Origin of the sequence: Enterobacter sp. R-1.6.2 (assembly GCF_035064085.1) — a bacterium.
Lineage (GTDB): Bacteria > Pseudomonadota > Gammaproteobacteria > Enterobacterales > Enterobacteriaceae > Enterobacter > Enterobacter asburiae_B.
This window is the reverse complement of record NZ_JASEYI010000020.1, coordinates 1-57,305: the sequence shown is the minus strand read 5'-3', so window position 1 is coordinate 57,305 and position 57,305 is coordinate 1. Positions and strand designations below refer to the sequence as shown.

The following is a 57,305-nucleotide window of genomic DNA, read 5'->3' as shown; positions in this document are numbered from 1 at the left end:
GCGTCCAGCAGACCGTCGATCCACGGCAGCAGTTTCTTCGCGCAGTGGTCAGTGTGCAGGATAACTGGAACACCGTAGTGCTCAGCCATCTGGTGTACGTGGTGCGCACCAGAGATAGCGCCCAGAATTGCAGCACCCTGAGGAATGTCAGTTTTCACGCCTTTACCTGCGATGAACGCAGCGCCGCCGTTAGAGAACTGAACGATAACTGGCGCTTTAACTTTAGCGGCAGTTTCCAGTACGGCGTTGATGGAGTCGGTACCCACGCAGTTAACTGCTGGCAGAGCGAAGTTGTTTTCTTTAGCTACCTGGAACACTTTCTGTACGTCATCACCAGTGATAACGCCAGGTTTTACGAAATCAAAAATTTTAGACATGTTGCTTAGTCCTGTATCTTCGGCCGTTAGAAAAGGTGCGAGCTCTTAAAAGCGCGCTGAAAATTGGGCAGGTTTCCCTGCCCTTGAATGGCTTACTTCTTAGCGCGCTCTTCGAGCATTGCTACTGCTGGCAGTACTTTGCCTTCCACGAATTCGAGGAATGCGCCGCCACCAGTGGAGATGTAGGAGATCTTGTCAGCGATACCGAACAGGTCGATTGCTGCCAGGGTGTCACCACCGCCTGCGATAGAAAACGCTTCGCTGTCTGCGATAGCGTTAGCAACGATTTCAGTACCTTTGCGGAAGTTCGGGAATTCGAACACGCCAACAGGACCGTTCCACAGGATAGTTTTTGCGTTTTTGAGGATTTCAGCCAGTTTCTGTGCAGAAACGTCGCCCAGGTCCAGAATCTGCTCTTCATCTTTGATGTCGTTAACAGATTTCAGGGTCGCGGTTGCGGTTTCGGAGAACTCGGTCGCTACGCGAACGTCAGTTGGAACCGGGATATCGCAGGTGCTCAGCAGGCGTTTGGCTTCGTCAACCAGGTCTGCTTCGTACAGGGATTTGCCCACGTTGTGGCCCTGAGCAGCAACGAAGGTGTTCGCGATACCACCGCCAACGATCAGCTGGTCAGCGATTTTAGACAGGGAATCCAGAACGGTCAGTTTGGTAGAAACTTTAGAACCACCAACGATAGCCACCATTGGACGAGCAGGTTCTTTCAGTGCTTTACCCAGCGCTTCCAGTTCGTCAGCCAGCAGAGGACCGGCGCACGCTACGTCTGCAAATTTACCGATACCGTGGGTTGACGCCTGAGCACGGTGAGCCGTACCGAATGCATCCATCACGAACACGTCGCACAGTGCAGCGTATTTTTTGGACAGAGTTTCGTCGTCTTTCTTTTCGCCTTTGTTAAAGCGAACGTTTTCCAGAACAACCAGTTCACCGGCTGCAACTTCAACGCCGTCCAGGTAATCTTTCACCAGGCGAACCGGGTTGGACAGTTTGTCTTTCAGGTAATTAACCACTGGCAGCAGAGAGAACTCTTCGTTGTACTCGCCTTCAGTTGGACGACCCAGGTGGGAGGTGACCATCACTTTCGCGCCCTGCTTCAGAGCCAGTTCGATGGTTGGCAGAGATGCACGGATACGCGCGTCGCTGGTCACTTTGCCATCTTTAACCGGTACGTTCAGATCGGCACGGATGAAAACGCGTTTACCAGCCAGATCCAGATCGGTCATCTTAATTACAGACATGGTGAATCCTCTCGTTGATTCTTAAAGTTTTGCAGACGCACAATGCGTCTTACCTGAAACCTTGAGCGGCCATTGCTAACGTGGTGTCGAGCATTCGGTTAGCAAAGCCCCATTCGTTATCACACCAGACCAGCGTCTTGATAAGGTGTGCGCCACTGACTCTCGTTTGCGTGCCATCGACGATGGCGCTGTGCGGGTCGTGGTTAAAATCTACTGAGACCAACGGTAATTCCGTATAGTCAACTATACCATGAAATGCCCCCTGTGCCGCTTTTTGCAGCAACAGGTTGACTTCACAGGCTTTTACCGGTTTTTTCACCGTCACGCTAAGATCGATTGCGGTGACGTTAATCGTCGGGACACGCACGGCAATCGCTTCAAATCGGTCATTAAACTGCGGAAAAATTCGGGTGATCCCTGCCGCCAGTTTCGTGTCCACCGGAATGATTGACTGGCTCGCTGCGCGAGTGCGTCGTAAGTCCGGATGGTAGGCGTCGATAACCTGCTGATCGTGCATGGCGGAGTGAATCGTGGTCACGGTGCCGGATTCAATGCCATACGCATCGTCTAACAGTTTGATGACCGGAATAATGCAGTTAGTGGTACAGGAGGCGTTGGAAACAATGCGGTGTTCGGCCTGCAGCTCATGCTGATTGACGCCAAACACGACGGTCGCGTCGAGGTCGTTACTGCCGGGATGAGAAAACAGGACTTTTTTCGCGCCTGCAGCAAGATGCGCTTCGCCATGTTCGCGGTTGCCGTACACGCCGGTACAGTCAAGCACCACATCTACACCCAGTTCACGCCAGGGTAGCCCGGAGATGCTGTTCTCATGCAGCACGCGAATAGCGTCGTCACCAACAAAAAGTCGATCTCTTTCCTGGCGTACGTCCCAGGCAAAGCGTCCGTGGCTGGTGTCATATTTCAACAAATGCGCCATGCCCGTAGCATCCGCCAGTTCATTGATTGCCACCACGGTTATTTCCGCCCGACGTCCGGATTCATATAAAGCACGAACCACGTTACGTCCGATGCGACCGAAGCCATTAATCGCTACGCGTACGGTCATAGATCTCCTGCAAAGCAATCCCTGAGTTTGAGGTGGCTGAAAGAGTAATCCAGCTACGCCCGAAGGGGAATCCTTGCTGTCACAAACTGCGATTGATTGGTCAATTGTCGAACATTTAATCGACTGAAACGCTTCAGCAAGAATAAGCGAATCGGGGAATAAAAGGAATGTCTGTCCAGATGAATAAGCGCGCTATATGACTTGCGTCACATTTTAGGTGGAATAATGGCGGCAAGGTAAAAGCAAAACGGTAACCGAGAGGTTACCGTTTTTTAGTGTATGCACCCTCTCCCCGTGGGAGAGGGTTGGGGTGAGGGCATCAGCCCGCACCGTACAAACGATTACAGCAGTTCTTTCGCTTTCGCGACAACGTTCTCAACGGTGAAGCCGAACTCTTCGAACAGCAGCTCTGCCGGAGCAGATTCACCGAAGGTGGTCATACCGACGATAGCGCCGTTCAGGCCCACGTATTTGAACCAGTAGTCAGCGATACCCGCTTCCACTGCCACACGCGCGGAAACCGCTTTAGGCAGGACGGATTCGCGGTAAGCAGCATCCTGTTTGTCGAACGCATCGGTAGACGGCATGGAGACCACGCGCGCTTTCACGCCTTCGGCAGTCAGTTTTTCCCACGCTGCAACCGCCAGTTCAACTTCCGAACCGGTGGCGATGAAGATCAGCTCTGGCTGGCCCGCGCAATCTTTCAGCACGTAACCACCGCGAGCGATGTTCGCCAGCTGCTCAGGCGTACGCTCCTGCTGTGCCAGGTTCTGACGGGAGAGGATCAGCGCGGTTGGACCGTCCTGACGCTCAACGCCGTATTTCCACGCCACCGCGGATTCCACCTGGTCACATGGACGCCATGTGCTCATGTTCGGAGTCACGCGCAGGGAAGCCACCTGCTCTACCGGCTGGTGAGTTGGACCATCTTCGCCCAGACCGATGGAGTCGTGGGTGTAGACCATCACCTGACGCTGTTTCATCAGCGCGGCCATACGCACGGCGTTACGTGCATATTCGACAAACATCAGGAAGGTAGAGGTGTACGGCAGGAAACCGCCGTGCAGGGAGATACCGTTGGCAATCGCAGTCATACCGAATTCACGTACACCGTAATGGATGTAGTTACCGGCAGTATCTTCGTTGATTGGCTTAGAACCAGACCACAGGGTCAGGTTAGATGGCGCCAGGTCAGCGGAGCCGCCCAGGAATTCAGGAAGCCATGGGCCGAACGCTTCAATTGCATTCTGAGACGCTTTACGGCTCGCGATTTTAGACGGGTTCGCCTGCAGCTTAGCGATGAATTCGTTCGCTTTCGCGTCGAAGTCAGACGGCATTTCACCTTTCATACGACGGGTGAATTCCGCAGCTTCCTGCGGGAACGCTTTCGCATAGGCAGCGAACTTCTCGTTCCAGGCCGCTTCTTTCGCCTGGCCTACTTCTTTTGCATCCCACTGAGCGTAGATTTCAGATGGGATTTCGAATGCAGGGTGTTTCCAGCCCAGCGCTTCGCGGGTCAGTGCGATTTCCGCATCACCCAGAGGCGCGCCGTGGGAGTCGTGAGTACCCGCTTTGTTCGGGGAGCCGAAGCCGATGATGGTTTTGCACATCAGCAGGGACGGTTTGTCCGTCACCGCGCGCGCTTCTTCTACTGCACGTTTAATCGAGTCAGCATCGTGACCATCAACGCCACGCACTACGTGCCAGCCGTAGGCTTCGAAACGTGCAGCGGTGTCGTCGGTGAACCAGCCTTCAACGTGACCGTCGATGGAGATACCGTTGTCGTCATAGAACGCAACCAGTTTGCCCAGCTTCAGGGTACCTGCCAGGGAGCACACTTCGTGAGAAATGCCTTCCATCATGCAGCCGTCGCCCATGAACGCGTAGGTGAAGTGGTCTACGATGTCGTGACCAGGACGGTTGAACTGCGCCGCCAGCGTCTTCTCGGCAATCGCCATACCCACAGCGTTAGCAATACCCTGACCCAGCGGGCCAGTGGTGGTTTCTACGCCAGCGGTGTAACCCACTTCCGGGTGACCTGGAGTTTTAGAGTGCAGCTGACGGAAGTTTTTCAGCTCTTCGATAGGCAGATCGTAGCCGGTGAGGTGCAGCAGGCTATAGATCAGCATAGAGCCGTGGCCGTTGGACAGCACAAAGCGGTCGCGGTCAGCCCATGACGGGTTCTGCGGGTTGTGGTTCAGGAAATCACGCCACAGGACTTCGGCGATATCAGCCATACCCATAGGAGCCCCTGGGTGGCCGGATTTGGCTTTCTGTACTGCGTCCATGCTCAGCGCACGAATAGCATTAGCAAGCTCTTTACGTGAGGACATTTTAACTCCAGATCGGACTGTTAAAGGCCATGCCCTTGACGACAGCGCGTTTTGGGCTACGCCGGAAAAAAGTGCCAACAATGTAACCCAAGCCGCAAGTCATGTACATGGAGCATTCTTTTGCTTGTTAAGAAATCTCTGGATCATGCTCGCATGTTGCGCAATCTGCTCGCCCGGCCCTGTAGATATTCCTTATACTTAGCCCGACACCGGCTTCGCTGACGGTGCCCTTTTCGGATTTTATTCAGTTTAACGAGTACGGAAGCAACCTCATGAAAATGCGTGCAATAGTGCTGGCCCTGGGTACAACGCTCCTGCTGAGCGGCTGTCAGAATATGGATTCTAACGGTCTGATGACGTCAGGCGCAGAGGCCTTTCAGGCCTATTCCCTGAGCGATGCGCAGGTTAAAGCGCTGAGCGACCAGGCCTGTAAAGATATGGACGGAAAAGCCACGCTTGCGCCGGCTAACAGTACCTACACGCAGCGTCTGAATAAGATTGCTTCCGCGCTGGGCGACAACATCAACGGCCAGCCGGTGAACTACAAGGTGTACATGGCGAAAGACGTCAACGCCTTCGCGATGGCGAACGGCTGTATCCGCGTCTATAGCGGGCTGATGGACATGATGACCGACAACGAAGTGGAAGCGGTCATCGGCCATGAAATGGGCCACGTTGCCCTGGGACACGTGAAGAAAGGGATGCAGGTTGCCCTGGGCACCAATGCCATCCGCGCAGCGGCGGCCTCTGCGGGCGGTATCGTTGGTAGCCTGTCGCAGTCACAGCTTGGCGACGTGGGTGAAAAGCTGGTTAACTCTCAGTTCTCACAGCGTCAGGAGTCCGAGGCGGATGACTACTCCTACGATCTGTTGCGCAAACGCGGCATTAATCCATCAGGCTTAGCCACCAGCTTCGAAAAACTGGCCAAGCTGGAAGCCGGACGCCAAAGCTCCATGTTTGACGATCACCCGGCCTCAGAAGAACGCGCACAGCATATTCGCGACCGTATGGCCGCAGACGGAATTAAATAATTTCAGAAGGAGGCAATTTTGCCTCCTTTTTATTTCGCATAAATTGTTAACTTAACAGCACATATCGATAACACCCCTGAAAGCGGCGCCAAATCTGCCTTATCACCTTGAAATGTCTGGTCACATAATTATTGCAAAGGTCACTTTTTCCGGTAATTATCACCCCCGCAGTTATTCAAATTACTATATCCAGACAGAGACGTTCCCTCCGTGAAAAAAGAATTATCATTAATTGCTTTAAGCTTATTTGCTGCATTACCTGCCACTGCAAGCCAGCAATCCAACAGCCAGGGTTTTATTGACGACAGCCATCTGGATCTGTTTTTACGCAATGCGTATATCAGCCGCGACTACCATCAGGGCAAGCAGGACAAAGCCGAGTGGGGTCAGGGGATCATCGCCACGTTTGCATCCGGCTATACCGAAGGGCTGGTGGGCTTTGGCGTGGACGGTATTGCTCAATACGGCGTGCGCCTGGACGGCGGCCGTGGCAAAAGCGGCGCAGGCGGCATCGACTTCTTTAAACAGGAAGACGACGGCCGGGCAAAATCCGATCTGGCAAAGTTTGGCGCAACCGCCAAAATGCGCATCTCGAATACCGTACTGAGCTACGGAAATCAGCGCCCTGAGCTGCCCATCGTGAATGCCGACAGCTCCCGCCTGCTGTTTGAAAGCTACACCGGCACCATGCTGACCTCGAAAGAGATCGACGGTCTGGAAATCAACGCCGGTTACTTCACCGACGAGCAGCGTAAAAGCGATGACCGCCACGACAGCGGGCTGAAGAGCCTCTCCTTCGGCGGTGCGAGCTATCAGTTTAACGACCAGTTCAGCGGCGCGCTGTACGCCTCTCATAATGAAGAGGTAATGAACAAGCAGTACCTGGGCATGAACTTCAAACAGCCGTTCAGCACCGGGCAGCAGCTGGTGCTCGACTTCAACGGCTATAACTCCCGTCTGGATCAGGGTTACGCGGACAGCCTCGACACGGGCCGCAGCAACACCATCTGGAGCCTGGCGGCGAGCTACATCTGGGATATTCACACGTTCAAAGTGGCGTACCAGCAGAGCAGCGGCAGCACCGGCTACAACTACGGCGGCTATCGCGACAAGGGCGGCGTGGGTGACGGCGGAAACACCATCTGGCTGGCGAACTCCTACTGGTCTGATTTTAATGGCGAAGACGAACGTTCCTGGCAGGCATCCTACGGTCTGGACTTTGGCGGTCTTGGCTTACCGGGCCTGAGCTGGACCACTGCCTACGTACGTGGGGATAATATTAAAACCTCTGAAACCAGCAACGGCAAAGAGCACGAGTGGTTTAACCAGATCCAGTACCAGGTGCAGGATGGTCCGGCGAAGGATCTGAAGCTTAAACTGCGCTACTCCGTACTGCGCGTCTCCGGCAACGCCAGCGAGTACAACGTGGGCGGGGACGAGATCCGGGCTTATGTGGAATACCCGTTTAACGTGTTCTGAAGGCAATAAAAAACCTCTCAAGAGAGAGGTTTTTTTTCACGCAAGGCGAGGCTTATTCGCCTTTTTTGGCTGCCTGAATATAGAGCATTTCCAGCGCCAGAGTCGCTGCGGCCAGCGCGGTGATCTCGGACTGGTCATACGCAGGCGCCACTTCCACCACGTCCATCCCGACAATGTTCAGATCCTTCAGGCCGCGCACCAGCTTGATGGCACGATCTGAGGTCAAACCGCCGATGACCGGCGTACCGGTACCCGGTGCAAATGCCGGATCCAGACAGTCGATGTCGAAGGTCAGATACACGGGCATATCACCCACGATCTGCTTCACCTGCGCGATGATGTCGTCCACGCCGCGATCGTTAACCTGGCCCGCATCCAGCACGGTGAAACCGTTGTCTTTGTCGAACTCGGTGCGAATGCCGATCTGCACGGAGTGGTTCGGGTCGATCAGACCTTCGTTCGGCGCGGTGAAGAACATGGTGCCGTGGTCAAACTCGCAGCCGTTCGCGTAGGTGTCGGTATGTGCATCGAAGTGCACCAGCGCCATTTTACCGAAGTGCTTCGCATGGGCGCGCAGCAGCGGCAGGGTCACGAAGTGGTCGCCGCCGAAGGAGAGCATGCGCTTACCGGCAGCCAGCAGCTTCTCGGCGTGCGCCTGCAGCTTCTCGCTCATCTCACGCGCGTCGCCGAAGGCGTACACCAGGTCACCGCAGTCCACCACGTTCAGGCGCTCGCGCATGTCGAAGTTCCACGGGAAGCGGTTATGCTCCCAGGCCAGGTTAGTGGAAACCTGACGGATCGCTGCCGGGCCGTGACGCCCCCCCGCGCGGCCAGATGTTGCCATATCGAACGGCACGCCGGTGATCACCCAGTCAGCGTCGCTGTCGTACGGCTGGAAGTTCATCGGAAGGCGTAAAAAACCAAACGCGTTAGATACCAGAGAGTTATCGTACTGATGACCTAAAGTGCTCATGTCCTGACCTCTTTTAAAGTCGATACATTAAAAACAGATGAAAAAAAATCCCCTCCGCGTCGTTAAACCCGACGAGGAAGGGATTGATTCGTAAATCGCTTATTGGGGCGAATTATCGCCGGTAATGCATACGGGTTCAAGTGAGTATAGGGCATTGTGCGGTCTGATGCCCTCACCCCGCCCTCTCCCTGTGGGAGAGGGCGTTTTCCTACTCGTCTTCCAGGTAGGTGTACCCGTACAGGCCCGCTTCAAACTCTTCCAGGAACTGCTGCTGGAGCGCATCGTCCAGACCGGTGTTTTTCACCTGGTCGCGGAACTGAGTGAGCAGTTTTTTCGGATCCAGCTGAACGTATTCCAGCATGTCCGCCACGGTGTCTCCTTCATCGGACAGCTCAATTTCCACGTTGCCGTCAGGGAACACGAACACGTCCACAGCTTCGGTATCACCGAACAGGTTGTGCATGTTGCCGAGGATCTCCTGATACGCGCCGACCATAAAGAAGCCCAGCATCGGCGGGTTCTCCGGGTCGTATTCCGGCATTGGCATCGTCGTTGCGATACCGTCGCCGTCGACGTAGTGGTCGATGGCACCGTCGGAATCACAGGTGATATCCAGCAGCACCGCACGACGTTCCGGCGCGTGGTTCAGCCCTTCCAGCGGCAGAACCGGGAACAGCTGGTCGATACCCCAGGCATCCGGCATCGACTGGAACAGCGAGAAGTTGACGTAAATCTTATCCGCCATACGCTCCTGCAGCTCGTCGATAATCGGACGGTGCGCGCGGTTGCTCGGGTCGAGCTGTTTCTGCACTTCATGGCACATGTTCAGGTAGAGCTGCTCCGCCCACGCGCGCTCCTGCAGGCTGAAGGTGCCTGAAGAATAACCCACGTGAATATCATGCAGATCCATCTGGCTGTCGTGCAGCCATTCGCGCAGGGAACGACGCGTGCCCGGCTCGTGCATTTCCTGCCAGGTTTCCCACATGCTTTGCAGGGAACGCGGAGCATCGTCTGCCGGAGGCGTCGCTTCGCTGATTTCGCTACGCTCAACGCCGATGATGTTAGAGACCAGCACCGTATGGTGCGCGGTCACCGCGCGACCTGATTCGGTGATCACCGTCGGGTGCGGCAGGCCGTTCTCTTCACAGGCATCACCGATCGCCCAGATGATATTGTTCGCGTATTCGTTCAGGCCGTAGTTCACCGAGCAGTCAGACTGCGAGCGGGTCCCTTCGTAGTCCACGCCGAGGCCACCGCCCACGTCGAAGCACTGAATATTCACGCCGAGCTTGTGCAGCTCAACGTAGAAACGCGCTGACTCACGCACGCCGGTGGCGATGTCGCGAATATTGGCCATCTGCGAGCCGAGGTGGAAGTGCAGCAGCTGAATGCTGTCCAGACGACCGCGCTCGCGCAGGATTTCCACCAGCTGCAGCACCTGGTTTGCCGCCAGGCCGAACTTGGATTTCTCGCCGCCGGAGGACTGCCATTTACCGGAACCTTGTGACGCCAGACGCGCACGCACGCCAAGGCGCGGCACCACGTTCAGACGTTCGGCCTCTTCCAGCACGATGGCGATTTCGGTCATCTTTTCGATAACCAGATAGACCTTGTGGCCCATCTTCTCGCCAATCAGCGCCAGACGAATGTATTCACGGTCTTTATAGCCGTTACAGACGATCACTGAACGGGTCATGCCCGCATGGGCCAGAACCGCCATCAGCTCCGCTTTGGAGCCTGCTTCCAGGCCCAGCGGCTCGCCGGAGTGGATCAGGGATTCAATCACGCGGCGGTGCTGGTTCACCTTGATCGGGTAAACCAGGAAATAGTCGCCTTTATAGCCGTAGGACTCACGCGCGCGCTTGAACGCGGCGTTAATAGAACGCAGGCGATGTTGCAGGATCTGCGGGAAGCAGAACAGTGCAGGCAAACGCTGGCCCTGAGCCTCACGGGCTTTCACCAGTTTCGCGAGATCCACGCGCGCTTCAGGGACGTCCGGATCCGGGCAGACGCTGATGTGGCCCAGTTCGTTGACGTCGTAGTAGTTATTGCCCCACCAGGCAATATTGTAAGTGCGCAGCATCTTGCTGGCTTCCTCGGAGCTCATCGCAACCTCCTGCATAGAACGTAGTACACCCTGTTCGCCCGCTGACGAAGGCGAAAAAGAAGACATGTCGTCAGACATAGCGAACCTCAACTCTTTGTAATAAGTGTAAAACAGTTGACTACTATCGCAGCGTTATACGGCGATAACAACCCATAAACGGCTCCGTTTCCCAGCAGAGTATGCTGAAAACCAGACCGTGCGACCGGTTTCTTATTCATATCATTGTAAAACACGTATCCGAACTCTGTATGACAAGGTTCGGCGAAACCACGAGAAAACTCTTGTATTAACAAGAGCGCCCTTGTTCAGTTTTCACAAAGCGTGACCGGCCCTGGAATCCTGAGAAGCGCCGAGATGGGTATAACATCGGCAGGTTTGCAGACTAGAAATGCGGGTTGCGGGAATCAAATACGCGCCAGAACGGCTGCGCTGAATGTGCGGAAAACGATGGTTCATTATCTCGTATCACCTCCACGGCCGCCTCTGTTGAAACGGACCACAAGCCAAAGCTAAAAGTTCACTGCTTAACCCGGCTGGAAGTGGCGACACGATGAGTTCATCGAGCGCTTATTTTATATGAGCCGCGCGCCGCGTTTTATACCGAGAACAGGGGTAAAAAGCAAAAGATAAATGTGCGTGTTGCCGGGGCCGTCAGGAATTATTGCCAGCAGCAATTTCAACTGAGTGAGAGGTTAGTCAAAAAAAACTGGAAATCGGGCGAAGAAGTGACCTAAAATAGCCGTCCAGATGTTAATCCATCTATACTGATTAACACTCATACTGCCAGTGTCAAAAACCTGCAGGCCTTGGTAGAATTATCTCCTTTGGCTATTCCGCACAGCAGCTTGAGCTAACCAAATTCCTCTTAGGTGAAATAAAACATGGCAAAACACCTGTTTACGTCCGAGTCCGTATCAGAAGGACATCCTGATAAAATTGCTGACCAAATCTCCGATGCGGTGCTGGATGCGATCCTGGCGCAGGATCCTAAAGCGCGCGTAGCGTGCGAAACCTATGTCAAAACCGGCATGGTTCTGGTTGGCGGTGAGATCACCACCAGCGCATGGGTTGATATCGAAGAGATCACCCGTAATACGGTGCGTGAGATCGGCTATGTGCATTCTGATATGGGCTTTGATGCCAACTCCTGCGCGGTTCTGAGCGCGATTGGCAAACAGTCTCCAGACATCAACCAGGGCGTTGACCGTGCCGATCCGCTGGAACAGGGCGCGGGCGACCAGGGCCTGATGTTTGGCTATGCAACCAACGAAACCGACGTGCTGATGCCAGCACCGGTCACCTACGCACACCGTCTGGTGCAGCGTCAGGCTGAAGTGCGTAAAAACGGCACCCTGCCGTGGCTGCGCCCGGATGCGAAAAGCCAGGTCACCTTCCAGTATGACGACGGCAAAATCGTTGGGATTGACGCGGTAGTGCTTTCTACCCAGCATTCCGAAGATATCGATCAGAAATCCCTGCAGGAAGCAGTGATGGAAGAGATCATCAAGCCGGTTCTGCCGACCGAATGGCTGAGCTCTGCGACCAAATTCTTCATCAACCCAACCGGACGCTTCGTTATCGGCGGCCCAATGGGTGACTGCGGCCTGACCGGTCGTAAAATCATCGTTGATACCTACGGCGGCATGGCGCGTCACGGTGGCGGTGCGTTCTCTGGTAAAGATCCGTCTAAAGTTGACCGTTCTGCGGCGTACGCGGCACGTTATGTGGCGAAAAACATTGTTGCAGCCGGCCTGGCTGACCGCTGTGAGATCCAGGTTTCCTACGCGATCGGCGTAGCTGAGCCAACCTCCATCATGGTTGAAACCTTCGGTACCGAGAAAGTGCCTTCAGAACAGCTGACGCTGCTGGTGCGCGAGTTCTTCGACCTGCGTCCATACGGCCTGATTCAGATGCTGGATCTGCTGCACCCAATCTACAAAGAAACCGCGGCATACGGTCACTTTGGTCGTGAACATTTCCCATGGGAAAAAACCGACAAAGCCGCCCTGCTGCGTGAAGCTGCCGGTCTGAAGTAATCGACTGACATCTGCGTGATAAAAGGCCAGCCTTCGGGCTGGCCTTTTTTTGTTGGTGGCGCCGCAAAGGTGCACATATGGTACCGATTACACCGCACCGGACGCGTCTCGCTTTCAGAATATTCTCTTTGCATGATCGCCTTTCTTCTGCTGTTACATCGCCTTTCAGTTAAGTCTGAAATGTGTTCTTTCGCGATGCATATCACCTCGTTTACCTCTATATTTTCAAAGCTTTAATTATTTTTACGGTTGCGCGTTAGTGTAACCGATTACACCAATGTGATTAATCTCACATATTTTTACGGGTCACTCACCTACCCTTTACATCAATAAAACTGATAACCCAACTGGAGGGCATAATGCCTGACAATAAAAAACAGGGGCGTACGTCCAACAAGGCGATGACATTCTTCGTCTGTTTCCTCGCCGCCCTGGCAGGATTACTTTTTGGCCTGGATATCGGCGTGATTGCCGGTGCATTACCTTTCATCACTGACGAGTTCCAGATCAGCGCTCACACCCAGGAGTGGGTGGTCAGCTCCATGATGTTCGGCGCCGCCGTCGGTGCCGTCGGCAGCGGCTGGCTCTCCTTCAAGCTCGGGCGTAAAAAGAGCCTGATGATCGGCGCGATCCTGTTCGTTGCCGGTTCACTCTTCTCTGCCGCAGCGCCTAACGTTGAGGTCCTGCTGGTTTCCCGCGTGCTGCTCGGCCTGGCCGTGGGCGTGGCGTCCTATACCGCCCCGCTTTACCTGTCTGAAATCGCGCCGGAGAAAATCCGCGGCAGTATGATTTCGATGTATCAGCTCATGATCACCATCGGTATTTTGGGCGCGTATCTTTCCGATACCGCGTTTAGCTACAGCGGCGCATGGCGCTGGATGCTCGGCGTGATCATCATCCCGGCAATTCTGCTGCTGATTGGCGTCTTCTTCCTGCCGGACAGCCCGCGCTGGTTTGCCGCGAAACGTCGATTCCACGATGCCGAACGCGTACTGATGCGCCTGCGCGACACCAGCGCCGAAGCGAAAAACGAGCTGGAAGAGATCCGCGAAAGCCTGAAGGTCAAACAGTCCGGCTGGGCGCTGTTTAAAGAGAACAGCAACTTCCGCCGCGCGGTGTTCCTCGGCGTGCTGCTTCAGGTGATGCAGCAGTTCACCGGGATGAACGTCATCATGTATTACGCGCCAAAAATCTTTGAGCTGGCGGGCTATACCAACACCACCGAACAAATGTGGGGAACCGTCATCGTGGGTCTGACCAACGTGCTGGCGACCTTTATCGCCATCGGCCTGGTGGACCGCTGGGGACGTAAGCCAACCCTGACGCTGGGCTTCCTGGTGATGGCGGCCGGTATGGGTGTCCTCGGTACCATGATGCATGTGGGCATTCACTCACCAACCGCCCAGTACTTTGCGGTCGGCATGCTGCTGATGTTTATCGTCGGGTTTGCGATGAGCGCCGGCCCGCTGATTTGGGTGCTGTGCTCTGAGATCCAGCCGCTGAAAGGGCGTGATTTTGGTATCACCTGCTCTACCGCAACCAACTGGATTGCCAACATGATCGTCGGCGCAACGTTCCTGACCATGCTCAATACCCTGGGCAACGCGAACACCTTCTGGGTCTACGCTGGTCTGAACATCTTCTTTATTGTGCTGACTATCTGGCTGGTTCCAGAAACCAAACACGTTTCTCTGGAACATATTGAACGTAACCTGATGAAAGGTCGTCCGTTGCGCGAAATCGGCGCCCACGACTAATCCTCATGCGGGAGGCGCCTCTTGCGCCTCCCCGCTTCGCACTTTATGCTCTGCCTCTATGAAAGCACCCCGTCTCCCCATCGCCCTTCAGCAAGCCGTTATGCGCTGCCTGCGGGAAAAACTCGCCCAGGCGAACCTGAAGCTCGGTCGCAATTACCCTGAACCTAAGATCGTTTATCAGCAGCGCGGAACCGCGGCGGGTACCGCCTGGCTCGAGCCCTATGAGATCCGCCTTAACCCGGTGCTGATGATGGAAAACCAGCAGGCGTTTATCGAGGAAGTGGTACCGCACGAGCTGGCGCATTTGCTGGTGTGGAAACACTTCGGACGCGTCGCGCCCCACGGAAAAGAGTGGAAGTGGATGATGGAAGCGGTGCTCGGCGTTCCGGCACGCCGTACCCATCAGTTCGAGCTGGAATCGGTGCGCCGCAATACCTTCCCCTACCGCTGCCAGTGTCAGCAGCACCAGCTTACCGTCCGCCGCCATAATCGCGTGGTGCGCGGCGAGGCGACCTACCGCTGCGTCAAATGCGGCGAGCCGCTGGTTGCGGAATAATCATCTGAACTTTCAGGAACTTTCCTGATCTGACTGATTGCATACGGGAACAACATTCGTTACGTTGCGGGCTCGTTTTGACACGGAGTGTAAGATGTCCCGTAATTTTTCTCTCGCGGTCGCCTTTCTGACGACGGCGCTCTCAGGCCATGCTCTGGCCGACGGTATCAACAGTTTTTCCCAGGCCAAGGCAGCAGGCGTGAAGGTGAACGCCGATGTGCCGGGCGATTTCTACTGCGGCTGTAAAATTAACTGGCAGGGTAAAAAAGGGGTCGTTGACCTTGAGTCCTGCGGCTATAAGGTGCGTAAAAACGAAAACCGCGCCAGCCGCATTGAATGGGAACATGTCGTTCCGGCCTGGCAGTTTGGCCACCAGCGCCAGTGCTGGCAGGATGGCGGACGTAAAAACTGCGCCAAAGATCCGGTTTATCGCCAGATGGAAAGCGATATGCATAACCTGCAGCCTGCCGTCGGTGAAGTGAACGGTGACCGGGGTAATTTCATGTACAGCCAGTGGAACGGTGGCGAAGGCCAGTACGGCCAGTGCGGTATGAAGGTTGATTTTAAAGAGAAAGTCGCCGAGCCCCCTGCCCGCGCGCGCGGCAGCATTGCCCGCACCTACTTCTATATGCGTGACCGTTACGACCTCAACCTCTCCCGCCAGCAGACGCAGCTGTTCAACGCCTGGGACAAGCAGTACCCGGTGACGGAGTGGGAATGCCAGCGCGACGAACGCATCGCCAGAGTCCAGGGGAATCACAACCCTTACGTCCAGCGGGCTTGCCAGGCGCAAAAGAGCTAACCTACACTACGGCAATTCGCTTATATCGCATGACACATGGAATTTCTGACTATGCGCATTCCCCGCATTTACCATCCTGAACTGATTACCGCAGGCCGCGAAATCGCTCTGTCTGATGACGCCGCCAACCACGTTGGCCGCGTGCTGCGCATGGGCGCAGGTCAGGCAATACAGCTGTTCGACGGCTCGAACCAGGTTTTCGACGCGGAAATCACGCGGTCTGATAAAAAAAACGTACACGTTAACGTCCTGCGTGGCGAAGTGGATGACCGGGAATCACCGCTGCACATCCATCTGGGCCAGGTGATGTCGCGCGGCGAGAAAATGGAGTTCACCATTCAGAAATCCATTGAACTGGGTGTAAGCCTCATTACGCCACTTTTTTCTGAGCGCTGTGGCGTTAAACTGGATGCGGAACGTCTGAACAAAAAGATCCAGCAGTGGCAGAAAATTGCCATTGCGGCTTGCGAACAGAGTGGCCGCAACCGTATTCCGGAGATCCGCCCGGCGATGGATCTGGAGGACTGGTGTGCAGAAGAGGAGAGCGGGCTGAAGCTCAATCTTCATCCGCGCGCCAGCGCCAGCATCAATACGCTGCCTCTGCCCGTTGAGCGCGTACGCCTGCTGATTGGCCCCGAAGGCGGCCTGTCGGCGGATGAAATTGCGATGACGGCACGTTACCAGTTTACTGATATTCTGTTGGGACCTCGCGTTCTGCGCACTGAGACAACGGCACTCACGGCCATTACCGCGCTACAGGTACGGTTTGGCGATCTGGGTTGAAGCATTAACGGAGAAGAACATGATCAAGCTCGGCATCGTGATGGACCCCATCGCAAACATTAACATCAAGAAAGATTCCAGCTTCGCCATGCTGCTGGAAGCGCAGCGTCGCGGCTATGAACTCCACTATATGGAGATGAACGATCTTTACCTGATCAACGGTGAAGCCCGCGCGCGCACCCGCATCGTTAACGTCGAGCAGAACTACGACAAATGGTACGAGTTCGGCACCGAGCAGGATATTGCCCTGGCCGATCTCAACGTCATCCTGATGCGTAAAGATCCGCCGTTCGACACCGAATACATCTACAGCACCTACATCCTTGAGCGTGCAGAAGAGAAAGGCACGCTGATCGTCAACAAGCCGCAGAGCCTGCGCGACTGCAACGAGAAGCTCTACACCGCCTGGTTCTCTGACCTGACGCCGGAAACCCTGGTGACCCGCAGCAAAGCGCAGCTGAAAGAATTCTGGCAGAAGCACGGCGATATCATCATGAAGCCGCTGGACGGCATGGGCGGCGCGTCGATTTTCCGCGTGAAAGAGAGCGACCCGAACATTGGCGTGATTGCCGAAACGCTGACCGAACTGGGTACGCGCTACTGCATGGCACAGAACTATATTCCGGCGATCAAAGACGGCGATAAGCGCGTTCTGGTGGTAGATGGCGAACCGGTTCCTTACTGCCTGGCGCGTATCCCGCAGGGTGGCGAAACTCGTGGGAACCTGGCAGCCGGTGGCCGCGGCGAGCCGCGTCCGCTGACCGAAAGCGACTGGGAAATTGCCCGTCGCGTTGGCCCGACGCTGAAAGCCAAAGGCCTGATCTTCGTTGGCCTGGATATCATCGGCGATCGTCTGACCGAAGTGAACGTCACCAGCCCGACCTGCATTCGTGAAATTGAAGCGGAATTCCCGATTTCGATCACCGGAATGCTGATGGACGCTATCGAAAAACGTTTACAGAAATAACCTAACAATACTATTAGTGACAGCGCCTGTGTTTGTCCCCATACTGGGCGCTGTCGCTTTTTAAACCAGGAAACAGTACCTCTGACAATGAATTTACAGCATCACTTTCTTATTGCCATGCCTGCTCTCCAGGACCCGATTTTTCGCCGCGCCGTGGTTTATATTTGTGAATACAATGAAGACGGCGCGATGGGTATTATCATTAATAAACCGCTGGAAAATCTTCAGGTTGAAGGAATTCTGGACAAGCTGAAAATACCGGCTGAAGCGCGACTTCCGGAAATCCGGCTTGATAAACCGGTGATGCTGGGTGGACCTCTTGCAGAAGATCGCGGCTTTATCCTGCATACGCCGCCGGTATTCTCTTCAAGTATTCGAATTTCGGATAACACCGTCATCACGACCTCGCGCGACGTGCTTGAAACGCTGGGCACCGCTGAGCAGCCTTCTGAAGTGCTGGTGGCGCTGGGCTATTCGTCGTGGGAGAAAGGCCAGCTTGAGCAAGAGATCCTCGATAACGCCTGGCTTACCGCGCCTGCGGACATGAATATCCTGTTTAAAACCCCGATCGCCGATCGCTGGCGTGACGCGGCAAAGCTTATTGGCATTGATATCCTTACCATGCCTGGCGTAGCGGGGCACGCCTGATGAGCGGAACGCTTCTGGCCTTCGATTTTGGTACTAAAAGCATTGGCGTCGCCGTGGGTCAGCGCATCACCGGTACCGCGCGTCCGCTTACGGCCCTGAAGGCCAACGACGGCACGCCAGACTGGAATCTTATCGAGCGTCTGCTCAAAGAGTGGCAGCCGGATGACGTGATTGTTGGGCTCCCGCTGAACATGGACGGTACAGAACAGCCGCTTACCGCCCGGGCGCGTAAGTTCGCCAATAAAATCCATGGCCGCTTTGGCGTCTCCGTGAAGCTTCACGACGAGCGTCTAAGCACCGTCGAAGCGCGTGCGGGCCTGTTCGAGCACGGCGGCTTCCGGGCGCTCAACAAAGGCAGCGTGGACTCCGCTTCAGCAGTAATCATCCTCGAAAGCTATTTCGACCAGGGCTTTTAAACACAGGGGTCTAAAGCCGCCCCTGCGCCCGTCTCTCCGCCAGGCTCTGGTCAAAGTTCTGCATTCCTGCCTGCTGACCGGTCTGGATGATGCCGGGCAGTTGCCACGTTTTCCCTTCACGAATCAAATTCGCCGCCGCCGCAGTGTTCACCAGCAGTTCATACAACGCGACGCGCCCGCCCTGTAGATCGGGAAGCAGCCTCTGCGCCAGCACCGCCCGCAGGCTACCGGCCAGCTGGCTACGCACCGGATCTTTCTCCTGCGCCGGGAACGTATCGACCAGCCGTTCAATCGCCTGCGATGCCCCGCGCGTATGCAGCGTCGCCAGCACCAGATGGCCGGTTTCCGCCGCCGTCAGCGCCAGGCGGATCGTTTCGCTGTCGCGCAGCTCCCCCAGCAAAATAACGTCCGGATCCTGGCGCAAGGCACTGCGCAGCGCTTCGGCAAATGACGGGCTGTGCTGGCCTATCTCACGCTGCTGGATCAGGCAACGTTCGCTCTGGTAGATAAACTCCACCGGATCTTCAAGCGTGAGGATATGGCCGTCAGCATGGTGATTGAGAAAATCGACCATCGCCGCCAGCGTAGTGGATTTGCCGCTGCCGGTCGCCCCCGTGACCAGAATCAGCCCGGCGTCATTGGACAACAGTTCCGGGATAGCCCGCGGCGCGCCCAGCGAAGAGAGCTGTGGGCAGCTACGCGGCAACAGCCGCAGCGTCAAAGAGACACCTCTCATCTGCTTAAAGGCACTGCCGCGCAGCCGCTGGCCTCCCGTTACCGTCGCGGCAAAATCCACCTGCCCCTTTGCCCACCATATCCCCTGCTGCTCATCGTTGAGCCATGCTTTTAATAACGCTCCGACATCGGGAGGCGGAAAGGGAGCGGGTTCAAGCCGACCTAATCTGCGCCAGCGCGGTGGCGAATCACTGCACAGGTGTAGATCGGAGACGTTATGCTTTACACTAAGGGCCACAATTTCTTCCACATCCATAGACTACTCCTCGGAAAATGAACGACATTGCGCATAACCTGGCACAGGTCCGGGACAAAATCTCAGCCGCCGCAGCGCGTTGCGGCCGTGCTTCAGAAGAAATTACGCTGCTTGCAGTCAGCAAAACCAAGCCTGCGAGCGCCATCGCAGAAGCTATTGATGCAGGCCAGCGGGCGTTTGGTGAAAACTACGTGCAGGAAGGCGTGGATAAAATTCGCTACTTCCAGGAACAAGGGAAGACGGATCTGCAGTGGCACTTTATTGGCCCCCTGCAGTCGAACAAAAGCCGTCTGGTGGCAGAGCACTTCGACTGGTGCCACACCATCGACCGCCTGCGTATCGCTACCCGTCTGAATGACCAGCGTCCGGCAGAAATGCCGGCACTCAACGTGCTTATTCAGGTCAACATCAGCGACGAAAACAGCAAGTCCGGCATTGCGCTGAGCGAGCTGGAGGCGCTGGCCGCCGAGGTGGCCGAACTGCCGCGCTTGACCCTGCGCGGGCTGATGGCCATTCCTGCGCCTGAGTCAAGTTATGAAAGGCAGTTTGCCGTGGCACAGCAAATGGCTGTAGCATTTGAGGCGCTTAAAGCGCGCTATAACACGGTAGACACGCTTTCACTGGGCATGTCGGATGATATGGAAGCCGCCATCGCGGCAGGCAGCACTATGGTGCGCATCGGCACGGCAATTTTCGGTGCGCGCGACTACTCAAAATAATAAGGAAACCTGAGGAACGCCATGAAGACGTTGACTTTCCTGCTCTCAACAGTGCTTGAGCTGTATACGATGGCGCTTTTGCTGCGCGTCTGGATGCAGTGGGCCCGCTGTGATTTTTACAATCCGTTCTCGCAGTTTGTCGTGAAAATCACGCAACCTGTTGTCGGACCGCTGCGCCGCATTATCCCGGCGATGGGTCCCATCGACAGTTCGTCTCTGCTGGTGGCGTTTATTCTGAGCGTTATCAAAGCGATCGTGCTGTTTATGGTCATCACCTTCCAGCCGATTATCTGGATTGCTGCGGTCCTGATTTTAATCAAAACCATCGGCCTGCTGATTTTCTGGGTGCTGCTGGTCATGGCCATCATGAGCTGGGTGAGCCAGGGGCGTAGCCCGGTGGAGTATGCGCTGATCCAACTGGCCGAACCGCTGCTGCGCCCGATTCGCAGCCTGCTGCCTTCGATGGGCGGTATTGATTTCTCGCCGATGATCCTGGTTCTGCTGCTTTACGTGGTTAATATGGGGATCGCTGAGCTGTTACAGTCCACGGGCGATATGCTGCTGCCGGGGCTGTGGATGGCGCTATGAGTGCCGTAAGCACCTGCGCTGACGGGCTGGTTTTGCGGCTGTATATTCAGCCGAAAGCCAGCCGTGACGGTATTGTCGGGCTGCATGGCGACGAGTTAAAGGTCGCCATCACCGCCCCACCGGTTGACGGCCAGGCGAACGCGCATCTGACCAAATATCTGGCAAAACAGTTTCGCGTCGCCAAAAGCCAGGTCATCATTGAAAAAGGTGAACTTGGGCGACATAAACAGGTAAAAATCCTTAATCCGCAATCTATCCCGACGGAAGTCGCGGCTCTGAAAGAACAGGACTAAACCATGCAGAAAGTTGTTCTCGCGACCGGCAACGCCGGTAAAGTGCGCGAGCTGGCCTCGCTATTAAATGATTTTGGGCTGGACGTGGTCGCCCAGACCGCTCTTGGCGTGGAGTCCGCCGAAGAGACGGGGCTGACGTTTATCGAAAACGCGATCATTAAAGCGCGCCACGCCGCGCAGATTACCGGCCTGCCCGCGATTGCCGACGACTCCGGCCTGGCCGTGGATTTTCTCGGCGGTGCGCCGGGGATTTACTCTGCGCGCTATTCCGGCGTTGACGCCACCGACCAGCAGAATCTGGAAAAGCTGCTTGTCGCCCTGAAAGACGTACCGGACGAACAGCGCACCGCGCAGTTCCACTGCGTGCTGGTCTATATGCGCCACGCGGAAGACCCGACGCCGATTGTCTGCCACGGCAGCTGGCCGGGCGTGATTACCCGTGAAGCGGCTGGCAACGGCGGCTTTGGCTACGACCCGATTTTCTTTGTCCCGACCGAGGGCAAAACCGCTGCGGAACTGACCCGCGAAGAGAAAAGCGCGATTTCCCACCGTGGACGCGCGCTGAAACTGTTACTGGAAGCACTGCGTAATGGCTAATTTGCCGCCTCTGAGTCTGTATATTCACATCCCGTGGTGCGTGCAGAAATGCCCGTACTGCGATTTCAACTCGCACGCGCTGAAGGGCGAAGTGCCGCACGATGACTACGTTGCGCATCTGCTGGCCGACCTGGACGCCGATGTCGCTTACGCACAGGGACGTGAAGTTAAGACCATTTTCATTGGTGGCGGTACGCCGAGCCTGCTGTCCGGCCCGGCGATGCAGACGCTGCTGGACGGCGTGCGTGCGCGCCTGAACCTGGCGGCAGATGCTGAAATTACGATGGAAGCCAACCCCGGCACCGTTGAGGCCGACCGTTTTGTCGACTATCAGCGCGCGGGCGTGAACCGCATCTCCATCGGCGTGCAGAGCTTTAGCGAACCGAAGCTGAAACGTCTGGGGCGCATTCACGGCCCGGAAGAGGCGAAGCGCGCTGCCAACCTGGCGACCGGGCTTGGCCTTCGCAGCTTTAACCTCGATCTGATGCACGGCCTGCCGGATCAGTCGCTGGAAGAGGCGCTGGACGACCTGCGCCAGGCGATCGAACTGAATCCGCCGCACCTGTCGTGGTATCAGCTCACCATTGAGCCAAACACGCTGTTCGGTTCCCGCCCGCCGGTGCTGCCGGACGACGACGCGCTGTGGGATATCTTCGAGCAGGGTCACAGGCTGCTGACCGCTGCGGGTTATCAGCAGTATGAAACGTCCGCGTACGCGAAGCCGGGCTACCAGTGCCAGCACAACCTGAACTACTGGCGCTTTGGCGACTACCTGGGAATTGGCTGCGGCGCGCACGGCAAGGTGACCTTCCCGGACGGGCGCATTCTGCGCACCGCTAAAACCCGCCACCCGCGCGGGTATATGGAAGGCCGCTACCTGGAGCGTCAGCACGACGTCGAGGCAGCGGATAAACCGTTTGAGTTCTTTATGAACCGCTTCCGTCTGCTGGAAGCCGCGCCGCGCGCGGAATTTACGCGTTACACCGGGCTGCCGGAATCGGTGATCCGCCCGCAGATTGACGAGGCGCTGGCGCAGGGGTATCTCACGGAATGTGAGGAATACTGGCAGATCACCGAGCACGGCAAGCTGTTCTTAAATTCCCTTCTTGAGCTGTTCCTCGCCGAAGAATCCTGAAGGCTGATTCAGGATTTTGCATCCCGCTCTGCCGGCTGAGGGAAAGGCTGGCAGAGTGTGGGGATGAAAATTACTCGTTCTTATGCAAAACAGCTCAGACGTGAGCTGACAAAAGAAGAAAGACGGCTTTGGTATCTACTGCGCAGCCGCCGTTTCGAAAATTATAAATTTCGTCGACAACATCCTGTAGATCACTACATTCTGGATTTCGCCTGCTGCGCGGCTCATCTGGCTGTTGAGCTGGATGGTGGGCAACATGATGAAAAGCAGGAATACGATCTTCAAAGAACGTGCTGGCTTAACGAGAAAGGCTGGCATGTCATTCGATTCTGGAACAACGAACTCTGGAATAACGAAGAGGCGGTGTTAGAAAAGATCCTTGAAACACTGCAAATGCTGCGACCCTCACCCCGGCCCTCTCCCTGAAAGGGAGAGGGAGCAAACCATCCCCTCGCCCCTTTGGGGAGAGGGTTAGGGTGAGGGGAAATTACTTAAGCGTCCCCACCAGCGCCTTCCGGCTATCTTCCAGCGACACCACGCGTTTACACACGTCTTTGCCGAACTGCTGGAAATCATCTTCCTGGTTCTTCCACTCGTTCTGAATGGAGGTCTGCAAGCCGCCCAGGCTGCCCAGCACGCCCTGCAGCGGATTACCGCCGCCCTTCAGCACGGCTTTGGCGCCCATCTCGTTGATGCTGTCCTGCAGGATGCCGCCCATCGCCTGGTTCACCAGCTGCTGCCCGTCAGCACGGACCTGATCGATCGCCTTGTAGTGGAACGTCAGGCCGTCGGAGCGCGTCTCGATAATGCGGTTCATCTGCTCTTTAAGCTGCTTGTCCAGCTTCGTCAGGCGGGTGCGCATATTGCTGCTCTCACCCACCTCTTTGGTGATGATCTTATCCAGCGCGACGCGGCTTTTCTCAACGCGGGTCAGCGCGCCTTCATTAACCCATGGCAGCGCGGTACGCAAATCGGCCTGATAGTCTTTCGCCTGCTCACGCTGTGCGGCAGTCAGGTTGTACTGCTTGCCGTTAAAGGTGACGTTCCCCTGCGGCGTAATCACCAGATTGCCGTTCTCGCCTTTGACCTGCACGGTTTGCGGGCTTAACACCACGTCATCACGCGGGGTGACGCTACATTGATAATCCGCATGGGCGGTGAATCCGGTTGCCATCAAAGCAACAGCCAGCAACGTTTTGCGCATCTTAAACACTCCCTCAGACAAAATGGGCCAGCTAATGCTGGCCCCTTACTGCTTTATTAGTCCCACCAAACGTCGAAAAGTTCGCTGACGCGGACATCTTCGAGCTTGTGGTCTTCAAGCCATTTACGCACCAGGGCCTGATGTTCTTCAGTGCATTTACCCACTTCCTGGGTGCAGATCAGACCTTCCCAGGCCAGGTAGCCGCTACCGTCGAAGGCCAGCTTGTTTGGCTCAATCACGTCATTGATGAACGCATCCACGTCCTGATCGATCTGTTCTACACTGGTGCCTTCCGGGAAACGCCACGCAACGGAGAAGCCCACTTCCTGGAATTCTTCGATGTGCATCTTTTTACGCAGACGACGGCTACGATTCTTTGCCATTATTTCACCCTCTCGAACATTAAGTCCCATACACCGTGACCAAGACGATGGCCACGCTGTTCAAATTTCGTTACCGGACGCGATTCCGGACGCGGTACATAGTCGTTACTCTCAGACTGGTTTTTATACCCGTCCAGCGACGACATCACTTCCAGCATATGTTCCGCATACGGTTCCCAGTCGGTCGCCATATGGAAGACACCGCCCAGCTTCAGCTTACTTTTCACCAGCTCGGCAAACGGCGCCTGAACGATACGGCGTTTATTATGACGTGCTTTGTGCCACGGGTCAGGGAAAAAGAGCTGAACCATGGTTAAAGAATTGTCAGGAATCATTTTATGCAGCACTTCCACCGCGTCGTGACACATCACGCGCAGGTTCTCAACGCCCTCTTCATGGGCCGTTGCCAGGCATGCACCCACGCCCGGGGAGTGGACTTCGATACCGAGGAAGTTCTGCTCCGGTCGCGCTTTCGCCATGGCCACCAGCGAGGTGCCCATACCAAACCCGATCTCCAGCGTGACGGGTGCTTCGCGGCCGAACAGTTCGGTAAAGTCCAGAGGCTGCTCGCTGAACTCAACGCCCATCACCGGCCAGTAGTTGTCCAGCGCATGTTGCTGCCCTTTTGTCAGGCGGCCCTGACGGCGGACAAAGCTGCGAATACGGCGTAGCGGGCGACCGTTTTCATCAAATTCCGGTGAAATGACGTCGTTTTTCATAAAAGAGTTGTCTGCTTGTGAGAATGTTCGGGAAACGGGCATTATCCAAAGTTAAGGCTTCTATGCAAGCATGGGAAAGATCCGGTTTACAGCAGATTGACGCTGTGCTGCAATCTGCGTCCCTGATTATGCGAATCGATGACCATGCAAGCCTCTCAATTTTCAGCCCAGGTGCTGGACTGGTACGACAAATACGGGCGTAAAACCCTGCCCTGGCAAATTGAAAAAACGCCTTACAAAGTATGGCTCTCCGAGGTGATGTTGCAACAAACGCAGGTCGCCACGGTGATCCCTTACTTCGAGCGTTTTATGGCGCGCTTCCCGACGGTGACCGATCTGGCCAACGCCCCGCTGGACGAGGTCCTGCACCTGTGGACCGGTCTTGGCTATTACGCCCGGGCGCGTAACCTTCACAAGGCCGCACAGCAGGTCGCGACGCGCCACAATGGGAAATTCCCGGAAACCTTCGACGAGGTGGCCGATCTTCCAGGCGTCGGACGTTCAACCGCAGGCGCCATTCTCTCCCTGTCTTTAGGCAAGCATTTCCCGATCCTCGACGGCAACGTGAAGCGCGTGCTGGCACGCTGCTATGCCGTCGACGGCTGGCCGGGGAAGAAGGACGTCGAAAAACGCCTTTGGGAAATAAGTGAAGCGGTCACCCCGGCCAACGGCGTCGAGCGTTTCAACCAGGCGATGATGGATCTCGGCGCGCTGGTCTGCACGCGCTCAAAACCGAAATGCGAACTCTGCCCGGTGAATAATCTCTGCGTGGCGTATGCCAACCATTCATGGGCGCAATATCCAGGTAAGAAACCCAAACAGACGCTGCCGGAGCGCACCGGCTATATGCTGCTGATGCAGCACGGCGACGAGGTCTTCCTCGCCCAGCGTCCACCGAGCGGTCTGTGGGGTGGTCTATACTGCTTCCCACAGTTTGAAGATGAAGATTTGCTGCGTGAATGGCTTAAACAGCGCGGGATTGCTGCCGATAACCTGACGCAGCTGACCGCGTTTCGCCATACGTTCAGCCATTTCCACCTGGACATTGTACCCATGTGGCTTCCCGTGTCGTCATTTGCCTCGTGCATGGATGAAGGCACCGCTCTCTGGTATAACTTAGCGCAACCGCCATCAGTCGGACTGGCGGCTCCCGTGGAGCGCCTGTTACAGCAATTACGTGCCGGTGCAATGGTTTAGCATCGACAAGAAAAAGAGGAATGAGTATGGCCAGAACGATTTTTTGTACTTTCCTGCAGCGTGACGCTGAAGGCCAGGATTTCCAGCTTTATCCGGGCGACCTGGGTAAACGCATCTACAATGAAATCTCCAAAGAAGCCTGGGGACAGTGGCAGAAAAAGCAGACCATGCTGATCAACGAGAAAAAACTCAGCATGATGAACCCGGAACACCGCAAGCTGCTGGAGCAGGAGATGGTGAGCTTCCTGTTCGAAGGTAAAGACGTGCACATCGAAGGCTATACGCCACCGGAAAAATAACAGCGTGCGGGGGAAACCCCGCCGTTAAAGCAAACACAACACGCACTCCCGGAATGATGAAAAAACTTTTAGCGCTAGCCCTTGTTGCGCCGTTGCTTGTCTCGTGTTCGTCAAAAAAAGGCGAAGATTACAACGAAGCCTGGATCAAGGACACCAACGGTTTTGACATTTTGATGGGGCAGTTTGCCCACAACATCGAGAACATATGGGGATTTAACGAAGTTCTTATTGCCGGACCTAAGGACTACGTTAAGTACACCGACGCCTATCAGACCCGTAGCCACATCAACTTTGATGAGGGTACGATCACGATTGAGACCATCGCAGGCACCGACCCTGCGGCACGACTGCGTCAGGCGATCGTCAAAACCCTGCTGATGGGTGACGATCCGGGTTCTATCGATCTCTACTCCGATGCCGACGATATCACTATCTCGAAAGAGCCGTTCCTGTACGGCCAGGTCGTCGATCAGACCGGTCAGCCGATCCGCTGGGAAGGTCGCGCCACGAAATTTGCCGACTACCTGCTGCAGACGCGCCTGAAAAGCCGCTCTAACGGTCTGAAGATTATCTACAGCGTCACCATCAACCTCGTCCCGAACCACCTCGACAAGCGTGCGCATAAATACATTGGGATGGTGCGTCAGGCCTCGCGCAAGTACGGCGTGGATGAGTCGCTGATCCTGGCGATTATGCAGACCGAATCCTCGTTCAACCCGTACGCGGTGAGCCGTTCCGACGCCCTGGGGCTGATGCAGGTTGTGCAGCACAGCGCCGGTAAAGACGTCTTCCGCGCGCAGGGGAAATCCGGCACGCCGAGCCGCAGCTATCTGTTCGATCCGCAGAGCAACATTGATACCGGCACGGCCTATCTGGCGATGCTGAACAATGTGTACCTGGGCGGAATTGATAACCCAACGTCGCGCCGCTATGCGGTGATCACCGCCTATAACGGCGGCGCGGGCAGCGTGCTGCGCGTCTTCTCGAATGACAAAGTGCAGGCCGCGAACATCATTAACAGCATGGCGCCGGGGGATGTCTACTCTACCCTCACCACTCGTCACCCGTCTGCGGAATCCCGTCGCTATCTGTATAAGGTGAATACGGCGCAGAAGAACTACCGTCGCCGGTGATCGGCACACCTTCTCCCCTCTGGGAGAAGGTGTTCTGTTTCCCCTCTCCCTGTGGGAGAGGGTCAGGGTGAGGGCATCAGGCCGCACCTATCCAACCCCACCCATACGAAAATGTTATTTGCATCACAATCCAAACTGCAAATTAATGTGGATTGCATTTTTTTGCGGGAGGTAACAAAACATATTGTTGCCAACTGATAGAATTGCATCAAATAACAACCCTGAATGTTCCCAAAACAACATATCTCCCGCTCACTTGTGAGGAAAGTAACATGAACCTTAAGCTGCAGCTTAAAATATTGTCGTTTCTGCAGTTCTGCCTGTGGGGTAGCTGGCTGACCACACTCGGCTCCTATATGTTTGTGACGCTCAAGTTCGACGGTGCGTCAATCGGTGCCGTATACAGCTCGCTCGGTATTGCGGCTGTCTTCATGCCAACGCTGCTGGGCATCGTGGCGGATAAATGGTTGAGTGCGAAATGGCTGTACATGCTTTGCCATCTGGTGGGCGCGGGGACGCTGTTTATGGCAGCCCAGGTGACCACGCCGGGGGCGATGTTCATGGTGATCCTGCTTAACTCGCTGGCCTATATGCCAACGCTTGGCCTGATCAACACCATCTCCTACTACCGCCTGAAATCCGCGGATTTGGATATCGTGACCGATTTCCCGCCAATCCGTATCTGGGGCACCATCGGCTTTATCATGGCGATGTGGGGCGTGAGCTTCGCAGGCTTCGAACTGAGCCATATGCAGCTCTATATCGGTGCGGCGCTCTCCGTGGTGCTGGCGATCTTCACCCTGACGCTGCCAACCATTCCGGTTTCTAACCAGCAGAAAAACCAGAGCTGGAGCACCATGCTCGGCCTGGACGCGTTCGCGCTGTTTAAAAACAAACGCATGGCGATCTTCTTTATCTTCTCCATGCTGCTGGGCGCAGAGCTGCAGATCACCAACATGTTCGGCAACACCTTCCTGCACAGCTTCGATAACAACCCGCTGTTCTCCGGCAGCTTTATCGTTGAACATGCGTCGGTGATGATGTCCATCTCTCAGATCTCTGAGACGCTGTTCATCCTGACCATCCCGTTCTTCCTGAGCCGCTACGGCATCAAAAACGTCATGCTGATCAGTATCGCGGCATGGATGTTGCGCTTCGGCCTGTTCGCCTACGGTGACCCGAGCGCGTTTGGTACCGTGCTGCTGGTGCTGTCGATGATCGTTTACGGCTGCGCCTTCGACTTCTTCAACATCTCTGGTTCGGTGTTTGTTGAAAAAGAGGTGAAGCCTGAAATCCGCGCCAGCGCGCAGGGTATGTTCCTGATGATGACCAACGGCTTCGGCTGTATTCTGGGCGGCGTGGTAAGCGGTAAAGTGGTTGAGATGTACACCACCAACGGCATCACCAACTGGCAGCCTGTGTGGCTGATCTTCGCGGCGTACTCGCTGGTGCTGTTCTTCGCGTTCATCGCGCTGTTCAAGTACAAGCACGTGCGCGAGCCGCACGGTGCGCAGCCGATCGCGCATTGATTGTTGTGCCCGGTGGCGCTGCGCTTACCGGGCCTACAAAACCAGACCGTAGGCCGGGTAAGGCGAAGCCGCCACCCGGCTATTTTATTGCAGAGAGCACCCACCCCACCGACAGCAAATCCGCGCTGCCGCCCGGGCTCAGGTTCCGTTCAATCAATGCCTTATCCATCTTAAGCAGCGCCTCTCGATCCCAGCCACTCGCCAGTAATTCCCGCGCGTAGCCCTGAACGTAGCGTAGCCCTTCAATGCCGCCGCGCGAGACGAGATTACTGTCCTGATTGACCGCCATCAGGCGCAACAGCATGCCGTGAAGCGACTGTCCGCTCCACTGCGCCAGCGCCTTACGCGCCGTCGCAAAGCCGCTTTCCGCCTCTCCGCGCGCGCCGGTTAAGCCGTACAGCTGAAACTGCCGCTCGCCCGCCGTCGCCTGTCCGCTGCGCGCGGCCAGTTCCCGCGACACCAGCCCGCTGCAGATGTTACTCACCTCACAACAGAGGCTATCTGCGGAGATATTTTTCACACGTCCGGCAGCGAAGCACAGTAAACCCAGGGCAAAAATCCCGCCCTTGTGGGTGTTCACTCCGTTCGTCGCGGCGTACATCGCCTGCTCGCAGGCCATCCCCATCGGGCGGATAATGCGAAGCTGTGCGTCAGCGGGTTTATCCGCATGTGCGTTACCGAGTTCGGCAAAGCGCGAAAACCACGGCGTTATCGCCGCAATGCTGCGGACGAACAGCGCGTGGTCCATATCGCGATGGGAACCGTTATTGAGCTTGTCCACCAGCCCCGGCTTGGGCGTCAGCTCCAGCTCCTGCCATAGCGCCGCCTCGGCAAGCGCGGGCACGTCAACCGGGCGCGGTTTAGTCGCGAGCAAACCAGTCATCGATTGTCTTCTCCACGCGGGAAACCACCTGCTCAAGGGGGTGATTGCGCGAACGGGAACAGGCATGAGCGGGTTCGTCGCAGATCAGGCAGCGTCTGAGATTCGCCCCCAGCGACTGACGCCCGACGTGGCCGTGCTGAGGGCAGATCACGTCCAGATCCCACAGCCTGCCGAGCGGGTGCGTCTGCTCCAGATCCGCGCAGTGCGCTTTGATTTCCACCGCGGGATGGGCCACACACCACAGGGCTTCTGGCCCGGTCGGGAGCCACAGCACCTGACGGTCCAGCACCTGCCAGCGGTTTTCCCACAGCAGCTGGTCGCACATTTGCAGCGCCACGCCCATGGTATTGCGATAGCGCAGGCTGTCTTTGATTTCCCCTGGCGTGACCAGCGTGAGGGAAATCACCGGTTGTTGATAGTGCTCAAGCATGTCAGCCTGGCGCGCTGCGCGGCGCTCTTTCGCCGCCAGCAGTTCCTCCAGGCTGACACCCGCCCGCACGGGTGTCGCTATTGTCATAACTACTCCTTCACCTGTCGTACGGTGTCGATCACGCTGCCGTCGCGGTAGCGGATCACCCCGACGATTTTGTCGGTAAATTCAATCGGTTTCGGTACGCCCGTCAGGGAAATCGCCCGCTCGTAAAGCGCGCTGATATCCACAACTTTGAGCCCGGCTTCCAGCAGGCGCTCGCGGATCTCCGGGCGCGCCGGGTTGACCGCAATGCCGTGGTCGGTGACCAGCACGTCGATGCTCTCACCCGGCGTGAGGCGCGTGGTGACGCGCTTCACGACCGTTGGAATGCGGCTGCGCAGCAGCGGCGCGACAACGATGGTCAGGTTTGCCGCGGCGGCCACGTCGCAGTGTCCGCCGGACGCCCCGCGCATCACCCCGTCGGAGCCGGTGATAACGTTGACGTTGAAATCAACGTCGATTTCCAGCGCGCTGAGGATCACCACGTCGAGCTGGTCGCAGCTTGCCGCCTTGCTGCCAGGGTTGGCGTAGACGTTGGTGGAGATCTCCACGTGGTTCGGGTTGCGCGCCAGCGAGGCCGCCGCCTGGCCGTCAAAGCACTGGGTATCGAGCAGCTTTTCGATGAGTCCCTTCTCGTGTAAATCCACCAGGCTGCCGGTGATGCCGCCGAGCGCAAAGCGCGCCTTCACGCCGCTGCGCTCCATCTTCTCTTCCATAAAGCGCGTGCAGGCGGTCGCCGCCGCGCCGGAGCCGGTCTGCATCGAGAAGCCCGGTTTGAAGTAGCCGGAGTGTTCAATGACGTCCGCCGCATAGCGGGCGATCATCAGCTCGCGCGGGTTGCTGGTGACGCGCGCCGCGCCGACGCTGATTTTCGCCGGGTCGCCCACGCTTTCAACCTGCACGATGTAGTCCACCTGGTCCTGAACCAGGCTGGCGGGCATATTCGGAAACGGCACCAGTTCTTCAGTCAGCAGCACTACTTTACGGGCAAAGTGCGCGTCCACCATGGCGTAGCCCAGGGACCCGCAGCACGATTTACCGTGCGTGCCGTTGGCGTTGCCAAACTCATCGCTGCACGGCACGCCGAGGAACGCTACGTCGATACTCAGCTCGCCGTCCTGAAGCAGCTTCACGCGCCCGCCGTGGGAATGAATTTGCACCGGCTCGTCCATCAGCCCGTGGGAGATGGCGTCCGCCAGCCTGCCGCGCATGCCCGAGGTGTAAATCCGGGTGATGACGCCGCTTTCAATATGCTCGATCAGCGCGTCGTTACAGGTCATCAGCGAGCTGGAGGCCAGCGTCAGGTTTTTGAAGCCCATTCGCGCCAGCAGCGCCACGACGGTGTTGATCACCCGGTCGCCTTCGCGAAACGCGTGGTGGAAGGAGATGGTCATCCCGTCCTGCAGGCCGCTGCGCATCACAGCCTCTTCAACAGAGGCGCAGAGCTTGCGGCTGTGCTTCGCGTCGCTGTCCGCCAGCCACGGCGTGGCGCTGTGGGCGTTATCAAACGGTTTTAAGTCCCTCAGATGGGGAAAGTTCACGTGAAGAAGTTCTGTCTGATTCATTATTTTATCCTTACCGACGCACGCCGGAGGCCGCCGCGCGCTCCAGCACCACCTGCGCGTGGTTAATAATCGGTGCATCCACCATTTTGCCGTTGAGCGACACCACGCCCAGGCCGTTACGCTCGCCCTCTTCTGCCGCCTCAATCACCCTTTTGGCATGATCCACCTCATCCTGCGTCGGGGCGTAGGCGTTGTGCAGCAGGTCAATCTGGCGCGGGTTAATCAGCGATTTGCCGTTGAAGCCCATCTTGCGGATCAGATCGACCTCGCGCAGGAACCCGGCCTCGTCGTTAACGTCTGACCACACCACGTCGAAGGCGTCGATGCCCGCCGCGCGGGCGGCGTGCAGCACGGCACAGCGGGCGTAGAACAGCTCGGTGCCGTCGCCGCGCTCGGTCTGCATGTCCATCACGTAGTCAAAGGCGGCCAGCGCAATCCCGATGAGGCGCACAGAGCTGCGGGCAATCGCCACGGCGTTGATGACGCCAATGGCCGACTCAATCGCCGCCATCACGCGGGTGGAGCCAACCTCGCGGCCGCACTCCTGCTCGATACGCTCGAGATGGCTTTCCAGCTCGTAGATATCGTCCGGCGTGTCGGTTTTCGGCAGGCGGATCACGTCCACGCCGGCCCGCACGGCGGCTTCCAGATCCAGCAGGCCAAACGGCGTGCTGAGCGGGTTAATACGCACCACGGTTTCGATATCCTGATACATCGGGTGCTGCAGGGCGTGGAACACCAGCATGCGTGCGGTATCCTTCTCGCGCAGGGCAACGGCGTCCTCAAGGTCAAACATGATGGAGTCGGGACGGTAGATAAAGGCGGTGGAAAGCATGGCGGCGTTGGCGCCCGGCAGGAACAGCATGCTGCGGCGGAGTTTGCTCATTTCAGCGCCCCCCAGTTGATGGCCTGTTCATCGGCGGCACGCATCAGCGCGCTTTGCAGGCGGGCGCGAATAACACAGTCCAGCGCACCTTTGTCTTCAATAATGATTAATCCCTGGTGCACGTTCATGGCGCGCAACGTGTCGTTGACCACCTGGCGAATTTGCTCGCCAAACTGCTTAATCACTTCACTGTGGATGACTATCTCCAGCTCGCCGTGAGCGGGAGCGATTTTCACCATCAGGTCGCTGGACTCCTGCGTTCCGGCCAGCGCCTCCCTTACAATTTTCATGATAAATTCCTGGTAGTTAAGCGACTTCCGCACTCGCACGGTAATGCGTTTCGAGATGCGCGAAGGTGGAGTCCGGGACAATCTCCCGGATCCGGGAAAACTGCTGTGTCTTCAGTAAGCGGCGCACTTCAGACGCTGATATGGCGTTGCCGGTGGCCTTGATGCGCGGCATTTCCACCACCTCGATATGCGAGGCCAGCAGGTCGTGCAGCGTCTGGTTGTACTGGCGGGTGATATCGCAGAACGGCTCCGAGCCGATGAAGCGGTGCGTAATGCCCAGCGCCGGGGCGATGAAGTCCCGGAAGATCAGCACATCGATCTCGCTCCACGCCTGCTGCACTTTGCCGGTCTCCTTCAGGAAGTAGGCCGGGAAGGTGGCGCGGGAGATGATGTACTGCGAGCCTTCATGCACCAACACGTTCGGCAGATGCGCCACGCCCGCGCGCACCATCTCGAGGCGCGCGCTGAACGGGAAGAACGAGGCGTCTTCACGCACCACGAACAGATGCAGGACATCGCACCGCTGCGCCGCCTGCTCCACCAGATGGCGGTGGCCGAGGGTGAACGGATTGGCGTTCATCACTATCGCGCCAACGTTCTCCCCGCACTTGCGCTTCGCGCGCAGGGAACGGCAGTAGCGTTCGATCCCCTGCGGGGTGTTCTCCATCAGCACCGCGTTGTTTCCGCTCTGGGCAATCGGCCAGAAGCCGCTGCGGGCAAAGCGCTCCCGGTTGCACGGACGGGTGCAGAGGAAGAGGTGAAAATGGCCGCACTCCAGCGCCGCATTTTCCACCTCTGCCAGCAGCCGCGCGCTGAGGTTCTCGCCGCGAAGCTGCTCGTTGACCGCCACGCATTTGATGACGTTGGCAGCAAGCCCTGCGCAACCCACCAGCTGCGAGCCGGACCAGGCTTCGACAAACAGCGTGATGTCGTTGTCCAGGCCAAGGCCGCTGTCTGCCAGCAGGTAGCGGATCTGGCTTAAGCGTTCCGGGTGTTTCGCCACGACGGTGTGGCGAAAATCGATGGGTTGACTGTTCATGCCGTCTTTCTTAATGTGCTGCCGCAAGCCCGACGGCTGGCGCTTCCACGATCACGTTGCTGAGATGACCGATATGCTCGATCTCCACCTCAATGCGATCCCCTTCTTTCATAAACAGCGGCGGATTGCGCTTTTTACCCACTCCGCCCGGGGATCCGGTGATGATCACATCGCCCGGGCTGAGGCGGGTGAAGGTGCTGATGTACTCGATCAGCTCCGCCACCTTGTGGATCATGCTGCTGGTGTTGTCTTCCTGCACCATGCGGCCGTTCAGCCAGGTGCGGATCGCAAGCTGGTGCGGATCCGGGATCTCATCCGCCGTCGCCATCCACGGCCCAAACGCGCCGGTTTTGCGCCAGTTTTTACCGGCGGTGAACCAGGTGTGCTGCCAGTCGCGGGCGGAGCCGTCCATGTAGCAGCTGTAGCCAGCCACGTGGCGCAGGGCGTCGTCGCGGCTGATGTTCTCCCCGCCTTTACCGATGATCACCGCCAGCTCGCCTTCATAGTCGAATTCACTTGAATGGCGCGGCTTCAGCACCGGCTCGTTGTGGCCGGTCTGTGAATCCGGGAAGCGGACAAACAGCGTCGGGGCCGGGTTATGCTGGTCAAACTCCTTGCGCTTGTCGGCATAGTTCATGCCCACGCAGAGGATCTTTTCCGGCTGCTCGATCACCGGTAAGAAGGTGATGGCGCTCATCGGCACGTCCACGGCATCGTTCAGGTAGCGGGTGGCCTGCGCCAGCCCGTTGCCCTGCAGCAGCGCCTTGAGGTCGCTGTAGCGGTCGCCGAGACGGCGGCCTAAATCAATCACGCCATCGGCCTGGACGATGCCGTAGCTGCGTTTTCCCTGGTATAAAAAGCTTGCGAGTTTCATTGTTCTTTCCTGAAAACTTAAACGAGGAAGTTGCCCAGAATCAGCAGTGAGACAGAGACGTTAATCGCCCCGCCGATACGGGTAGCAATCTGGGCGAACGGCATCAGGCTCATACGGTTGCCTGCGGTCAGGATCGCCACGTCGCCGGTACCGCCCTGGCCGCTCTGGCAGCAGGAGACGATGGCGACATCAATCGGGTGCATACCAATCTTTTTGCCGACGAAGAAGCCGGTTGCCACCAGTGCGGAAACGGTGCTGACAATCACCAGCAGGTTGCTGACGGTGAACGCCGCCACCAGTTCATGCCACGGGGTGATGGCCACGCCGACGGCGAAGAGGATTGGGTAGGTCACGGAGGTCTGGAAGAATTTGTACACCACCTGAGAGCCTTCCAGCAGGCGCGGAGAGGCGCCGTTGCAGAGCTTCACCAGGACCGCCATAAACAGCATGCCAACTGGTGCTGGCAGGCCAATCAGCTTGTGGCCGAGCATGCCCAGCATGTAGAGCAGCACCGCCAGCAGCGCGCCGGAGGCGATAGTGGTGACGTCCGCTTTGCCGGAAAACGCAGGCTGAGAGACCGTGGCATCGGCATTCGCGCGGTTAGGCATCAGCTGACCTTCACCGGTCAGGTGCGGGAAGCGTTTACCGAGCTGGTTCAGGCAGCCGGAGATGATGATTGCCGTCAGACCGCCGAGCATTACCATCGGCAGCACGCGGCCGAGCGCCACGCCCTGGTCCATGTGCAGCAGGGTGGCATAGCCGATGGAAAGCGGGATCGCCCCTTCCCCAACGCCGCCCGCCATAATCGGCAGAATGATAAAGAAGAAGATCTGGAACGGCTCAAGACCCAGCGCCAGGCCGACGCCCATCCCTACCAGCATGCCGACAACTTCACCGCACAGCATCGGGAAGAAGATGCGCAGGAAGCCCTGAATCAGCACCGTGCGGTTCATGCTCATGATGCTGCCGACGATAATGCAGCAGATGTAGAGATAGAGAATGTTGGTGGATTTGTAGAACTTGGTGGTGGACTCGACCACCACGTCCGGCAGCAGGCCATAATAGACCAGCGCGGAAGGGATAAAGGTGGCGCAAATCGCCGCCGCGCCGAGCTTGCCGACAATCGGCAGGCGTTTGCCAAACTCGCCGCAGGCAAAGCCGAAGAAGGCCAGCGTTGCCACCATGACCACGATATCGCTCGGCAGTTTTCCGCCCAGGCAATCAATGGCAATCAGCGCGCCCGCCAGAACGAACAGCGGCAGAGGAATAATCCCAACTTTCCAGGTATCCATAATATGCCACCAGCGCTCTTTGAGCGAAGGCCGCTGAATTTCAATCGGGTCGTGGGTAACAGAGAAAGAATCGTCAGTTGTGCTCATAATAAGCCCCTTGGTTATTTTGTGCGTTCAGCTTAGAGTCACAAAGGCTTACTTTATGTGAGGAATGGCATATTAAAAGCGAAGTTTTAATGGCAGCTATGGTTTTAATGGTTTCTTTTATTTAATGTGATTTATACCTTATTTATTGCCGTGGTTTTTATGGTTTCTTTTCCGAATTGAACAAACAAATAACATTTGTTCGCGTAGCCCGAAGTACGTTCGCCTTCAGGATAACTCTTTTACAGCGCCCGCTGTGCAAGGGATCACAAGTTTTCGGCAAAGCGGGCGTCAGCGCGAAAAAAGATGATATATTGGCGTTCTTTGCTGCTACCTCGCGTGATAGTTATGAAAGTTTCTTTCCAGATTAAGCTGTTTATTTCGCTGGTTGCCTTTTTCTCGGTGCTTTTCGCGTTACTGGGCGGATATTATTATGCCGACGTCGGGAAACAGCTTTATCAGGAAATGAGTACGCGTGCCAAAATACAGGCTGAAGAGATTGCGCTTATTCCGACATTGCGTAATGAAGTTGAAGAAAAGAATATCAACGCCATCCATGATTTTATGCAGAAGATTTCTGCGCACAGTGACGCCAGCTTTATTGTGATTGGTGATAATAAGGGGCAGCATCTTTTTCACTCCGTCTTTGCCGACAGAGTGGGCACAACCCTGGTTGGCGGAGACAATGAAGCCGTATTGCAGGGTAAAAGCACCACCACCATTCGCAAAGGCGGGCTGGGCATTTCGCTGCGCAGTAAAGCTCCCATCTTCAACGCCGCCGGACAGGTGGTCGGCATTGTTTCGGTAGGCTATCTGACCAGCTACCTTGATACCATTACCGTCAGCAAAGTGGTTAATATCCTGATTGCCGCCGTGCTGCTGCTGATCGCTCTCTTTATCTTCTCCTGGTTCTTTACCCGCAGCATCAAGAAGCAGATCTTCTCCCTTGAGCCGCGCGAGATCGGCCTGCTGGTGCGCCAGCAGAAGGCGATGATGGAGTCTATTTATGAAGGCGTGATTGCCATTGACGATCGGCGGCGGATTGAAGTCATCAACCAGGCGGCGCGCAAGCTGCTGGGCCTGAGCCAGCCGGCCCGCGAGCTGCGCGGACAGCTGATAAGCCAGGTGATCGATCCGGTCCCGTTCTTCGACACGCAGACGATGCTGGCGAAAGATACCCATGACGAGATTTGCCGTTTTAACGATCTCACGGTGATTGCCAGCCGGGTGCACATTATGCTTGAGGGGTCGCTGCAGGGCTGGGTGATCACCTTCCGCGATCGCAACGAGATCGACTCGCTGAGCGCCCAGCTCAGCCAGGTAAAACGCTATGTCGATAACCTGCGCATCATGCGCCACGAGCAGTTAAACAGGATGACCACCCTCTCCGGCCTGCTGCATATGGGCCGCTATGAGGAAGCCATTGGCTACATTCAGGCGCAGTCGGAACATGCCCAGGAGCTGCTGGACTTTATCTCTTCGCGCTTCAGTTCCCCGACCCTGTGCGGCCTGCTGCTGGGGAAAGCCGCCCGCGCGCGGGAGAAAGGCGTCGAGCTGTGTTTCGACCCGGGCTGTCGGCTGGACAGACCGTTCCTGCCCCTTGGTGAGCAAGAGCTGATTTCGATTATTGGCAACCTGCTGGATAACGCCATCGAAGCAACACAGCGGTCGCCGCTTCCCCACGCGCCGGTAGAAGTGCTGATAAAGCTCAGCGAACAGGAGCTGATTATTGAAGTCGCCGACCAGGGCGTTGGCATTACACCGGAGATGCGTGACCGGATCTTTGAACGCGGCATCACCACCAAAACGCGCGGCGATCATGGGATTGGCCTGTATCTGATCGAAAGCTACGTCACACAGGCTGGCGGCGCGATAGAAGTTGCCGATAATACCCCGCGCGGCGCCATTTTCTCCTTGTTTATCCCGGCCACGGGAATCGCCCGGCAACTGGAAGACACCGACTATGCAACATGAACTTATCGACGTACTGATTGTTGAAGACGAGAACGAACTGGCGCAACTGCACGCGGAGCTGATAGGCAAACACCCGCGTCTGAGGCTGGTAGGCATTGCCTCGTCGCTGGCTGCGGCCCAGGCAGAGCTTGAAAGCAAACAGCCGCAGCTCATGCTGCTGGATAACTATCTGCCGGACGGCAAAGGCATCTCGCTTATCAATAACCCCATGCTGGCCCGCGCCAACTGCTCGGTGATTTTTATTACCGCCGCCAGCGATATGGACACCTGCAGCCAGGCGATTCGCAACGGCGCGTTCGACTACATCCTCAAACCCGTCTCCTGGAAGCGGCTCAGCCAGTCGCTGGAGCGGTTCGTGCAGTTTGCGGAACAGCAGCGCGTCTGGAAGATTGTCGACCAGCAGAACGTGGATTCGCTGTATCAGCTCCAGGCGAAAAACTACCGCCTGGACAACGGCAGTAAAGGCATTGAGGAAAATACGCTGGCGCGGGTGCAGACGCTGTTCAACGACAAGGCAACGCACTGCTTTACCGTGGATGAGGTGGTGAGCGAAACCGGATTAAGCAAAACCACCACCCGGCGCTATCTGGAGCACTGCGTGGAGGCGGGTTTTCTGACGGTGGAGATGCTGTACGGCAAGATTGGGCATCCGAGGAGGATGTACAAGCGTAGTGCGGTTTGATGAAACGTTCCCTCTCCCTGTGGGAGAGGGTTAGGGTAAGGGGCAACAGCCCGCACTATCTCAATACATACCCATACAGCCGCTTAATCCCGTCGGCATCCTTCTCGCTGTAAACCCCCTGCAGCTCCGGCGAGAAGCCCGGCAGCAGGTTGATGCCCTCCTCCAGCGCGAGGAAGTAACGCTGTACCGCCCCGCCCCAGACCTCACCCGGCACCACGCACAGCACGCCCGGCGGATAGGGCAGCGCCCCTTCGGCAGCAATGCGCCCTGCGGCATCACGTATGCGAACCAGCTCCACGTCACCGCGAATATAGGCCCGGTTCGCATCCTGCGGGTTCATCACTACCTCAGGCAGGCTCTCCTTGCGGAACATCGCCTTCTGCAGATCCTTCACGTCAAAGCTGACGTAGAGATCGTGCATCTCCTGGCACAGCTGGCGGAGGGTGTAATCCCGGTAGCGTACCGGGTATTTCTGGAAGATCGTCGGCAGCACGTCCGCCAGCGGCGTATCGTCTTCAATATGCTGTTCGAACTGGCCCAGCATCGCCACCAGCTGCGCCAGCTTCTCGCTGCTTTCGGCAGGCGTCAGCAGGAACAGGATCGAATTGAGGTCGCATTTCTCCGGCACGATGCCGTTTTCGCGCAGGTAGTGCGCCAGAATCGTCGCCGGGATCCCGAAATCCGTGTACTCCCCGGTTTCAGCATCGATACCCGGCGTGGTCAGCAGGAGCTTGCACGGGTCGACAAAGTACTGCTCGCGGGCATAGCCCTCAAAGCCGTGCCATTTGGCCCCCGGCTCAAAGCTGAAGAAGCGCAGCTCGCTGGCAATGGCGTGCGTCGGATGATCCTGCCACGGCCGGCCCGCCACCACCGGTGGGATAAACGGTTTGATCATATGGCAATTCGCAATGATCGCCTTGCGCGCTTCAATCCCCAGCTCGACGCACTCCGCCCACAGCCTGCGTCCGCTTTCACCTTCGTGGATCTTGGCATTCACATCCAGCGCTGCAAACAGCGGATAAAACGGGCTGGTGGAGGCATGCAGCATAAACGCGTTGTTCAGCCGCTTGTGCGGACAGAAACGCGCCTGACCGCGAATGTGGTTATCCTTTTTATGGATCTGCGACGTTTGCGAGAACCCGGCCTGCTGTTTATGCACCGACTGGGTCACGAAAATTCCCGGATCGTTCTCGTTCAATTCCAGCAAGAGCGGGGACGTTTCCGCCATCATCGGAATAAACTGCTCGTAACCCACCCATGCGGAGTCAAAGAGGATGTAGTCGCAGAGATGACCGATCTTGTCGATCACCTGGCGGGCGTTGTAGATCGTCCCGTCGTAAGTGCCAAGCTGAATGATCGCCAGGCGGAACGGGCGCGCCTCGTCGGCCTTCTCCGGCGCCGCTTCACGGATAAGATCCCGCAGATAGGCATCGTCAAAGCAGTGGTCGTCAATTCCGCCAATAAAGCCAAACGGGTTACGCGCGGCCTCAAGATAAACCGGCGTGGCGCCCGCCTGGATCAGCGCCCCGTGGTGGTTAGACTTATGGTTATTGCGATCGAACAGCACCAGGTCGCCGCGGGTCAGCAGCGCGTTGGTCACCACCTTATTGGCCGCTGAGGTGCCGTTCAGCACGAAGTAGGTTTTGTCCGCGTTGAACACTTTCGCCGCGAACTTTTGCGCGTGCTTGGCGGACCCTTCGTGGATCAGCAGATCGCCCAGCTTCACGTCGGCGTTGCACATGTCGGCGCGAAACACGTTTTCACCGAAGAAATCATAGAACTGTCGCCCTGCCGGGTGTTTTTTGAAAAATGCCCCGTGCTGGTGGCCCGGACAGGCGAAAGTGCTGTTGCCCATCTCCACATACTGGCTCAGGGTATCAAAAAAGGGCGGCAGCAGGTTCTCTTCGTAGCGGCTGGCAGCGCTCTCCAGTTCCAGAAACTCCTGAGCTTTACCCGAGATGACCGCGGTGGCGCCGTCGGGTACGTCCGTTGGCTCCTGCGAGAAAATAAACACCGGTAAATGAAAGCCCGTGCGTTTCAGCAGTGCAAGAATGCCGCTGCGACTTTCAGCTGTTGTGATGACGACGGCCGCCACATCGGTAAAATCAGTGCTGTCCAGCGTCACCTTTTCGCGGTGCGTAGACACAGTGGAGAGCAGCTCGCGGCTGACGGCAATTTTCATGGTTTTCATAGGCGCAGTTACCCTCACCGGGCGGTGAGACAGGGAGGAGAAAATTCGCGCAATAATGTCACCTTTTATTTTGAGGTGCAAGAAGGAATCAGTATGCACGAAATCAACCAAAGCTAAGGCCCGCGCGGCCCTGCCGTGCCATAATAATGCAATATCAATGATTAAATAACAGGAGTTAACTTTGGTTATCGGGCCATTTATTAACGCAGGCGCCGTATTGCTGGGCGGCGTACTCGGCGCCGTTCTGAGCCAGCGGTTGCCGGAGCGTATTCGCACCTCCATGCCCTCGATATTCGGCCTGGCATCGTTAGGGATCGGTATTCTTTTAGTGATCAAATGCGCCAACCTGCCGGTGATGGTGCTGGCCACCCTGCTCGGCGCGCTGATTGGCGAGTTCTGCTATCTGGAAAAAGGCATTAACAGCGCGGTGAGTAAAGCCAAAAACCTGATTGCCCGACCGGGCGGCAAGGCGAAACACGGTACGCACGAGTCGTTTATTCAAAACTATGTCGCCATCATCATTCTGTTTTGCGCCAGCGGCACCGGGATTTTCGGTTCGATGCAGGAGGGGATGACGGGCGACCCAAGCATTTTGATTGCGAAGGCATTTCTTGATTTCTTTACGGCCACTATTTTTGCCACCACGCTCGGCGTTGCCGTTGCCGCGATTTCCGTGCCGATGCTGCTAATTCAGCTGGCACTCGCCACCTGCGCCACGTTGATTCTCCCGCTCACCACGCCGGCAATGATGGCAGACTTTACCGCCGTCGGCGGCCTGCTGCTGTTGGCGACCGGGCTGCGCATCTGTGGGATTAAGATGTTTGCCGTGGTGAACATGCTGCCCGCACTGCTGCTCGCCATGCCGCTCTCCGCGCTCTGGACGCACTTTTTCGCTTAAGGATGCGGCGAAATGGTGAGAGATTGCGCAGTCTGTAACGAAAACAACATTTTTCGTTGACGCCACGGGGCAGATCGGGTTTAATGCGCCCCGTTGCCCGGATAGCTCAGTCGGTAGAGCAGGGGATTGAAAATCCCCGTGTCCTTGGTTCGATTCCGAGTCCGGGCACCACTATTTAAAGAACCCGCCCTCGTGGCGGGTTTTTGCTTTTGGTTTCTCCCCACCCCAGGGATCGTTCCCACCTGCGTCCAGCAGTTTGTTTTTAAAGATAAACAAACACGCCTCGTTGAAGTTCTCCGCCCCCAGGCGTTCCGAGAGAGCCGTTCGTTTACGATAGAGGCTTTTCACCGACGTATTCAGCTCATCGGCAATGGCTTCCATCGGCATCCCTGCCCTCAGCAGCCGCAGCATGATCGCTTCGTGCGTGCTAAGCCGTAAGTTAAGCAGCCACTTCGTGGTCAGGCGCCTGCCCTTCATATTGAGCACCAGGTTAAATAACGACGCCATATCCGGCGCGGTCAGCGACGTGTTCATAAATAACTTCATACTGAGCAGATTCTCCTCGCGGTGTCGCATATCGAGCATAACGCAGCAGATTGTTTTTTTCGTTCTGGCCGGATGGCGTATCAGGTAATCATATAAACGGAGCGGAGAACGACTATCAATCAATACAGAATATTCATCTGCACCGTTATCAAATATGTTTCTGTCAATCGAGTCGAGCAGGATAATATCCGGGAAAAATATCCGCATCCCTCTGACAAGGTAGCGATCCTGAGTCACTAAAATAATTGAAGTTGCCACTAACCATCCCTTTTAGATTAAAGCAAGCACGATCCCTCGCAAAGAAGGCCGCCTTCGTTTTATAGCGCTGTTATATTAACGATAAATGTATTCTGGCTTTGGACATCCCTCAATACAGACATTGATGAGTAAGACTTCCTGTAGACTATCATTCAATGGCTGCCATTAATTATAAATAAAAAACAATCGCAGAAAAGTCACTTCTCTAAACATTAAGAGTTTTTGTCATGAAACTTCCCAAACATGCACCAGAAAGTACTTTAATTGAGGCAGATAAACCACATTAAAAATATATACAAAGCTGTCACAATATAAATAAAAAACCCATACATCAATAAGTTACAAATAAACAATCATTTCAATAAAACCGCCAAAAACCACTCGATACAGAATTATCTCAAAACAACACACCCCCATTTCAACATATTTATCCGGCAACATATCAGGTGTACATTAGCTTTCACCCAGTCCACTGACATAAGGATCCATAATTACCTTTAGGTAAGTATCCCGTAACATCACTGCATTCAGATTTAATGTTCTCATTTATGGCCTTTAACCCTGAGTTTAAAGGCGGCCGTGTTATGCAATGGATTCATGATAAACAAATGGCAAATAGATATGGAAAGATCGCTTCGCTTCAATACGTTATTCTTTTATCGCGCCCCAACATTATTGTTTCTGTTATTCCTCTTTCCTGTTCTGGCTCAGGCGACTGAATCCGTTTATGAGCAACAGATTCAACAGGCGCGTAACGGTAATTACTCGCCGTTTCTCGATTATCTTCAGCGTTATCAGCAGCAGCATGCCCTGACGCCAGAACACGTTGCGGACTGGTTACAGGTTGCGTCCTGGGCAGGTCATGATGACGAGGTTATTCAGGTCTGGCAGCGTTACGGTATTTATATGCCGCTGCCCGCCCGCGGCGTTGCTGCCGTCGCGCAATCCTGGCGGAATAAAAAAGCCTGGCAGCCAGCCCTGGCACGCTGGAAAGAGGCGCGTAGCCTTGCGCCGGATAACGACGAGTATCGTATCGGCTACATAAAAACTCTCGCCGATGCCCGCATGGACACGCTTGCCCTGCAGGAAGCCCAACGGCTGGTAGCGGAAAATCCTTCTCAGGCACATCTTGAGACGCTCTCGTATGTCTGGTTACGCCAGGGAAAAAGCTGGGATCGGCTTCTGGCAGACACGCGCGCGCTGAATATCGCGCCTGAGAATAAAGCGCTCCTCAGCGAGCTGATCGACGCGCTAACGGATAGCCGGGTGAACACCCCCGCGCTGCAGCTTTCACAAAGCGTCACGCTGTCCCCCGCGGAGCATCGCCGTCTTGAGCGTAATGCCGCCGCCGAACGGGTTCGCCTTGCCGATGTGCCTGGCAGAACAGAAAAGGAGCGCCTGCAGCTTGCGCAATCCACGCTGAATCGTTACGCCGCTCTGCTTTCCCGCTGGCAAAAAGATCCGCAGGCGGCGGAAGACGTCGTCCTGGCGCGTATCGACAGGCTTGGCGCGCTGTACGCCCATGCTGATTACCCACAGGTGATTGGCGAATATCAGGATCTTACGGCAGCCCAGCATCCGGTGCCGGGCTGGGCCATCGGCTGGGTGATTTCCGCGTATCTGCAGGAGCAAAACGCTGCCGCCGCCTTCTCGCTTCTGCAACGCTATCCGCAATACGCTTCCGACCCGCAGGACGAGGAGCACGCGCTTTTCTACGCCTGGCTGGATACGGGAGATTATCAATCCGCCCGCCGATATGCTGAGCGCCAGACCCGCAACGTCCCGTGGACCCGCTACGATTTCGGCTCCCCTACCCCTCAGCCGAACGATCGGTGGCTTACCGGACAGTCGCTCCGCTTTAACTATTTGCTGGCGACGAATGCCCTGCCGGAAGCCGAAACGCTGGCGCACCGTCTGGCGACAACGGCGCCGGGCAATCAGGGATTACAGATTGACTACGCCACCCTGCTTCAGGCGCGGGGCCTGCCGCGCGCGGCCGAGCAAACGCTGAAAAAGGCGGAGGCGCTGGAGCCGTCCAATACAGAGCTAGAGCAACAGCAGGCTTACGTCGCGATGGATCTGCAGGAGTGGCGACAGATGGATTTACTGGCCGACGACGTGCTTGCCCGCGCGCCTGCCGACCGCAGCGCCAGGCGTCTCGACAGGCTCAGGACGGTCCACCACATGTCCGAGCTGCGCCTCAACGCGAGCAAGGGTTTGCACTCCGATAGCCCCGTCAGCGGGACGCACGACCTGAGCTGGGACGCCACGCTCTATGGCCCACCCGTAGCGGACAGCTGGCGGCTGTTTGCGGGTACCCGCTACGCGCAGAGTAATTTCGATGAAGGCAAAGGCACCAGCCGTCACCTTTTGGGCGGCGTCGAGTGGCGACCACGCGACCTCCAGCTCGAAGCCGAGCTTTCCAGCAACCGCTATCACGGCGAAAACAAGCCGGGCGCTCGCCTCGCAACAACGTACTTTGTGAACGATAGCTGGCAGGTCAGCGGCAGCCTGGAACGCCTGTCGCGCACCACGCCCCTTCGGGCGTTACGCAACGGAATCAGCGCCAACCGGGGTGAAGGTGGGGTGCGCTGGTATCAAAACGAGCGGCGTGAGTACCAGTTCAGCGCCGCCCTCAGCCGCTTCTCCGACCATAACCGTCGCCAGGAATACACCCTCGCGGGCAAGGAGCGTCTCTGGCAGGCCCCGTCCCTGACGCTGGATCTCGAGCCGGGGATCGCCGCCAGTAAAAACAGCCTGCGCGACACGCTCTACTACAACCCGGCGCGGGATCTGTCCGTGACGGCTGCCCTGGCCGTTGACCATGAAATGTACCGCCATTACGACACCCTCTGGAGCCAGCAGTTCGTGGTCGGAGGCGGCAGCTACTGGCAGAAAAATCAGTCCGCTGGCGCCATCGTCCTGCTGGGTTACGGACAGCGCGTTCAGTGGAACAACGTTATTGATACCGGCGTGATGCTGAACTGGGATAAACGCCCTTACGACGGCAAACGCGAGAGCAATCTCTCCGTCACGTTTGACGCGACTTTACGCTTTTAAGGATGAATATGCTGAACACACGTTTTTCCGTGAGCCTGATACTCCTCGGCTGGCTCTGCCTCAGCGCGAGCGTCTGCGCGCAGGCGATCTCGTTCATTGCGCCCAAAGAGAGGCCGCAGCTGGAGGCGAGTAAACCCTGGCCGAAGAACCAGTTTCTGGTCCTGGCCTACCACGACGTCGAAGACGATGCCGCCGATCAGCGCTATCTCTCCGTTCGCACCAGCGCGTTAAACGAGCAGATAAGCTGGCTTTTGCACAACGGCTACCACGCCATCAGCGTGCAGGACATTCTGGACGCGCATGACGGGAAAAAAACGCTGCCGCCAAAAGCCGTTCTGCTCAGCTTTGACGACGGCTACAGCAGCTTTTACACCCGCGTCTGGCCGCTGCTTCAGGCCTGGAACGTCCCCGCGCTGTGGGCGCCGGTGGGCAGCTGGGTGGATACGCCGGCAAATCAAAAAGTTAACTTCGGCGGCCTGATGACGCCCCGCGAGCGCTTCGCAACGTGGGACATGGTGCGCGAGCTCAGTCAGTCCCCGCTGATTGAGATCGGATCGCATACCTGGGCCTCGCATTACGGCATTCCGGCCAACCCGCAGGGCAGCCGCGAGCCGGCCATCGCCAACCGCTTTTATGACAAAGCCACGGGTCGCTATGAAACCGACCAGCAGTTCAACCAGCGGATCGGCGATGACGTTCGCAAAGTGACTGAAAAAATCACGCAGGTGACGGGCAAGGCGCCGCGCGCCTGGGTCTGGCCCTACGGCGCCGCCAGCGGTACGTCGCTCGCTATCGCCAGACAGCAGGGTTACCGGCTGGCCTTCACCCTTGAGGACGGGCTGGGGAACGTGCAGGATCTGGGCAACATCCCCCGCCTGCTGATCGCCGGGAATCCCTCGCTCAAGGCGTTTGCCAGCACGGTCAGCCAGGTTCAGGAGCGCGATCCCGTGCGCGTCATGCACGTCGATCTCGACTACGTTTACGATCCCGATCCGGCCCAGCAGACCCAAAATATCAACAGGCTGATCCAGCGGGTTTACGACATGAAGATCAGCCATGTTTTCCTGCAGGCGTTTGCCGATCCGCAGGGCGACGGTAAGATCAAGGCGCTCTATTTCCCCAACCGTCGGCTGCCGGTTCGGGCCGATCTCTTTAATTTTGTCGCCTGGCAGCTGCAAACCCGCGCCGGGGTAAAAGTCTTCGCGTGGATGCCGGTGCTCTCGTTCGATCTCGATCCTTCCCTGCCGCGCGTGCAGCGCCGGGATCGTCAAACCGGCCAGCTGCGCGAAGCCACCGAGCCCTATATCCGGCTCTCCCCGTGGGACCCGCAGGTGCGCCAGCAGGTGACGGACATCTATGAAGACCTGGCCCGCTATGCCAGCTTCAACGGGATTTTGTTCCATGACGATGCGGCGCTGACGGACGTGGACGATGCCGGTCAGAACACCACGCGTCAGAAAAGCCAGACGCTTATCGGGTTTACCCACGCCCTGAGCCTGGCGGTGAAGCATATCCGCGGCCCGCAGATAAAAACCGCGCGCAATATGTTCGCCTTACCCATTCTGCAGCCCGAAAGCGAAGCGTGGTTCGCGCAGAATCTTGATGATTTTCTGGCGGAGTACGACTGGACGGTGCCGATGGCCATGCCGCTGATGGAGTCCGTTCCGGCAGACGAGAGCGATGCCTGGCTGACGCGTCTGGTTAACGCGGTCGCCGCACGCCCCGGCGCGCTTGATAAAACCATTTTCGAGCTGCAGGCCAGGGACTGGGACCAGAAACCGCAGCGCGCCGTGTCCGACAGCCAGCTTGCGCAGTGGATGCGCGTGCTCCAGCTGAACGGCGTCAAAAACTACGGTTACTACCCCGACGACTTCCTCAACAATCAACCTGATATCTCACGCATCAGGCCTGAATTTTCTTCGTACTGGTACCCTGACAATGACTGATCGCATTATCGCCTTCTCTATTTTATGTCTGGTATTCGGGTTGCCGTTAGGCGTGGCCGCCCTCTTTACCGGCGAACTGATTCTGGATTTTGTGTTCTTCTGGCCGCTGTTCATGTCGGTGCTCTGGATAACCGGCGGCCTCTATTTCTGGTTTCAGCTTGAACGCCACTGGTCGTGGGATAAAGACACGCCCGCCCCGACGCTCGCCGGTGAGCCGCTCATCTCCATTCTTATCCCCTGCTTCAACGAGGGACGAAATGCCCGGGAGACCATCAGCGCCGCGCTGGATCAGCGGTATGAAAATATAGAAGTTATCGCCATCAACGACGGATCTTCTGACAACACCGCGCAAGTGCTGCAGGAGTTGGCGCAGGAACAGCCTCGCCTGCGGGTGATTAACCTCGCGGAAAATCAGGGGAAAGCGCTGGCGCTTAAAGCCGGAGCCGCGGCGGCGCGGGGCGATCTGCTGGTCTGCATTGACGGCGACGCCCTGCTCGACCGCGATACCGCCGCTTATCTGGTGGCACCGCTGATTCAGTACCCCCACGTCGGGGCGGTTACCGGGAATCCGCGCATTCGCACGCGCTCCACGCTGATTGGCCGCATTCAGGTGGGCGAGTTCTCTTCCATTATTGGGCTCATCAAGCGGACGCAGAGGATCTATGGCCGGGTCTTTACCGTCTCCGGCGTCATCGCCGCGTTTCGCCGACAGGCGCTGGCGGACGTCGGGTACTGGAGTCCGGACATGATCACCGAAGACATCGACATCAGCTGGAAGCTTCAGCTGCGCCACTGGGATATCTTTTTTGAGCCGCGGGCGCTGTGCTGGATCCTGATGCCGGAGACGCTGAGAGGCCTGTGGAAACAGCGTCTGCGCTGGGCCCAGGGGGGCGCGGAGGTGTTTCTGGTTAACCTTCGCAGGATCGTGCGCTGGGAGCATCACCGCATGTGGCCGCTGTTTCTGGAGTACGCGCTGTCAACGCTGTGGGCCTTCGCGTACGCGATGACGGTGCTGCTGTTCCTCCTCAGCCAGGTTGCGCCTGTTCCCGCCAGGCTGACCGTGGAGAGCCTTTTTCCACCGGAGTTTACCGGGCTGCTGCTGGGCGTGATGTGCCTGCTGCAGTTCCTGGTCAGCTTGTACATCGAGCGGCGCTATGAACGAAAAGTGGCCAGCTCGCTTTTCTGGGTGATCTGGTTCCCGATGGTGTACTGGATGATCGGCCTGTTCACCACCCTCGTCGCATTTCCAAAAGTCATGCTTAAACGCCAGCGCGCCCGCGCGCGCTGGATCAGTCCGGACCGGGGAAAAGGGAGCATTTAATGAACGAAAACACCTTAATTTTGACCGAGCATCGGCTCTTGCCGCGTCTTTTTGATGCCGCGCTGACGCTGGTGGCGTGGGGAGGATTTCTGTTTTTCCTGTATGCCCGTCTGTGGATGCAGCTAACCGATGAGAGCGACCACCGCTGGAGCGTGATTATCGCGTCCTTTAATACGGTGTTGATCTACCTGCTGTTTGCCGCGATCAACGGCTGGCTGCTGATTTTGTGGTATCAGTACAACCGCCGCCGCACCAACGTGAGACGGCGCCAGCCGGGCTATTTTCACCAGGAGGAGCTGGCCCGCAGCTTTAACGTCTCACCGCAGATCATCTCCGAGATGAGCCAGTACAACCTGCTGACGGTGTACCACGATCAGATTGGCCGCATCATCGATCTGAAGATCAACGAGCAGCAGGAAGAGGAAGAACAGTAACGAAAAGCCCCCGCAGGAGACCCTGCGGGCAGAGGGAAACACAGTATTTTGTAGCAAGGAACATAACGTGACCTGAGCCGTATGTTCCCCCTCACCCCAGCCCTCTCCCTCAGGGGAGAGGGGGCCGTCCGTGCAGGCATTATTTTGTAGGCAACCCTCAACCCTGCGGGGAGATTTTTATAGCGAGTCCTTCACCACAATCAACGGCTCGATATCGCTCTCTTTCTTCACCACCAGCGAGTCATCGCCGCGCAGACAGGTTCCGCCGTAGTTCCCGCCCACGGTGAAGGTGCAGACCTGTATGTACTTGCCGTCGACCTTCGGCAGGCACCACAGCTGCTGGTAGATATTCTTGCGGTCGACAAACTTGCCGCTGGATTTATCCAGCAGTTCGTCCTGAGCGCTGATGAGATCGATATTGCTGCCGCAGCGTCCGGCAATCGGCTTGACGGCATATCCGGTCTGCTTCAGCAGATCGTTAACCTCAAAATCGGTGTCGAGCAGATAACGGTGATTCGGGAACAGCTGCCACAGTACCGGGAGAATCGCCTTGTTGCCGGGAATAACGGTCCACAGCGGTTCGAAGACCAGCACCTCCGGGCGCAGCAGGACGTCAATCAGGCGCACCTCGCCCTCGGGATGTCCGGTCCGAATAGGCACGGCGGCGTATTCTGTTTCGCTGACCTCGCGGATCTGCTCTATCGCCGTTTCCCACGCCCAGGTTTTCCACACGCAGTTGACGTGGCGACCTTCGTCGTCAATCAGCTGCCCGGCGGCATCCCATCTGAGCGCCTCCAGCCCGTGCAGAATTTTGGTCTCGAACCCGGCCTGCATCAGCGAACGCTGAATAAAGAGCGCGTGGTAATCCTCTTCGACATCGTTGTCCTGCATGATGTGGACGAACGGCCGCGCGTGGCTGTGCTTCCACGCCCCGGTCAGCTCTTCCAGCAGCCCTTCCGCCGGGTTATGCCCGTTGCCGCGATAGCCGTTTTTCACCCACTCTTCGAGAATCAGCCCGCCCTCGGTATGGCAGGACGCGGAATCGGCGTTGTACTCGTAGACCTTAATGCCGCGCTCATCCATGCAGAAATCCATACGACCGGTGATCATATGGTGGCGACGCCACTGCCAGGAGAGGCGCAGGCGCGGCCAGAGGATTTTCGGGATGTCGAAAAGCGCCAGCAGGCTGTCGTCTTTCAGCACCTTGTCCGTCGCGTGCAGGTACATCAGGTGCAGTTCGTTGGTGGCCTTGATCAGCTCCTGCTCGGCGCTTTCGGTAATGGTGAAGTACTGGCAGGGATCTTTGTTGATCACATGGCCGTTGGCGCGGATATACGCCTGCTGCAGCGCGTCATTTTCGTTAAGCCATTTTCCGTCGAACTGACGCTTGTTTTTCAGCCGCGCGCCGCTGATTTTCAGCAGTTCGCCGTCGATTTCCGGCTGGGGAATGCTGTGTTCCGCGTCGTCGGTCTGGATCATCCAGCCGAGAATCTCCGTGTCGTTGAAGGTGTCATGGATCGTGTAACACCCGTTCTCCACGCTCAGACGCAGCTCGCGCGTCCACTGCTGCCCGAGCGGCAGCGGGGAGTGAATCACGTTCTGCTCCGCAATTCGAACCTTATCGTCGAGAAGCTGGGTGATCACCGCCACGTGGCCGGTCTCGTGAAACTCGCCGCCCTTTTGCCAGATCAGCAGCGCCCCGGCGCGCGGCGCGCGTTTTGAGCCGTTGGCAAAAGCCTGAAGGGGCAGAATGTTATCGTTCACCACCTGGCGCAAAAAGCGCAGGGAGAAGATTTCCCACGCCATGCCGACGTCGGTAAACACGAAGCCATAGTTGAGAAACAGGAAACGGCGGGCAAACTCAACGCATTGCCACTTGTGGCCCATGTATTCGTTGCCGATATAGCTGCGAAAATCCGCGTCTTCCGGGTATTTTCGCGGGTCCAGACTGCCGTAATTTGAAGAGTAAATCGCCACGCCACCGGGCGCATAGCCTAACAATGTCCCGAATGGCGCATCACTGCTTAACTTTCCTTTACGCATGTATCCAACCTAAAACAGGCAGGCGGCAATTTTTTTAAGGGTTGTCGTCGTCTGCACGTTGTAATTAACCTGACAGAGGGACATTTATCATACACCTGCGCAGCGCATTAACTACATGTTAAACAACCAACATGCCGCGAAATGCCCTGGCGCAATCTCCTGCATGGCTGGCTCCTGCGTCTGGCACACCGGCATCGCGTGCGGGCAGCGGCTGCAGAACTTACAGCCCGGCAGCGCGGACGTGGGGCCAGGAATGTCGCCGCGCAGGGTGGCGTCTTCGAGATTGCGGATACGCGGATCGGGCTGGGGAACCGCCGCCAGCAGCGCGCGGGTGTAAGGGTGCGCCGGACGCTGATACAGTTCATTCGCCGGGGCCACCTCTACCAGTTTGCCGAGGTACATCACCCCAATGCGGCTGGAGATATGGCGAACCATGGAGAGATCGTGGGCGATGAACAGATAGGTTAGTCCCAGCTCCTGCTGCAGATCCTGCAGAATATTCACCACCTGCGCCTGCACCGAGACGTCCAGCGCCGAGAGCGGCTCATCGCACAGCACAAATTCAGGATGCACGGACAACGCGCGGGCAATACTGATGCGCTGACGCTGGCCGCCGCTGAACTCATGGGGGAACCGTTCAAGGTGCTCGTGCTTCAGCCCCACTTTGTAGAGCAGCGTTTCCGTGCGTTCCCGCTGTTCTTCCCGGCTGTAGCCGTGGATCTGCATCGGTTCGGCCACCAGCTGTCGCACCGTCATTCCGGGGTTGAGCGAGGAGTAAGGATCCTGAAAAATCGCCTGCATCCGCTTACGCAGCGGCTTAAGCTCTTTTTCACGGGCGTGGGCAATCGCCTGCCCGGCGAAGTGGATCTCACCCGAGGTGATATCGAAAAGGCGCAGGATGGCGCGCCCGAGGGTAGATTTTCCGCAGCCTGACTCCCCCACCAGGCCAAACGTCTCGCCGGGCTGGATATCAAAGCTCACGCCGTCAACCGCCTTCACGGCCACGCCTTTACGCAGCAAACCGCCGTTGAGCGGATAGTGCTTGCGCAGATCGCGCACGCTCACTAATGGCGCCAGTTGTTCACTCATGCCTGAATCTCCTTGTCGGCCCATAGCCAGCAGGCGGCGCGATGGCCCTCTCCGGCGGTGTAAAATGCAGGCTGTCGTTCACACTGGGGCATGCGCTTCGGACAGCGTTCCGCGAACGGACAGCCCGGTGGCGGGTTAAGCAGGCCAGGCGGCGAACCTTCAATGGGCGATAAACGCTGATTGACCTCATCCGGACGCGGCAGCGAGGCCAGCAGCCCCTGGGTGTAAGGATGCGCAGGGCGATAAAAAATGTCCTCCACGCTCCCCTCCTCCATTACCAGCCCGCCGTACATCACCACCACGCGGCTGCAGACCTGCGCCACCACGCCGAGATCGTGAGTGATCAGCAAAATCGCGGTCCGGGTCTGCTGTTGCAGACTTTTCAGCAGGCGCAGGATCTGCGCCTGAATGGTCACGTCCAGCGCGGTGGTCGGTTCATCGGCGATCAGCAGCTTAGGGTTGCAGGAGAGCGCAATGGCGATCATCACCCGCTGGCGCATCCCGCCGCTGAACTCGTGGGGATACTGGTCGTATCGCCGTTCCGCCCCGGCAATGCCTACCTGTTCCAGCATGGCGATGGCCGCCGCTTTGGCCGCTTTTTTGCTGAGCCCTTTATTGCGCATCAGGATCTCAGCCATCTGCTTGCCGATGGTCAGCACCGGGTTCAGGGCGGTCATTGGATCCTGAAAAATCATCGCGATCTCGTTGCCGCGAATGGCGCGCATCTGCGCGGGCGTTTTCTGCGCCAGATCCTCATTCTGGAAGCGGATGCTGCCGCCGGTTATCCGTCCGTTGCTCCCCAGAAGCTGGATAATCGACTTGCAGGTGACGCTTTTCCCGCAGCCCGACTCACCGACGATGCCGACGAGCTCCCCCGGCTGAACCTGAAAGCTCACGCCGCGCACCGCGTGAACCTCACCCTCCCGGGTGCGGAACGTGGTTTGCAGGTTCTCAAGCGCTAATAAGTTACTCATCGCGATTCGCTCCCGGCTCAAAGGCGGTACGGAACACATCGCCCAGCACGTTAAAGCTGAACACCGTCAGCAGGATCAGAATGCCGGGGAACATCGCCAGCCACGACGCTTCGCCAATATAAGACTGCGCGTTGTTAAGCATGCTTCCCCACGACGCCGCGGGCGCCTGCACGCCCAGCCCCAGGAAGCTGAGCGTTGATTCCATCAGGATGGCCGAGGCGATGTTGAGCGTGGCTGCCACGATAATGGTCGGCAGCACGCCGGGAATAATGTGACGCACGATGATGCGCAGCGGATGCTCTCCCGACGCGCGGGCATAAAGCACGTACTCGCGCTCTTTCACCGACAGGGTTTCAGCGCGCACCAGACGCGACATGTTCATCCACGTCAGCAGGCTGATAATCAGAATGATGTTATCCACGCCCGGCTTGAGGTAAGCATTTACTACCAGCAGCAGGAAGAAGGCCGGAATGGCCATCAGGATATCCACGGCGCGCATCATCAGGTTATCCAGCCAGCCGCCAAAATAGCCGCTCACCGTTCCCACCACCGTGCCGATAAGCGTGGAAAAAAGCATGGCGAGAAAACCGACCATCAGGGAGATCTGGCCGCCATACAGCGCGCGGGTGAAGTAGTCGCGGCCGTATTCGTCGGTGCCGAACCAGTGCGCGGCATCCGGCGGCAACGTGCGCGCGCCGAGCGACATCCGATCCGGATCGTACGGGCTTAACCCCGCACAGAGCGCGGCGACGACGAAAATAAAAAGCACAAACAGAGAGAACTGCGCCGGACGGTTGCGGCGCAGCTGGTGACGAACCTGCTGCCAGCGTCTGCTCATCCGGGTTACCTCAGCGTACGAATGCGGGGATCGGCGAAGCGATAAAGCACGTCGGCGATCAGGTTTCCGACGATCAGCATCATCGACGAGAGCATGATGATCGCCATAATCAGCGGGTAATCCAGCGAGGCGATCGACTGGATCCCGAGCAGCCCCATCCCCGGCCAGGAGAAGACGCTTTCCGTCACATAAGCCCCTACAATCAGCTCTCCGAACGACAGGCCGAACAGGGTGATCACCGGCAGCAGCACGTTTTTCAGCACGTGGCGGAACAGAATGCTGGAACGCGTGGCGCCGTAGGCAAGCTGGGTTTGCACGTAGTCGGCCGAGAGCTGCGAGATGGTGTTGGAGCGGATGTAGCGCACGTAGCTGGAGAGGTTATAGAACGTGAGGGCAATACACGGCAGCACGCCGTGACGCAGCAGATCCAGCCCGTTATCCTCCATGCCGATGGTGCGCATCCCCATGCTGGGGAACCAGTTAAGCTGCACGGCAAAAATGGTGATGAGCAGGATGCCGAACCAGAATATCGGAACAGAAATGCCGATATAGGCGAATAAATTGAGCAGATGATCCAGCCAGCGGTGCTTAAATGCCCCGGCCAGCAGGCCCAGCGGGATCGCCAGCACGATCGCCATCATCAGCGACGCGCCCATCAGCCCCAGCGTGGCCGGAATACGTTCGCCGATCATCTCCAGCACCGGGCGGTGGTAGATCAGCGAATAGCCGAGATCGCCCTGCAGGACGTTTTTCAGCCACAGGACGTACTGCGTGACCAGCGGCTTATCCAGCCCCAGGCTCTGGCGAATACGTTCGATATCCTCCGGGGCCATACGCGGCGTAATGTACGCCGCCACCGGATCGCCGGGCGCGAGCTTGACCAGCAGAAACGCCACCAGTGAAATAAAAAACAGCATCGGCAGCAGCTGCAGCAGCCGACGCGTGAGGAGTGTGTTCACGACGTGCCCTTACCAAGGCCCCGACCTGACGGCCGGGGCAATCACTTATTTCTGATAGATTTTTGACAGATCCTGAAACAGATAGACCGGTTTCGGCTCCGCTTCCTGGGTGCCGCCGAAGCGCTTGTCCACCGCGACGGTCGCATTGGTGTAGGCAATCGGGTAGTAGGTCATGTCGTTCGCCACGGTCTGCTGAATTTGCTTATAGATATCGGCCCGTTTTGCGGCGTCGGTTTCCACTGCACCTTTATCCCACAGGGCATCAAACTGTGGATTTTTGTAGTGCGCGTAGTTATAGGCTTCGTTGCTCATGAACAGCGATTTGTAACCGTCCGGCTCGGAGCCCATGATGTAGCCGCCCAGGTTCAGCTCCCACGCGGTGTTGTTCATATCGAGGCTGCGCTGAGACATGGCGTTGGAGTCCAGCGGCATCAGCTCCACGTTCACCCCAATGCCCTTCAGCGCCTGCTGAATGTAGAGCGCCATGCTCTCCTGGGTTTTGTTGGTGTTCACATACGCCAGGCGCAGCTTGAGGTTGTCCGGCGCGCCGGACGTCTTCAGCAGCTCTTTGGCTTTTTGCAGATCGAACTTGTACTGTTCGACGTCATCCGTCTTGTAAAGCGTATCTGGCGTCAGGAATGAGGTCGCCGGTTTAGCGTAGTCCAGCGAGGTAAACGCGGTCTGGGTGAGCTCGTCTTTGTTGATGGCATACGCGATGGCCTGGCGCAGCGCTTTGCTCTTCATCACCGGCACGTTCTGGTTGAACGTCATATAGGCCAGACGGCCTTCCGGATAGACCACGAAGTCAAACTTACCGGTATTTTTCAGGCGGTTCACGTCCTGCGGGTCAACCATCTTGAGGTTGATTTCCCCGTTTTGCAGCGCAAGGTTGGCGGCGTTGCTGTCTTTGGCGAAACGGTAGGTGACCGAATCAAGCTTCGCTTTGCCGTTCCAGTAATCGTCAAAACGGGTCAGGGCGTAATATTGCCCGGCGCGGTACTCTTTGAATTTGAACGGGCCAGAACCCACGGGCGCATCGTTTTTGCTGCTCTTTTCCAGGTCGCCTTCACCGGCGAACACGTGCTGCGGGATCGGGTAGATTTGTACCAGGGTGCCGGTAAAGGCCGCGCTGACCTGCGGTAGGGTGAATTTGACGGTGCGCTCATCCACCTTGCTCACCTGTACCGGCTTGTCGCCGTAGGTGAACATGCTGCGGAAGAAGCTGTGCTGTTTGGCATCCAGCAGCTTATTGAACTATAAGGGCTTCCCCGGCATGTCAACGCCGGTGTTTACGGTTTCTGTCTGCACTATAGTAAAAAAATAAAGGGGA

At 57.1% G+C, this 57,305-nt stretch carries 54 protein-coding genes, 1 tRNA gene and 1 pseudogene (1 of these 56 running past the window's edge); 28 read left to right on the top strand and 28 right to left on the bottom strand.

All coding sequences use genetic code 11. The annotated features are described in order from the left end of the window. The 4 genes from fbaA to tkt form a co-directional block, all read right to left on the bottom strand. Positions 1-377: the beginning of a class II fructose-bisphosphate aldolase gene (gene fbaA / locus QMN93_RS19520; RefSeq protein ID WP_029739216.1), read on the bottom strand. It extends 703 nt beyond the left edge of the window; only the first 377 of its 1,080 coding nucleotides appear in the window; its start codon is at positions 375-377; its stop codon lies off the left edge, out of view. 92 nt (positions 378-469) lie between these two features. Next, entirely contained in the window at positions 470-1,633 is a 1,164-nt protein-coding gene (pgk, locus tag QMN93_RS19515) for a phosphoglycerate kinase (protein ID WP_023333323.1), read from the bottom strand. A gap of 49 nt (positions 1,634-1,682) precedes the next feature. After that, a complete protein-coding gene (gene epd, locus QMN93_RS19510; RefSeq protein WP_032660071.1) occupies positions 1,683-2,702 on the bottom strand; it encodes an erythrose-4-phosphate dehydrogenase in 1,020 nt (339 codons plus the stop codon). Positions 2,703-3,043: 341 nt separating this feature from the next. Further along, positions 3,044-5,035 carry a transketolase gene (gene tkt / locus QMN93_RS19505; protein WP_033146601.1) on the bottom strand — a complete coding sequence of 664 codons (1,992 nt, stop codon included), beginning with the start codon at positions 5,033-5,035 and terminating at the stop codon, positions 3,044-3,046. 272 nt (positions 5,036-5,307) lie between these two features. Between tkt and QMN93_RS19500 the strand changes: the two genes are divergently transcribed. Together QMN93_RS19500 and QMN93_RS19495 are read left to right on the top strand one after the other, a co-directional pair. Beyond that, entirely contained in the window at positions 5,308-6,066 is a 759-nt protein-coding gene (locus QMN93_RS19500; RefSeq protein WP_021242066.1) for a M48 family metallopeptidase, read from the top strand. A 210-nt stretch (positions 6,067-6,276) separates the two neighbouring features. After that, complete coding sequence (locus QMN93_RS19495; RefSeq protein ID WP_073001280.1) at positions 6,277-7,545, top strand: OprD family outer membrane porin; 1,269 nt, start codon at positions 6,277-6,279, stop codon at positions 7,543-7,545. Positions 7,546-7,597: 52 nt separating this feature from the next. On the opposite strand, the gene speB is transcribed toward QMN93_RS19495, so the two are convergent. The 4 genes and pseudogenes from speB to QMN93_RS19475 all read right to left on the bottom strand — a co-directional run. Next, on the bottom strand, positions 7,598-8,518 hold the full coding sequence (gene speB / locus QMN93_RS19490) for an agmatinase (RefSeq protein ID WP_014071686.1): 921 nt from the start codon (positions 8,516-8,518) through the stop codon (positions 7,598-7,600). Positions 8,519-8,726: 208 nt separating this feature from the next. Next, complete coding sequence (gene speA / locus QMN93_RS19485; protein WP_023309121.1) at positions 8,727-10,703, bottom strand: biosynthetic arginine decarboxylase; 1,977 nt, start codon at positions 10,701-10,703, stop codon at positions 8,727-8,729. An 8-nt stretch (positions 10,704-10,711) separates the two neighbouring features. Beyond that, a complete protein-coding gene (gene yqgB / locus QMN93_RS19480; protein WP_127341063.1) occupies positions 10,712-10,843 on the bottom strand; it encodes an acid stress response protein YqgB in 132 nt (43 codons plus the stop codon). 94 nt (positions 10,844-10,937) lie between these two features. After that, a pseudogene (locus QMN93_RS19475) lies at positions 10,938-11,027 on the bottom strand (hypothetical protein); the annotation flags it as partial. 479 nt (positions 11,028-11,506) lie between these two features. Between QMN93_RS19475 and metK the strand changes: the two are divergent. The 8 genes from metK to ruvX all read left to right on the top strand — a co-directional run bounded on the left by metK (position 11,507) and on the right by ruvX (position 18,590). Next, positions 11,507-12,661, top strand: coding sequence for a methionine adenosyltransferase (gene metK / locus QMN93_RS19470; protein WP_010435443.1), 1,155 nt, complete (start codon positions 11,507-11,509; stop codon positions 12,659-12,661). Between the two features lie 359 nt (positions 12,662-13,020). Then, positions 13,021-14,418 (top strand): galactose/proton symporter, encoded by a 1,398-nt coding sequence (gene galP / locus QMN93_RS19465; protein ID WP_023309123.1) that lies wholly within the window; start codon positions 13,021-13,023, stop codon positions 14,416-14,418. Between the two features lie 58 nt (positions 14,419-14,476). Continuing rightward, entirely contained in the window at positions 14,477-14,974 is a 498-nt protein-coding gene (locus QMN93_RS19460; RefSeq protein WP_045888327.1) for a SprT family zinc-dependent metalloprotease, read from the top strand. Positions 14,975-15,068: 94 nt separating this feature from the next. Beyond that, positions 15,069-15,776 (top strand): deoxyribonuclease I, encoded by a 708-nt coding sequence (gene endA / locus QMN93_RS19455; RefSeq protein WP_023333343.1) that lies wholly within the window; start codon positions 15,069-15,071, stop codon positions 15,774-15,776. Positions 15,777-15,827: 51 nt separating this feature from the next. Further along, positions 15,828-16,559: a 16S rRNA (uracil(1498)-N(3))-methyltransferase gene (rsmE, locus tag QMN93_RS19450; RefSeq protein WP_058841908.1), complete on the top strand. Its 732-nt coding sequence runs from the start codon at positions 15,828-15,830 to the stop codon at positions 16,557-16,559. 19 nt (positions 16,560-16,578) lie between these two features. Then, complete coding sequence (gshB, locus tag QMN93_RS19445) at positions 16,579-17,526, top strand: glutathione synthase (RefSeq protein WP_029739222.1); 948 nt, start codon at positions 16,579-16,581, stop codon at positions 17,524-17,526. A gap of 87 nt (positions 17,527-17,613) precedes the next feature. Further along, entirely contained in the window at positions 17,614-18,174 is a 561-nt protein-coding gene (locus tag QMN93_RS19440; protein WP_008499752.1) for a YqgE/AlgH family protein, read from the top strand. Further along, complete coding sequence (ruvX, locus tag QMN93_RS19435; RefSeq protein ID WP_029739223.1) at positions 18,174-18,590, top strand: Holliday junction resolvase RuvX; 417 nt, start codon at positions 18,174-18,176, stop codon at positions 18,588-18,590. Before QMN93_RS19440 ends, ruvX begins: the two co-directional genes overlap by 1 nt. A gap of 10 nt (positions 18,591-18,600) precedes the next feature. On the opposite strand, the gene QMN93_RS19430 is transcribed toward ruvX, so the two are convergent. After that, positions 18,601-19,581, bottom strand: coding sequence for a type IV pilus twitching motility protein PilT (locus tag QMN93_RS19430; protein ID WP_073001283.1), 981 nt, complete (start codon positions 19,579-19,581; stop codon positions 18,601-18,603). A 17-nt stretch (positions 19,582-19,598) separates the two neighbouring features. Between QMN93_RS19430 and QMN93_RS19425 the strand changes: the two genes are divergently transcribed. The 6 genes from QMN93_RS19425 to QMN93_RS19400 all read left to right on the top strand — a co-directional run bounded on the left by QMN93_RS19425 (position 19,599) and on the right by QMN93_RS19400 (position 23,339). Beyond that, a complete protein-coding gene (locus QMN93_RS19425; RefSeq protein ID WP_143346507.1) occupies positions 19,599-20,300 on the top strand; it encodes a YggS family pyridoxal phosphate-dependent enzyme in 702 nt (233 codons plus the stop codon). A 21-nt stretch (positions 20,301-20,321) separates the two neighbouring features. Beyond that, the gene (locus QMN93_RS19420; protein ID WP_033146608.1) at positions 20,322-20,888 is read left to right on the top strand and encodes a YggT family protein; all 567 of its coding nucleotides are present in this window, start codon (positions 20,322-20,324) and stop codon (positions 20,886-20,888) included. Beyond that, entirely contained in the window at positions 20,885-21,181 is a 297-nt protein-coding gene (yggU, locus tag QMN93_RS19415) for a DUF167 family protein YggU (RefSeq protein WP_023309131.1), read from the top strand. The genes QMN93_RS19420 and yggU overlap by 4 nt, the downstream gene beginning before the upstream one ends. 3 nt (positions 21,182-21,184) lie before the next feature. Continuing rightward, positions 21,185-21,778 (top strand): XTP/dITP diphosphatase, encoded by a 594-nt coding sequence (locus QMN93_RS19410; protein WP_064673281.1) that lies wholly within the window; start codon positions 21,185-21,187, stop codon positions 21,776-21,778. Beyond that, the gene (gene hemW / locus QMN93_RS19405; protein WP_182382664.1) at positions 21,771-22,913 is read left to right on the top strand and encodes a radical SAM family heme chaperone HemW; all 1,143 of its coding nucleotides are present in this window, start codon (positions 21,771-21,773) and stop codon (positions 22,911-22,913) included. Before QMN93_RS19410 ends, hemW begins: the two co-directional genes overlap by 8 nt. 63 nt (positions 22,914-22,976) lie before the next feature. Further along, positions 22,977-23,339, top strand: a complete 363-nt coding sequence (locus tag QMN93_RS19400) for an endonuclease domain-containing protein (RefSeq protein WP_071891574.1) — start codon at positions 22,977-22,979, stop codon at positions 23,337-23,339. Between the two features lie 61 nt (positions 23,340-23,400). On the opposite strand, the gene QMN93_RS19395 is transcribed toward QMN93_RS19400, so the two are convergent. From QMN93_RS19395 to trmB, 3 genes are read right to left on the bottom strand one after another with little or no spacing between them, the layout of a single operon-like run. Next, positions 23,401-24,117, bottom strand: coding sequence for a DUF2884 domain-containing protein (locus tag QMN93_RS19395; protein WP_069303288.1), 717 nt, complete (start codon positions 24,115-24,117; stop codon positions 23,401-23,403). 56 nt (positions 24,118-24,173) lie between these two features. Continuing rightward, the gene (locus tag QMN93_RS19390) at positions 24,174-24,500 is read right to left on the bottom strand and encodes a YggL family protein (RefSeq protein ID WP_014885198.1); all 327 of its coding nucleotides are present in this window, start codon (positions 24,498-24,500) and stop codon (positions 24,174-24,176) included. Then, the gene (gene trmB, locus QMN93_RS19385; RefSeq protein ID WP_033146613.1) at positions 24,500-25,219 is read right to left on the bottom strand and encodes a tRNA (guanosine(46)-N7)-methyltransferase TrmB; all 720 of its coding nucleotides are present in this window, start codon (positions 25,217-25,219) and stop codon (positions 24,500-24,502) included. Before trmB ends, QMN93_RS19390 begins: the two co-directional genes overlap by 1 nt. Before the next feature lie 144 nt (positions 25,220-25,363). Between trmB and mutY the strand changes: the two genes are divergently transcribed. From mutY to QMN93_RS19365, 4 genes are all read left to right on the top strand, one after another. Next, positions 25,364-26,416, top strand: a complete 1,053-nt coding sequence (mutY, locus tag QMN93_RS19380; RefSeq protein WP_170864501.1) for an A/G-specific adenine glycosylase — start codon at positions 25,364-25,366, stop codon at positions 26,414-26,416. Positions 26,417-26,442: 26 nt separating this feature from the next. Continuing rightward, entirely contained in the window at positions 26,443-26,715 is a 273-nt protein-coding gene (locus QMN93_RS19375) for an oxidative damage protection protein (protein ID WP_023309138.1), read from the top strand. Between the two features lie 56 nt (positions 26,716-26,771). Beyond that, complete coding sequence (mltC, locus tag QMN93_RS19370) at positions 26,772-27,848, top strand: membrane-bound lytic murein transglycosylase MltC (protein WP_033146615.1); 1,077 nt, start codon at positions 26,772-26,774, stop codon at positions 27,846-27,848. Between the two features lie 272 nt (positions 27,849-28,120). Then, positions 28,121-29,377 (top strand): nucleoside permease, encoded by a 1,257-nt coding sequence (locus tag QMN93_RS19365; RefSeq protein WP_029740744.1) that lies wholly within the window; start codon positions 28,121-28,123, stop codon positions 29,375-29,377. A 79-nt stretch (positions 29,378-29,456) separates the two neighbouring features. Here QMN93_RS19365 and citG read toward each other — a convergent pair whose 3' ends face one another. The 8 genes from citG to QMN93_RS19325 are packed head-to-tail and all read right to left on the bottom strand — an operon-like array spanning position 29,457 to position 36,765. After that, complete coding sequence (citG, locus tag QMN93_RS19360) at positions 29,457-30,260, bottom strand: triphosphoribosyl-dephospho-CoA synthase CitG (RefSeq protein ID WP_182382665.1); 804 nt, start codon at positions 30,258-30,260, stop codon at positions 29,457-29,459. After that, positions 30,238-30,777: a citrate lyase holo-[acyl-carrier protein] synthase gene (citX, locus tag QMN93_RS19355; protein ID WP_182382666.1), complete on the bottom strand. Its 540-nt coding sequence runs from the start codon at positions 30,775-30,777 to the stop codon at positions 30,238-30,240. The genes citG and citX overlap by 23 nt, the downstream gene beginning before the upstream one ends. 2 nt (positions 30,778-30,779) lie before the next feature. Then, the gene (gene citF / locus QMN93_RS19350; protein ID WP_193139931.1) at positions 30,780-32,297 is read right to left on the bottom strand and encodes a citrate lyase subunit alpha; all 1,518 of its coding nucleotides are present in this window, start codon (positions 32,295-32,297) and stop codon (positions 30,780-30,782) included. 10 nt (positions 32,298-32,307) lie between these two features. Further along, on the bottom strand, positions 32,308-33,183 hold the full coding sequence (gene citE / locus QMN93_RS19345) for a citrate (pro-3S)-lyase subunit beta (protein WP_193139928.1): 876 nt from the start codon (positions 33,181-33,183) through the stop codon (positions 32,308-32,310). Then, entirely contained in the window at positions 33,180-33,473 is a 294-nt protein-coding gene (citD, locus tag QMN93_RS19340) for a citrate lyase acyl carrier protein (protein WP_008499773.1), read from the bottom strand. Before citD ends, citE begins: the two co-directional genes overlap by 4 nt. 16 nt (positions 33,474-33,489) lie before the next feature. Then, positions 33,490-34,512, bottom strand: a complete 1,023-nt coding sequence (citC, locus tag QMN93_RS19335; protein WP_193139926.1) for a [citrate (pro-3S)-lyase] ligase — start codon at positions 34,510-34,512, stop codon at positions 33,490-33,492. A 10-nt stretch (positions 34,513-34,522) separates the two neighbouring features. Continuing rightward, on the bottom strand, positions 34,523-35,386 hold the full coding sequence (locus QMN93_RS19330; protein WP_021242089.1) for a fumarylacetoacetate hydrolase family protein: 864 nt from the start codon (positions 35,384-35,386) through the stop codon (positions 34,523-34,525). 17 nt (positions 35,387-35,403) lie between these two features. Then, entirely contained in the window at positions 35,404-36,765 is a 1,362-nt protein-coding gene (locus QMN93_RS19325; protein ID WP_033146621.1) for a 2-hydroxycarboxylate transporter family protein, read from the bottom strand. Positions 36,766-37,110: 345 nt separating this feature from the next. On the opposite strand from QMN93_RS19325, the gene QMN93_RS19320 reads away from it, so the two are divergent. Together QMN93_RS19320 and QMN93_RS19315 are read left to right on the top strand one after the other, a co-directional pair. Further along, positions 37,111-38,736: a sensor histidine kinase gene (locus QMN93_RS19320; protein WP_182382669.1), complete on the top strand. Its 1,626-nt coding sequence runs from the start codon at positions 37,111-37,113 to the stop codon at positions 38,734-38,736. Further along, positions 38,726-39,418 (top strand): response regulator, encoded by a 693-nt coding sequence (locus QMN93_RS19315; protein WP_023309148.1) that lies wholly within the window; start codon positions 38,726-38,728, stop codon positions 39,416-39,418. The genes QMN93_RS19320 and QMN93_RS19315 overlap by 11 nt, the downstream gene beginning before the upstream one ends. 55 nt (positions 39,419-39,473) lie before the next feature. On the opposite strand, the gene QMN93_RS19310 is transcribed toward QMN93_RS19315, so the two are convergent. After that, positions 39,474-41,609 carry an ornithine decarboxylase gene (locus QMN93_RS19310; RefSeq protein WP_048979386.1) on the bottom strand — a complete coding sequence of 712 codons (2,136 nt, stop codon included), beginning with the start codon at positions 41,607-41,609 and terminating at the stop codon, positions 39,474-39,476. 181 nt (positions 41,610-41,790) lie between these two features. Between QMN93_RS19310 and QMN93_RS19305 the strand changes: the two genes are divergently transcribed. Further along, complete coding sequence (locus QMN93_RS19305) at positions 41,791-42,507, top strand: DUF554 domain-containing protein (protein WP_023309150.1); 717 nt, start codon at positions 41,791-41,793, stop codon at positions 42,505-42,507. A 95-nt stretch (positions 42,508-42,602) separates the two neighbouring features. Continuing rightward, a tRNA-Phe gene (locus QMN93_RS19300) sits at positions 42,603-42,678 on the top strand. Here QMN93_RS19300 and QMN93_RS19295 read toward each other — a convergent pair. Continuing rightward, the gene (locus tag QMN93_RS19295) at positions 42,679-43,260 is read right to left on the bottom strand and encodes a helix-turn-helix domain-containing protein (protein ID WP_049015725.1); all 582 of its coding nucleotides are present in this window, start codon (positions 43,258-43,260) and stop codon (positions 42,679-42,681) included. It lies immediately after the preceding tRNA gene. A 672-nt stretch (positions 43,261-43,932) separates the two neighbouring features. Between QMN93_RS19295 and pgaA the strand changes: the two genes are divergently transcribed. From pgaA to pgaD, 4 genes are read left to right on the top strand one after another with little or no spacing between them, the layout of a single operon-like run. Next, the gene (gene pgaA / locus QMN93_RS19290; RefSeq protein WP_193139924.1) at positions 43,933-46,371 is read left to right on the top strand and encodes a poly-beta-1,6 N-acetyl-D-glucosamine export porin PgaA; all 2,439 of its coding nucleotides are present in this window, start codon (positions 43,933-43,935) and stop codon (positions 46,369-46,371) included. 8 nt (positions 46,372-46,379) lie between these two features. After that, positions 46,380-48,317, top strand: coding sequence for a poly-beta-1,6-N-acetyl-D-glucosamine N-deacetylase PgaB (gene pgaB / locus QMN93_RS19285; protein ID WP_182382672.1), 1,938 nt, complete (start codon positions 46,380-46,382; stop codon positions 48,315-48,317). Continuing rightward, complete coding sequence (gene pgaC / locus QMN93_RS19280; RefSeq protein ID WP_059347680.1) at positions 48,310-49,638, top strand: poly-beta-1,6-N-acetyl-D-glucosamine synthase; 1,329 nt, start codon at positions 48,310-48,312, stop codon at positions 49,636-49,638. Before pgaB ends, pgaC begins: the two co-directional genes overlap by 8 nt. After that, positions 49,638-50,072, top strand: coding sequence for a poly-beta-1,6-N-acetyl-D-glucosamine biosynthesis protein PgaD (pgaD, locus tag QMN93_RS19275; protein WP_182382673.1), 435 nt, complete (start codon positions 49,638-49,640; stop codon positions 50,070-50,072). Before pgaC ends, pgaD begins: the two co-directional genes overlap by 1 nt. Before the next feature lie 177 nt (positions 50,073-50,249). Here pgaD and gss read toward each other — a convergent pair whose 3' ends face one another. The 6 genes from gss to QMN93_RS19245 all read right to left on the bottom strand — a co-directional run bounded on the left by gss (position 50,250) and on the right by QMN93_RS19245 (position 57,217). After that, the gene (gene gss, locus QMN93_RS19270; RefSeq protein WP_182382674.1) at positions 50,250-52,115 is read right to left on the bottom strand and encodes a bifunctional glutathionylspermidine amidase/synthase; all 1,866 of its coding nucleotides are present in this window, start codon (positions 52,113-52,115) and stop codon (positions 50,250-50,252) included. Between the two features lie 111 nt (positions 52,116-52,226). Further along, positions 52,227-53,204 (bottom strand): ABC transporter ATP-binding protein, encoded by a 978-nt coding sequence (locus tag QMN93_RS19265; RefSeq protein WP_058841934.1) that lies wholly within the window; start codon positions 53,202-53,204, stop codon positions 52,227-52,229. Continuing rightward, positions 53,201-54,178, bottom strand: a complete 978-nt coding sequence (locus tag QMN93_RS19260) for an ABC transporter ATP-binding protein (protein ID WP_087823206.1) — start codon at positions 54,176-54,178, stop codon at positions 53,201-53,203. Before QMN93_RS19260 ends, QMN93_RS19265 begins: the two co-directional genes overlap by 4 nt. After that, the gene (locus QMN93_RS19255; protein WP_033146638.1) at positions 54,171-55,016 is read right to left on the bottom strand and encodes an ABC transporter permease; all 846 of its coding nucleotides are present in this window, start codon (positions 55,014-55,016) and stop codon (positions 54,171-54,173) included. Before QMN93_RS19255 ends, QMN93_RS19260 begins: the two co-directional genes overlap by 8 nt. A gap of 5 nt (positions 55,017-55,021) precedes the next feature. Further along, the gene (locus QMN93_RS19250) at positions 55,022-55,975 is read right to left on the bottom strand and encodes an ABC transporter permease (RefSeq protein WP_033146639.1); all 954 of its coding nucleotides are present in this window, start codon (positions 55,973-55,975) and stop codon (positions 55,022-55,024) included. 45 nt (positions 55,976-56,020) lie between these two features. After that, positions 56,021-57,217 (bottom strand): ABC transporter substrate-binding protein, encoded by a 1,197-nt coding sequence (locus QMN93_RS19245; protein ID WP_323630729.1) that lies wholly within the window; start codon positions 57,215-57,217, stop codon positions 56,021-56,023. Between the last annotated feature and the right edge of the window lie 88 nt (positions 57,218-57,305).

Coding starts and splice junctions, on each gene's coding strand:
- pgk (WP_023333323.1), bottom strand. CDS start 1,633: ATGTCTGTAATTAAGATGACCGATCTGGATCTGGCTGGTAAACGCGTT.
- epd (WP_032660071.1), bottom strand. CDS start 2,702: ATGACCGTACGCGTAGCGATTAATGGCTTCGGTCGCATCGGACGTAAC.
- tkt (WP_033146601.1), bottom strand. CDS start 5,035: ATGTCCTCACGTAAAGAGCTTGCTAATGCTATTCGTGCGCTGAGCATG.
- QMN93_RS19500 (WP_021242066.1), top strand. CDS start 5,308: ATGAAAATGCGTGCAATAGTGCTGGCCCTGGGTACAACGCTCCTGCTG.
- speB (WP_014071686.1), bottom strand. CDS start 8,518: ATGAGCACTTTAGGTCATCAGTACGATAACTCTCTGGTATCTAACGCG.
- speA (WP_023309121.1), bottom strand. CDS start 10,703: ATGTCTGACGACATGTCTTCTTTTTCGCCTTCGTCAGCGGGCGAACAG.
- yqgB (WP_127341063.1), bottom strand. CDS start 10,843: ATGAATAAGAAACCGGTCGCACGGTCTGGTTTTCAGCATACTCTGCTG.
- metK (WP_010435443.1), top strand. CDS start 11,507: ATGGCAAAACACCTGTTTACGTCCGAGTCCGTATCAGAAGGACATCCT.
- galP (WP_023309123.1), top strand. CDS start 13,021: ATGCCTGACAATAAAAAACAGGGGCGTACGTCCAACAAGGCGATGACA.
- QMN93_RS19460 (WP_045888327.1), top strand. CDS start 14,477: ATGAAAGCACCCCGTCTCCCCATCGCCCTTCAGCAAGCCGTTATGCGC.
- endA (WP_023333343.1), top strand. CDS start 15,069: ATGTCCCGTAATTTTTCTCTCGCGGTCGCCTTTCTGACGACGGCGCTC.
- rsmE (WP_058841908.1), top strand. CDS start 15,828: ATGCGCATTCCCCGCATTTACCATCCTGAACTGATTACCGCAGGCCGC.
- gshB (WP_029739222.1), top strand. CDS start 16,579: ATGATCAAGCTCGGCATCGTGATGGACCCCATCGCAAACATTAACATC.
- QMN93_RS19440 (WP_008499752.1), top strand. CDS start 17,614: ATGAATTTACAGCATCACTTTCTTATTGCCATGCCTGCTCTCCAGGAC.
- ruvX (WP_029739223.1), top strand. CDS start 18,174: ATGAGCGGAACGCTTCTGGCCTTCGATTTTGGTACTAAAAGCATTGGC.
- QMN93_RS19430 (WP_073001283.1), bottom strand. CDS start 19,581: ATGGATGTGGAAGAAATTGTGGCCCTTAGTGTAAAGCATAACGTCTCC.
- QMN93_RS19425 (WP_143346507.1), top strand. CDS start 19,599: ATGAACGACATTGCGCATAACCTGGCACAGGTCCGGGACAAAATCTCA.
- QMN93_RS19420 (WP_033146608.1), top strand. CDS start 20,322: ATGAAGACGTTGACTTTCCTGCTCTCAACAGTGCTTGAGCTGTATACG.
- yggU (WP_023309131.1), top strand. CDS start 20,885: ATGAGTGCCGTAAGCACCTGCGCTGACGGGCTGGTTTTGCGGCTGTAT.
- QMN93_RS19410 (WP_064673281.1), top strand. CDS start 21,185: ATGCAGAAAGTTGTTCTCGCGACCGGCAACGCCGGTAAAGTGCGCGAG.
- hemW (WP_182382664.1), top strand. CDS start 21,771: ATGGCTAATTTGCCGCCTCTGAGTCTGTATATTCACATCCCGTGGTGC.
- QMN93_RS19400 (WP_071891574.1), top strand. CDS start 22,977: ATGAAAATTACTCGTTCTTATGCAAAACAGCTCAGACGTGAGCTGACA.
- QMN93_RS19395 (WP_069303288.1), bottom strand. CDS start 24,117: ATGCGCAAAACGTTGCTGGCTGTTGCTTTGATGGCAACCGGATTCACC.
- QMN93_RS19390 (WP_014885198.1), bottom strand. CDS start 24,500: ATGGCAAAGAATCGTAGCCGTCGTCTGCGTAAAAAGATGCACATCGAA.
- trmB (WP_033146613.1), bottom strand. CDS start 25,219: ATGAAAAACGACGTCATTTCACCGGAATTTGATGAAAACGGTCGCCCG.
- mutY (WP_170864501.1), top strand. CDS start 25,364: ATGCAAGCCTCTCAATTTTCAGCCCAGGTGCTGGACTGGTACGACAAA.
- QMN93_RS19375 (WP_023309138.1), top strand. CDS start 26,443: ATGGCCAGAACGATTTTTTGTACTTTCCTGCAGCGTGACGCTGAAGGC.
- mltC (WP_033146615.1), top strand. CDS start 26,772: ATGAAAAAACTTTTAGCGCTAGCCCTTGTTGCGCCGTTGCTTGTCTCG.
- QMN93_RS19365 (WP_029740744.1), top strand. CDS start 28,121: ATGAACCTTAAGCTGCAGCTTAAAATATTGTCGTTTCTGCAGTTCTGC.
- citG (WP_182382665.1), bottom strand. CDS start 30,260: ATGACTGGTTTGCTCGCGACTAAACCGCGCCCGGTTGACGTGCCCGCG.
- citX (WP_182382666.1), bottom strand. CDS start 30,777: ATGACAATAGCGACACCCGTGCGGGCGGGTGTCAGCCTGGAGGAACTG.
- citF (WP_193139931.1), bottom strand. CDS start 32,297: ATGAATCAGACAGAACTTCTTCACGTGAACTTTCCCCATCTGAGGGAC.
- citE (WP_193139928.1), bottom strand. CDS start 33,183: ATGAGCAAACTCCGCCGCAGCATGCTGTTCCTGCCGGGCGCCAACGCC.
- citD (WP_008499773.1), bottom strand. CDS start 33,473: ATGAAAATTGTAAGGGAGGCGCTGGCCGGAACGCAGGAGTCCAGCGAC.
- citC (WP_193139926.1), bottom strand. CDS start 34,512: ATGAACAGTCAACCCATCGATTTTCGCCACACCGTCGTGGCGAAACAC.
- QMN93_RS19330 (WP_021242089.1), bottom strand. CDS start 35,386: ATGAAACTCGCAAGCTTTTTATACCAGGGAAAACGCAGCTACGGCATC.
- QMN93_RS19325 (WP_033146621.1), bottom strand. CDS start 36,765: ATGAGCACAACTGACGATTCTTTCTCTGTTACCCACGACCCGATTGAA.
- QMN93_RS19320 (WP_182382669.1), top strand. CDS start 37,111: ATGAAAGTTTCTTTCCAGATTAAGCTGTTTATTTCGCTGGTTGCCTTT.
- QMN93_RS19315 (WP_023309148.1), top strand. CDS start 38,726: ATGCAACATGAACTTATCGACGTACTGATTGTTGAAGACGAGAACGAA.
- QMN93_RS19310 (WP_048979386.1), bottom strand. CDS start 41,609: ATGAAAACCATGAAAATTGCCGTCAGCCGCGAGCTGCTCTCCACTGTG.
- QMN93_RS19295 (WP_049015725.1), bottom strand. CDS start 43,260: ATGCGGATATTTTTCCCGGATATTATCCTGCTCGACTCGATTGACAGA.
- pgaA (WP_193139924.1), top strand. CDS start 43,933: ATGGAAAGATCGCTTCGCTTCAATACGTTATTCTTTTATCGCGCCCCA.
- pgaB (WP_182382672.1), top strand. CDS start 46,380: ATGCTGAACACACGTTTTTCCGTGAGCCTGATACTCCTCGGCTGGCTC.
- pgaC (WP_059347680.1), top strand. CDS start 48,310: ATGACTGATCGCATTATCGCCTTCTCTATTTTATGTCTGGTATTCGGG.
- pgaD (WP_182382673.1), top strand. CDS start 49,638: ATGAACGAAAACACCTTAATTTTGACCGAGCATCGGCTCTTGCCGCGT.
- gss (WP_182382674.1), bottom strand. CDS start 52,115: ATGCGTAAAGGAAAGTTAAGCAGTGATGCGCCATTCGGGACATTGTTA.
- QMN93_RS19265 (WP_058841934.1), bottom strand. CDS start 53,204: ATGAGTGAACAACTGGCGCCATTAGTGAGCGTGCGCGATCTGCGCAAG.
- QMN93_RS19260 (WP_087823206.1), bottom strand. CDS start 54,178: ATGAGTAACTTATTAGCGCTTGAGAACCTGCAAACCACGTTCCGCACC.
- QMN93_RS19255 (WP_033146638.1), bottom strand. CDS start 55,016: ATGAGCAGACGCTGGCAGCAGGTTCGTCACCAGCTGCGCCGCAACCGT.